The sequence below is a fragment of the Sphaerotilus hippei genome (genome assembly GCF_003201595.1).
GTDB classification, from domain to species: domain Bacteria; phylum Pseudomonadota; class Gammaproteobacteria; order Burkholderiales; family Burkholderiaceae_C; genus Sphaerotilus; species Sphaerotilus hippei.
Window position 1 is genome coordinate 277,544 of record NZ_QJJS01000001.1, and the last position, 55,237, is coordinate 332,780.

Below are 55,237 nucleotides of genomic sequence, written 5' to 3' on the forward strand. Positions count from 1 at the left end.
GCGTGAACAGCCCGGTCGAGGGCGTGTGGTGCAGGTAGATGTGGTCCTGGTTCGGGAAGACGAACTTGATGTCGCCCAGCGCGTTGCGCGGCCCCGGCCGCTGGCGGATGCGCGACTGGCCGGCCAGCACGGCGTCGAGCCCCGCGGCCGACAGCGCCGTGTGCACGCTGCCGTCGGCGGCGACGAACTCGAAGCCCTCGCGGCCCCAGTGGCCCGGCTCGCGCCGCAGCCGCGGCACCAGCTCGGCGCGTGCGATCGACGGCGGCACGTTCCAGTACGGGCTGAACTCGATGAAGCGCATGTCCTCGTCGAACAGCGGCGTGCGGGTGTCCAGCGCCTTGCCGACCACCACCTTCATCTCGTGCCGCACCTCGATGCGCCCGTCGTGCACCTCGTAGGCCCGCAGCACGAACTCGGGGATGTTGACCACGACCATGCGGGCGGCCTGGGTCAGCGGCGTCCAGCGCAGCCGCTCCAGCGACAGCTCGATCTGGCGCACCCGGGCCGCCGGCGTGAACTGCAGCTGCGCCAGCGTGGCCGCCCCGATCACGCCATCGGCCGTCAGGCCGTGGCGCTGCTGGAACGACTGCACCGCCTCGACCAGTGCCGGGTCGAGGCGTCCGGTCGCCCCGGCCCCGGGCAGCGCCGATCCGGGCAGATCCCCCAGCAGGCTCAGCCGCTGCGTCAGCAGCGCCGTGCCGGCATAGGCCATGCCCGGCGTCAGCTTGCCGCCGCGGCCGGCCCGGGCGCCGGGCAGGCCGGGCAGCGCCTGCTGCCAGGCCGGGTCGGGCGCCAGCGTGCGGTAGCGGGCCAGCTCGCTGCGCAGCGCTTCGTACAGCGGCAGCGGCGGGGCCGCCTCCCGCACCGCCTCGGGCAGGCGCCGGGCGGCCAGCGCGGCCTGCAGGCGGGCCGGCGCGTCGAACTCGCCGCGCCGGGGCGGCGTGAAGTCGTGGTGGATCCGCTTCGGATCGACGCGGCCGCCGTGCAGATCGGACAGGTAGCGCACCATCGCCCAGTCCAGCGCCTGCGCCAGTGCCGTGGCGGCGGCCTCGTCGGGCACGGCCTGCGCCACGGCCCGGCGCAGCGTGTCGACCTGGTAGTCCGCCGGCTCCAGGCCCTGGTCGGCCGCCGCGCCGAGCAGCTCGACCGCCTGCAGCGCCTGTGCATTGGGGCGATCGGCGTCGAACCAGCGCGGGTCGGCGGCGGGGGCGGCCTGCCCGGCGAGCAGGCCGGCGCACGCCGCGGCGCCGGCGAGCAGCCCCCGCAGCGTGCGCCGCAGGATCGCGGGGGCTCGTGGCCTCGGGTTCACAGGTCGATCCGGCTGCCCGGCGCCGGCGCCTCGACGCTCCAGCCCAGCTCGTCGGCGATGCGGTCGGCGAAGTCGCAGGCGGTCCGGGCTTCGCCGTGCACGACGAAGGTCCGTGCCGGGGCCGAGGTGAAGCCGCGCAGCCAGGCCATCAGCGCGGCCTGGTCGGCGTGGGCCGACAGGCCGCCCAGCGTGTGGATCTTCGCGCGCACCGTGATCTCGTCGCCGAAGATGCGCACCTGGCGGTGGCCGTCCACCAGCCGCCGCCCCAGCGTGCCCTCGGCCTGGTAGCCGATGATCACGATCGCGCATTCGGCGCGGCCGAGGTGGTGGCGCAGGTGGTGCTTGATGCGTCCCGCCTCGCACATGCCGCTGGCCGAGATGATGATCGCGCCCGCCCGGATCTGGTTGAGCGCCATCGACTCCTCGACGCTGCGGGTGAAATGCAGGTCCAGCCACTCCGGGTGCTGCTGGCGCTGCGACAGCAGCGAGCGGGTCTGCTCGTCGAACAGCTCGGGGTGCTTCCAGGTGATCTCGGTGACCTTGTCGGCCATCGGCGAGTCGACGAAGACCTGCAGGTGCGGCAGCCGGCCCTGGCGGCGCAGGTCGGCCAGCAGGCACAGCAGCTCCTGCGTGCGCCCGAGCGCGAACGCCGGGATGATGATGTTGCCCTGTCGCCGCCGCAGCGTGTCCTCGATGACGAAGACCAGCTCGTCGACCGTCTCGGCCAGCGGCCGGTGCAGCCGGTTGCCGTAGGTCGACTCCACCAGCAGCACGTCGGCCTCGGCGATCGGCGTCGGGTCGCGCACGATCGGCCGTCCCGGCTGGCCCAGGTCGCCCGAGAACACCAGCTTGCGGGTCGTGCCATGCTCGGTGACCCACACCTCGATGATCGCCGAGCCCAGGATGTGGCCGGCGTCACGCAGGCGGCAGCGCACCTGCGCGTGCGGCTGCAGCATCTCGTCGCAGGCGACGCCCCGCAGCTGCGCCAGGCTGGCCTGGGCCTGCGCCACCGTGTAGAGCGGCGGCTCGACCTGGCGCCGCGGCCCGTGGTCCCGCTGGCGCTGCGCGCGGGCCCACTCCGACTCCTGGATGAAGGCGCTGTCGAGCAGCATCACCGACAGCAGGTCGGCCGTCGCGTGGGTGGTGTGGATCGGCCCCTTGAACCCCAGCGCGCACAGCCGCGGCAGCAGCCCGCTGTGGTCGATGTGGGCATGGGTGAGCAGCACGAAGTCGATGCCGCGGGGATCGAAGCGCCAGGCCTCGAGGTTGCGCGTCCGCGCCTCGCGCCCGCCCTGGAACATGCCGCAGTCGACCAGGAAGCGCAGCCCGTCCGTCTCCACCAGGAAACACGATCCGGTGACTTCCTGCGCCGCGCCGATGAAGCTGATTTTCATGAGGCTCTCCGGTGGAGTGGGGCACCCACTGTAGTCCTGCCGGGCCCGGCCGCGGGCATGCCGGGGCCGCCGGCATTGACATGGGACAAGACCCGCGGGGCGGGTGCTGAACTGCACCGGAAAACACGTGGTCATGGCCGTACCAGCGGTCGGCGACGACCCGCACACTGGCCGGTTCGATCCGCCCCGTGCGGGTCGGTTGAATGGAGCCCGTGATGAAACTGAACGACTTGCGCATCGGTACCCGCCTCGGCGGTGGGTTTGCCGTGATCCTGGTGCTGCTGGCGCTGATGATGGCCGTGGGGGTGTGGCGGCTGCACGGCCTGTCGACGGCGATGCAGTTCACGCTGGAGACCTCGCTGAGCAAGGAACGCCTGACCGACGAGTGGTTCCGCAACGTCGTGGTCGGCGTGCTGCGTGGCAAGGCCATCGCCAGGAGTTCCGACCCCGGCCTCGAGGCCCTGTTCGCGCCCGACGTCAAGGCCAACACCCTGCGCGGCAACGAGATCACGAAGGCCCTGAACGCGCTGCCGATGTCGCCGGGCGAGGGGCGGCAGCTGGCCGACGTCGCCGAGAAGCGCAAGGACTACATCGGCGCGCGCGACGCGATGATGGCCGCCAAGCGGGACGGACAGGGCGAAGAGGCCCTGCGCCTGTACGAGACCGCCTTCGTGCCCAAGTCGCAGGTCTACGTCGCCAGCATGCAGGCGCTGAAGAAGCACCAGCAGGACCAGATCGATGCGGCGGCCCGCACCATGAAGGAGGACGCGGCCCAGGCCCGCCTGATCCTGCTGATGCTGGGCGCGGCCGCGCTGCTGTTCGGCACCGTGTTCGCCTGGCGCCTGACCCGCTCCATCACGCTGCCGATCCAGGCGGCCACGCAGCTGGCCGACGAGGTCGCGCAGGGCCACCTCTCGCCGTCCATCCGCTCGGAGGGGCGCGACGAGATGGCCCGCCTGATGCGTTCGCTGGACACGATGTGCTCGAACCTGCGGGACCTGGTCAGCCAGGTCCGGGCCTCGAGCGACAGCATCGGCACGGCCAGCGTCGAGATCGCCTCGGGCAACCAGGACCTGTCGGCCCGCACCGAGCAGACGGCGTCGAGCCTGCAGATGGCGGCCTCCTCGATGGAGCAGCTCACCGCGACGGTCCGGCATTCGGCCGACTCGGCCCTGCAGGCCAACCAGCTGGCCGTGTCGGCCGCCGAGGTGGCCCGCCGCGGCGGCGACGTGGTGTCTCAGGTCGTGCGCACGATGGACGAGATCACGGACAGCTCGCGCAAGATCGCCGACATCATCGGCGTGATCGACGGCATCGCCTTCCAGACCAACATCCTGGCGCTGAACGCGGCGGTCGAGGCCGCGCGCGCGGGCGAGCAGGGCCGCGGCTTCGCGGTCGTGGCCTCCGAGGTGCGCAGCCTGGCGCAGCGCAGCGCCGACGCGGCCCGGGAGATCAAGAGCCTGATCGGCTCGTCGGTGGAGCGGGTCGAGGACGGCTCCCGGCTCGTCGCCAACGCCGGCCAGACGATGGACGACATCGTGCGCTCGGTGCAAAGGGTGACGGACATCATCGGCGAGATCACCTCGGCGGCCACCGAGCAGAGCCAGGGCATCGGCTCGGTCAACAGCTCGGTCACCGAGCTGGACCGCATGACGCAGCAGAACGCCGCGCTGGTCGAGCAGTCGGCCGCGGCGGCGGAGAGCCTGAAGGATCAGGCCTCGATGCTGTCCGGGGTCGTCGGGCGCTTCAGGCTGGGCGCGCAGGCGGGCTCGCGCTGAAGCGCCGCGCCGCTCACTGCACGTCCAGCTCCGGATGGCAGCGGAAGGCGCCCTGCTCGCTGAACGGCAGGCGCCGCTCGCTGCGCAGGTAGGCGGCCACCCGCGGCAGGGTCGCCACCCGGTCGTGCAGCTGCACGATGGCCGGCGTGCGGGCCAGCACGCTGGCCGTGGCCTTCGGGAAGGTGTACTTCAGGCCCTCGATCAGCTGGAACAGCGACAGGTCGGCGTAGCTCAGCTTGCCGGCCACCAGGTGGCGCGAGCCGGCCGGGTTGTGCGTCACGATGTGCTCGAACCACTTCAGGTAACGCGGCAGGCGCTCGCTGCAGAACGCCTGCGCGCGGCGCAGCGCTTCGGGCGGGTGCTCCTCCCGGGACAGGTGGTCGCCGCCCGGGTGGTGGGTGTCGTGCGCCTCGGCCGCCACGTCGGCGATGGTCAGCTGGATCTGCTGGGTCCACACGCGTGACTGCTCGCTGCGCGCCACCAGCTTGAGCTGCGGCGCCAGGTGATGCAGGATGGCCGCGCTCTGCCCGATCACCAGGTCGCCGTCCTTCAGGAAGGGCGGGGCGAAGGGCGGCAGCACCGCCTTGCGGTCCTGCAGCAGGCGCATCATGGCCGGCACGCCCTGTCCGGACAGCTCGCTGCCACGCGCGACATCGATGTACGGAGCCCCGGCGGCTTCCAGCGCCAGTCGCACGAATTCGCCATGACCCTGCAGGGTCGGCCAGTGGTGGAGTTCATATGCCATGGCGCGCACTGTAGCGGGGCGGTCGGCCCGGGCTCAGTCGCCCAGGTCCACCACGCCCGCCCAGGCCACCTCGGCCAGGCCGGCGGGCAGGGTGTGGTCGGCGATCACCCAGGCCGCGTCCCGGCCGTCCGCGGCCTCGGCCAGCAGCTGCGTCAGCACCCGGCAGGAGCGTGCGTCCAGCGCCGCGTAGGGCATGTCGAGCAGCGTCAGTGCCGCGCCGCTGGCGGCCGCGGCCACCAGCCCGACCTTGCGCCGGCTGCCGGTCGACAGCATGTGCATCGGCTTGTCGAGGTGCTCGGCCAGCCCGAAGGCCTCGACCAGCGGCGTGAGCACGCCGGCGCGCCAGCGTGGCGCCCGGGCGCGCAGCGCCTGCAGCCAGTCCCGGGCGACGAGCGGGTCGTGGGCCGGGTCCGACGGGGTCTCGAAGAAGACCGTGCCGGCCGGCCGGTGCAGCGCGCCGGTCGACGGCTGGAGCGTGCCCGCGATCAGCCGCAGCAGCGAGGTCTTGCCCCGTCCGTCGCCGCCGCGCACCAGCGTCAGGCCCGGCAGGATGGCAAAGCTCAGGTCGCTCAGCACGGTCTGCCCGGCCAGGGACAGGCCGAGGCGGTCCGCACGGAAGAGGGCGGGAGCGTCGGATGGAGTGTCGCTCATGCCTCGGCCAGCACCTGCCGCAGCACCTGCTCGAACACCTCCGGGGGCTGGCCGCCGCTGATCAGGTAGCGCCCGTCGACGATCACCGCCGGCACGCTGCTGATGCCGGCCTGCTGCCAGCGGCGCTCGTTGGCCCGCACCGCGTCGGCGAACTCGTCGCTGGCCAGCAGCGCGCGCGCCCGGGCCTCGTCCAGCCCGACGCTGCCGGCCACGCGCACCAGCACGTCCGGATCGCTCACGTTCTCGCCGCGGCCGTGGTAGCTCTGCAGCAGCGCCGTCTTGAGCGCGGGCTGCCGGCCTTCCAGCCCGGCCCAGTGCAGCAGCCGGTGGGCGTCGAAGGTGTTCCAGATGCGCGAGCGGGGCCCGAAGGTGAAGCCCAGCGCCGCGCCGCGGGCCGCGATGTCCTGCCGCCCCTGTTCGATCTGCGCCGGCGAGATGCCGTACTTGCGCGACAGGTGCTCGACGAGGTCCTCGCCCTCGGGCCCCATCTGCGGGTTGAGCTCGAAGGGCTGCACGTGCAGCGCCACCGGCACGCCGTCGCCCAGGCGCCGCAGCGCCTCCTGCAGCGAGGCCAGGCCGATGGCGCACCAGGGGCACACGACGTCGGAGACGAGATCGATCTTCATGGGGCGGGCTCCTGTCCCGGGCGGGTGAGGGTGGGCGGGGGGCCAGTATCTCCGCACGCCCGGCGACGTGCGGGTGGCGGGGTCATGACCCGATGCGGCAGACTCGGTCCCCTCTCCAGGAGCCTCCCTTGAACTTCGCATCCGACAACGTCTACGGCGTCCATCCCCGCATCCTCGAGGCCGTCGTGGCGGCCAACCAGCCCCTGACCGACGTGCCCTACGGCCACGACGACGGGGCGCAGGCCTGCGAGGCGGCGCTGTCGCGGGTCTTCGAGACGCCGGTGCGGGCCTTCCTGGTGCTCAACGGCTCGATGGCCAACAGCCTCGCGCTGTCGGCCATGAGCCCGCCCTTCGGCGGCATCTTCTGCCACGAGGGCGCGCACATCCAGACCGACGAGTGCAACGGACCGGAGCTGTTCACCGGTGGCGCCAAGCTGCTGACGCTGCCCGGCGAGGGCAACCGCATCACCCCGCAGGCCATCGAGCGCCGGCTGCGCCACTTCGTGCATGGCGAGCACGGCGCCCGCCCCAGCGTCGTGTCGATCACGCAGGCCACCGAGCTGGGCACCGTCTACACGGTCGACGAGATCAGCGCCCTCGGCGCCACGGCCCGTGCCCACGGCATGCGGCTGCACATGGACGGCGCGCGCTTCGCCAACGCGCTGGTGTCGCTGGGCTGCACGCCGGCCGAGATGACCTGGAAGGCCGGCGTCGACGCGCTGTCCTTCGGCGGCACCAAGAACGGCGGCATGATCCTGGAGGCCGTCGTCTTCTTCGATCCCGCGCTGGCCGAGGACTTCCTGTTCCGCCGCAAGCGGGCCGGACAGCTGCTGTCCAAGGGGCGCTACCTGTCCGCGCAGCTGCTGGCCTACCTGCACGACGGGCTGTGGCTGGACAACGCCCGGCAGGCCAACGCGCTGGCGCAGGCGCTGTCGCGCGGGCTGGCGCTGGTGCCGGGGGTGCGCATCGCGCAGCCGACCCAGGCCAACGAGGTCTTCGCGCTGATGCCCGTGGCGCTGTGCGGCGTGCTGCAGGCCCTGGGCGCGGTGTTCCACGAGTGGCCGGTGGACGGCATCGATGCGGGCATGACCCATGTGCGTTTCGTGACCTCGTGGGCCACGCCGATGGCCGACGTGAGCCGGCTGATCGCGCTGGCGCAGCAGGCCTCGGCCCGGGGCGTGGACGGCGACGACTGACGCGGCGGCGGCGGCCCGGTGGCGGGAGCGCGATTTGCTTGCTCCGGCCTCATGCACCCCTCCACCCGCCCGCCTGCGCATCCACACCTGGCCCCGCCCGACCCGCACGGCCCCGACAGCGCGGGGTGGATGGACGGATTTCGCGAGCAGCCCGTGGTGCGCGGGCAGGTGGTGTCGCGCCCCGGCGGCCGGCGTGACGAGATCCTGATCGTGCGCAGCGGCCGGCTGCGCGTCCACCTGTGCGACGAGCAGCGCGAGCTGACGCTGCTGTTCCTGGAGCCCGGCGACGTGTTCTCCACCCACACCCCGGCCTGGGTCACGGCGGCCGAGCCCGGGGTGCTGGCCGCCATGCCCACGAAGCAGTTCGCCACCCGCCTGGCGCAGGCCTCGCCGGCCGTCATGTCGATCATGCGGGTGCTGGGCCGCCTGCTGGCCCGCACCATCGAGCTGGTCGAGAACCTGGTGTTCCGCGAGGTGCACGAGCGGCTGGCCCGCCTGCTGGCGCTGTGGGTGCGCGAGCAGGGGCGCCACGTCGAGGCCTCCGGCCACTGGGTGACCTCGCTGCCGTTCACGCTGACCGACCTGGCGCTGATGATCGGCGCCTCGCGCCAGACCGTGTCCGCCGCCTTTGCCGACCTGGAGCGCCGCGGCCTGCTGCGGCGCCAGGGCCGCCGCACGCTGCACGTGCTGGACCTGCCTCAGCTCGAGGCGCAGGGCCAGCTCGCGATGTCGTCCAGCCGACAGACGCGGCCCGCGCCCCCCGCCTAAGCTCGGCCCCAGACCCAACCCTCTGGAGTGCCCCCATGAGCAGCCTGACCTCGAACGCCGCGGTGGACCGCTACGTCAGCTTCAAAGGCATCGACTACGACGGCAACGTGCGCCGCGTGCTCGATCACCTGGAGCGCTACCGCCGCCGCGATCCGCAGCACCGGCTGCTCGACTACCTCGCCCGCCAGCGCAGCCTGACCTCCGGCGCCCGGCGCGACGACCTGCTGCTGCTGCACAGCCTGGTCAACCCGATCCGCGACCTGTTCGAGGCCGGGTCCGACCAGCCGGCCCTGGCCGATCTGGACCGGCTCGAGCAGGAGTGCTTCTGACGGGTCCGCTCCGCCTCACGGCAGGCTGCGGCTCGACCACAGTCGCACGCGGTTGAACTCGACGTTCGTCACGCCGTCCACGTGGCGCGCCGCCTGGACCGCCCGGAAGCGCTGGGCCTCGTCGTCGGCCCAGCCGCCCAACCGCACCTCGCCCTCCCGGACCTGCACGGTGATGTCGGCCGGATGGTGGATGTCCGTCTTCACGATGGCGGCCTGGATCGCCTGCTGAACCTGTGCATCCTGAGCGCTGTCGGCCCACACCGGAGCCGCCACGCCCCCCACGATCGCCAGAGCCAGCAGCGCCGGCAGAAATCGACGGTTGTTCATGTGAATTCCTTTCAGACTTCGAAACACATGAGGGTTAGTGCGGATGGACGGGGCTTGGTTGCGTAAAGGAGTGCAAAGGGGTGGCGGTGCCGCGTGTCCCGCCGGCTGGCCGTCAGAACGCTTGTTGACCCGTGGCCTTCTCGATCAGCTTGTCGATCGACACCGCCAGCACCAGCAGCATGCCGGTCACGATCAGGCGGATCTCGTTTTCCACGCCCATCAGGTTCAGGCCGTTCTGGACCGTGCCGATGACCAGCGCCCCCAGCAGCGCCGCATGCACCGAGCCGCGGCCACCGAACAGGCTGACGCCACCGATCACGGCTGCCGCGATCGACTCCAGCAGCAGCGTGCCGCCGCCGATGCCCCCGCCCGAGAACACGCCCACGCCCAGGGTGCGTGAGGCGGCCAGCACACCGGCGATCGCCGCCACCGCACCGGCAATCCCGAAGGCGGCCATCTTGATCCGGCCGACGTTGACGCCGGTGCGGCGGGCCGCTTCGTCGTTGTTGCCGACCGCGTAAAGGTAGAGGCCGAACTGGGTCTCCTTGAGCACGTAGCCACCCAGGCCCAGCATCGCCGCGAAGATCAGCACCAGCAGCGGCACGCCCTGGTGCGCGTTGAGCACGGCGACGACGCTCACGCTCAGCACGGTTGCGCCCAGCAGAGGCGCCGCCAGTCCCGACAGCATCGACACCGGCAGGCCGACGCGCTGGCGCCGCCAGGCGTTCGAGACGGTGATGCCGACGTAGATCAGCAGCCCGGCGACCAGCAGGGCCCAGGCCCAGGCGCCCTCGATGCGGGTCTGCGCGATCTGCTCGATGCCCGAGCCCATCAGGCCGTAGCGGGCCGTGGGCGGAAGCAGCAGCAGCTGGGCGCCATTGAGCGCCAGGCCCAGGCCCAGCGTGACGACGAAGGACGGCACGCCGACATAGGTCATCCAGCGCGCCGACAGGCAGCCGATCACGGCGCCGGCCGCGACGGCCGAGGCCACCGCCGTCCACGGCGAGAAACCGAACTCGACGATCAGCTTGGCCATCAGCACGGCGGTGACACCGTTGATCGCGGCCACCGACAGGTCGATTTCCTTGACCAGCAGCACGAACATCAGGCCCAGGGCCATGATGCCGACCACCGTGCTCTGCAGCAGCAGGTTGGACAGGTTCTGCGGTGACAGGAAGACGTCGCTCTGGATCGCGAAGAAGATCCACAGCGCGACGAGACCGATGACCACGGGCAATGCGCGCAGGTCGGAGGCCAGGAGTTCGCCGAATGAGCGGCGCTTGGTCGGCGGCGGGAATGTGCCCGAATCGATCGGGGCGGACAGGACTTGTGCCATTGTTTTCTCCTTGGATTGCACGAGCCTCAGCCCGCCAGATTGACGCTCTCGTTGCCACCGACCATGGCGTTCACGACCTGCTCACCCGTGACTTCGCGGGACTTGAAGCTGGCCGTGTTGGCGCCCAGGCGCATGACTTCGATGCGGTCGGTGGACTTGACGACGAAGTGGTGGATGTCGTGGCTGACCACCACGATGCCCAGACCCTCGTCGGCCAGCGTGCGGATCAGCCGGGACACCTGTTCGGCGGCCGAGTGGCTCAGCGCGGCGGTCGGCTCGTCGAGGATCAGCAGCTTGGGCGTCCACAGGATCGAGCGGGCGATGGCGATGTTCTGCCGCTGCCCGCCCGACATCGCACCCACCGGGCGGCTCAGCGAGAGGTTGCCCAGGCGCATGCGGGTCATCACCTCGCGCGCCCGGACTTCGCATTCGGCGCGCTTGATGCGCCGGCCGAACCAGCCGGAGCCGGTCAGCTCACGCCCCAGGAACAGGTTCTGCACCGCATCCAGGTTGTTGCACAGCGACAGGTCCTGGTAGACGGTCTGGATGCCGTAGCCGGTCGCATCCGACGGGCTGTTGATCCTGGCGGGCTTGCCGTCGATCTCGTAGTCGCCCGTATCGAAGCCGTGCACGCCCGCCATGACCTTGACGAAAGTCGACTTGCCCGCGCCGTTGTCGCCGACCAGCGCGACCACCTCGCCCGCGTGAACCTCGACCGATGCGCCACGCAGCGCCCTGACGGAGCCGAACGACTTGGTGATGTTCCGCATTGAAATGAGCGGCGTGCCCTTGCTGCCTTTGGCAGAGCCGGCGCCGGCGGAGTCTGCAATCTTCTCAGTCATGATGGACCTCTCGGAATAAATGGGGGCGGCGAGACTGCCGCCCCTTGGGCTGTACGCCCAGGTCTTACTTGTTGGCCTGGCAGACCGGCGTGTTCTGGATGCCCTGGCAGATCTGCGGCCAGGTCCACACGCCGGCCTTCACCACGTCCGACAGGTTGGCGGCGGTGATGTTGCTGACCGGCAGGAAGACCGCCGGCACGTCCATGAACTTGTTGTTCACCTTGCCGTTGACCAGGTTCTTGGGCACGCCCTTGCCGGCGAGCAGCGAGGCGACCACGTCGGCCGCGTAGGTGGCCTCGACCTTCAGGTCCTTCAGCACCGAGTTGTCCTGCCAGCCCATGGCGATGTAGCGCAGCGCTTCGACGGTGGCGTCCTGGCCGCCCGTCACCAGCTTCTGGCCGGGCTTGTAGCCCTGGCTGATCAGCGCGGCCACCGAGCCACCCGTGGTGCCGTCATTCATGCCGAGGAAGACGTCGACGTCGCCCTTGTTGCGGGTCAGGCAGTCTTCGGCGAAGGACTGTGCCTTCACCGGATCCCAGTTCTCGGTGTACTGCTCGCAGACCACCTTGACCTTGCCCGAAGCGATCAGCGGCTTGAGGAACTCGTTCTGGCCGGCTTCGTACTGGCCCGTGCCGTATTCGCCCTGGTTGCCCTTGATGCGTGCCACCTTGACGACCGGCTTGCTGATCTTGTTGATCAGCTCGGCCGCACGCTTGCCCTGGGCCTGGCCGACCGACAGCGAATCGAAGACGACGTGGGCGTCGGCCTTGCCACCGACGGCATCGTGGTCGTACAGCACGACCGGGACCTTGGCCGTGGCCGCTGCCGCGAGGCTGCCCGCCGACAGGTTGGCGTCGGCCGACGTGTAGACGATGACCTTGGCGCCCTGCGAGATGGCGTCTTCCACCAGACGCTGCTGGCGCGACGGATCGCCCTGGGCGTTCTGCACGATGACCTTGGCCTGCGGGGCCTTCTTCTTCAGCGCGTCGATGAAGAAGGGGGCGTCGCGGCTCTCGAAGCGGATGGTGGTCGAGTTCGGCAGCAGGAAAAAGACCTTGTCTTCGGCCATGGCCGAGGTGGCTGCGCTGGCCAGGATCGATGCGGCGACGGTGCCGAGGATGCGGTGTTTCATGTTTGTCTCCAGAGGTATTGAGTGCGCACTTGGACGGAGCAGGCACGAGTCGACCTGAACCCCGGGCCGGCCCCCGGGGTTTTGTCGGGACAGTGGGCGCGTGGCGGCTTAGACGACCACGGCGCGACCGGTCTTGACCGACTCGATCGCGGCTTCGGCCAGGCGCAGGGCCTGGCGGCCGTCCCACGGGCTGGTGGGCATGGCGGTGCCGGCGTCGAGTGCCTTCAGGAAGGCGTCGAGCTCATTGCGGTAGGCGTCCGTGTAGCGCTGCAGGAAGAAGTTCAGCAGCGGCGGCAGCGCTTCGGTTTCCTGGGCGTTGTAGCGGCGCACCGTGCTGGGCCGCAGGTTGTCGTTCATCAGCATGCCCTTGGCGCCGAGGATCTCGAAGCGCTGGTCATAGCCGTAGCTCGCTTCGCGGCAGCAGTTGATGTGGCACTGCTTGCCCGACGCGGTCTGCATGATGACCATCAGGGTGTCGTAGTCGTCGAACTCTTCCATCAGCGCCGGATCGACGACGCGGCTGGCCTTGGCGTAGACCTCGACCGGCTCCTCGCCCAACAGGAAGCGCGCCATGTCGAAGTCGTGGATGGCCATGTCGCGGAAGATGCCGCCCGAGTGCGCCACGTAGTCGCGCGGCGGCAGGCCGGGGTCGCGGCTGGAGATGATGACCTGGCGCACCTCGCCGATGTCACCGGCGTCGATGGCGCGGCGCAGCTCGATGTTGCTGGGGTCGAAGCGGCGGTTGAAGGCCATCATGACCTTGGCACCCAGCGCCTTGAGTTCGGCCACGGCGGCATCGGCCTTGGCCAGGTCGTTGTCGACCGGCTTCTCGCACAGCACGGCCTTGCCGGCGCGGGCGGCCAGCAGCATCAGGTAGGCGTGCGTGTCCGACGGCGTGCCGATGACGACCGCGTCGACGTCGGCGCGGGCGATGGTGGCTTCGGCATCGGTGGAGGCCTCGCAGCCGAGCTTGTCGGCCAGCTTGCGGGCCGAGGCGTCGATCGGATCGACCACGGCGACCAGCTGGGCCAGCGGGTTGGCGGCGACGTTGGCGGCGTGGATCTGGCCAATGCGGCCGGCGCCCAGAACAGCGACTCGAATCATGGATGTCTCCTGGTGGGGTGTCAGGCCGTGCGGTGCGCGAACTGGCGCATCGCCGTATCAAAGGAACTGCGCGCCATCACGTCCAGCGGCTGCAGTCGGAAGCTCTTCGAGATGATCTCGACGCCGTAGTAGGGCGCATCGAAGCCGGCGGCCAGCACCGCGTCGATGAAGGCCGGCACGTTGAAGCAGCCCTCGCCGCACAGACGGCGGCTGAAGCGGGTGTCCTCGAACAGCGTGCCGACGACCTGCGGGTCGGCGTCGTCGAGCTCCACGCCCTTGAGGAAACGCGCCGGGATCTTGGCGATCTCGTCGTAGGACATGCCGCCGCGCGCCACGTGCCAGATGTCGAGCAGGATGCCGCCGTTGGGCTGGTCGGCGCCGGCGATGATGGCCATCGCGGTGTCGATGGTGTTCACGTTGGTGAACGGCATCATCTCCATGATGATGTTGGTACCGACCTCGCGGCCCTGCTCGCACAGCAGCGCGAACTCGTCGCGCAGGTGCGCGATGTCGGGCGCCTGCTCGGAGAACAGCTCCGGCGAGACCTTGAAGTTGCGCGCACCGAGTTCGGCCGCCGCTTCGAACAGTTCGTGCCGCATCTGGTCGGAGGCCTGGCGGCGCGGGTCGGCCGCATCGCAGAACCAGTCGCCCAGGAACTCGACGTCGATGTGGCGGATGCCGTTGTCGGCCAGCACCTGGCGCACGCCGGCCCAGCCCAGGCGGTCGCGGTTGGCCATCAGATCGGCGTGCACCAGGCCCATGCCGGTGTAGCCGACCTTGGATGCAGCAGCGGCGCGATCTTCCAGGCTGTAGGGGCTGACCTCGGTGGGTGCACCGGGGTATACATCGCCGGCCAACGTCCAGTACGCGGCCAGCAGCTCAACTTGTTTGTTGCTCACAGGAAAACCTCGGAACCTGCTTGTGCAGAAGAAGCGAACAGGGCCTCGATCAGCGTGCTGATGTTGAGCGCCTGCGTCGCGGGGATGACCACCGGCGCGCCTTCGCGCACCGACTTGTTGAAATGGCTCAGCTCACGGTCGAAGAAGACCGGGTTGCCGATCTCGGCGAGCTCGGGTGAATAGACGGTCTTCTTCGAGGCCCAGTTGATCGGGAAGCCGGTCTCGCTCCACTCGGTCCAGCCTTCGCGGTGGCCATCGACCGTGCCGTTGTCGAAGATCTTGTAGCTAGACGGTGACGGGCGTGAACTCATCATCCCGGCCGTGCCGTAGGCGGTGATGTCCCAGGCCTCCAGCCAGGGCAACGAGTCCCACGAGAAGAAGTCGACGACGACGATCTTGTCGTCGTAGTTCAGCACCGCGCCGGCCGCGTCCTCACGCGAAGTCGGACCCATCGCGCCGGGGAACTTGGTGATGCGCGCATTGACCGAACGCGGCATGCCGAAGTGGTGGATCACGCGGTCGAACAGGTGGCAGGAGATGACGAACATCGCCCCGCCGATGTCGCCCGGCTGCTTCATGTGGTTGGTGTCGGCCTCGTCGTGCGAGCAGCCGCCGTGGGCGCGCACCTGCAGCACCTTGCCGAGCCGGCCGCTCTGGAGCACCTCCTGCATCTTGTCGACCGATGGCGAGTAGCGCCAGCAGTAGCCGACCTGCACGATGCCGCCGGTGCGCTCGACCGCCTCGACGATGCGGCGCGCATCGGCCGAGTTGCGACCGGCCGGTTTCTCGCACAGCACGGCCTTGCCAGCCTCGAGCGCCTCGATCGTGAGGTCGGCCATCGCGTAGCTCTTGGAGTGCACGTAGACCACGTGCACGTCCGGGTCGTCGAGGATCTCCTGCTTGCTGCGCGGCGTCAGTCCGAGCGCGTCGCAGAAGGGCTGCAGCAGCGGGCTGTCGTCGGCGGCGCCGAGCATGCGGGCGTTGGGCAGGCGCTGCAGGGCGCGCACCCGGCCCGAGGTGTGCGGGTGCGTGATGCCCAGGCACGCCACGCCCAAGGTGGCGTCGTTGCCAAGTGGCGGGCGTGTGGTGTGGGTGGTCATGGCTTGTCTCCTGTCAGGGCTGTTCAGGGTTCGATTTTTTTCTCAGGGGGCGGTGTGTCGGATCAATCTCCGGGACGCCGACCTTCCCAGGCGTTGCGCAGCAGCTCGCGGATGGCCTGGGCTTCGATCGGCCGGGGATTCCAGTACGGGTTGGCCAGCGCGATCTCCGCCGCCCGGTCGAGTTCGGACTCGGGCATGCCGATGTCGCGCAGCGCCAGCGGCGCCTTCAGTTCCGCGGCCAGGTCGTGGACGCCGGTCGCCGCGTCGTCGCTGCCGAGCGCTCGGGCGATGCGCCGCATCGCCTCGGGTGCCGCCTGCGTGTTGTAGTGCAGCGCGTGCGGCAGCACGATGGTGTGCGTCTCGGCATGCGGCAGGTTGAAGCTGCCGCCCAGCGTGTGGCACAGCTTGTGGTGCAGCGCCATGCCGACATGACCCAGCACCGTGCCGCACAACCAGGCGCCGTAGAGGCAATCGCCGCGAGCGGCCAGGTCCGACGGACTGCGGACGACACCCCGCAGGCCGACAGCCAACGCACGGATGCCCTCCTCGGCCATCAGCGACATCACGGGATTGCCGTCGCGGGCATAGAGGCCTTCGGCCGCATGGGCGATCGCGTTGATGCCGCTGGTGACGGACATCGCGACCGGCAGCCCCACCGACAGGTCCGGGTCGTACAGCACGGTGCGCGGCAGCACGCGGGCATCGCGGCCGGTCTTCTTCAGGCCTGCTTCGGTGATGCCGTAGATCGGCGTCATCTCCGAGCCGGCATAGGTGGTCGGTACCGCGATGATGGGCAGCGACGACTCCAGCGCGATGGCCTTGCCCAGGCCGATCGTCGAGCCGCCGCCGATCGCCACCGCGCAGTCGGCGCCGACCGCGCGGGCATGTTCACGCGCCAGTCGGGCGCCTTCGATCGGCACATGCATCTGCGCGCCGTCGTACACCCCGACGCTCAAGGCGCCCAGCAGATCGGCTGCCGCCTGGGCCTGGTCACGCTGCTGCGGCGTGCACAGCACCAGCGCCCGGCGCGCGCCCAGCGCCTCGACCTCCTGCGGCAGGCGCTGCAGGCTGCCGCGGGCGAACACCACCCGGGCCGGTTGCGCCGTGAAGATGAAATCGTGAGTCGGGTCGGCCTCGCGTGTCGTTGCCATGATCACGCGCCCTCGGGGGTGTAGTCGACCTGGAAGCGGGCGATGCGGACGTCGCCCAGTTCCTGGCGGATGCGCAGATGCTCGGGATGGCTGCCATAGCCCGCCAGGGACGCCACGCTGTCGAATTCGCTGTAGAGCACCATGTCGCAGGCATAGTCGACGCGGCTGGAGTCCAGGCCGATCTCCATCCGCAGCAGGCCGGGGATGCGCCCCACCAGCCCTTCGAAGCGGCTCTTGACGAACAACGCGGCCGCGTTGCGCTCGGCTGCCGTCTCTCCGCGTACGTTCCACATGACGATGTGCTTGATCATTCGATCACCTATGTATGGGCCGCGATTCCGAAGTGACATCGCGCAGTGACAGGTGGCGGACGACCGTGGCCAGGGTCCATCGGTGAGCCCCGTCTCCATTCAGCCATCTGCTTTCCTGCGATGGATGAACTGTAGATTCACGCGGAGCGGCAAAAAATGACGTGAGGGGAAATGTCTTTGCCGAAAAATGGAAAAATAATGGGGGTTTCCACCAGCTGTGTGCTCCACCCCTCGACATCGATCGTGTGGCTCAGCGCAGCGGCGCGGCCCACTTCTTCTCGAGTTCCAGTGCCTCGAAGCGTTCGACCAGGAAGTCGTTGAAGACCCGGATCTTGGCCGGCTGGTGGTGCCGGCTCTGGTAGGCGAGGTTGATGGTCAGCGGTGGCAGCTCCCAGTCGGTCAGCACCGGCACCAGCCGCCCGGCCACGATCTCGTCGTGGATGATGTAGAGCGGCTGGATCACGATGCCCAGGCCCGCGAGCCCGGCCGAGCAGATCACCTGGCCCTCGTTGGAGTCCAGCATGCTGGTGATCGAGGTGTCGCGGCGCTCGTCGCCGCGGCTGAAGTGCAGCACGTTCGGGTCCTTGGCCAGGTTGTAGACCAGCAGGCGATGCTGCTTCAGGTCCTCGGGCGTCCTGGGCGTGCCGTGAGCGGCGAAGTAGCCGGGCGCGCCGGCCAGCACGCGCCGGGTGTGGGCCAGCCGGCGCACGGTGATGCCGGAGTCCCCCTCGATCTCGCGGGTGCGGATCGCCACGTCGATGCCGGCTTCGATGAAGTCGGGGTAGCGGTTGGCCGCGACGATCTGCACGCTCAGCTTCGGATAACGGCGGCTGAACTCGGGCAGCCCGGGCGCGATGTGCATCATCGCGAACGACACCGAACTGGTGACGCGCAGCAAGCCGGTCGGCTGCAGGGTGGTCTCCAGCACGGCGGCCTCGGCCTCGGCCATCTCCGCCAGCATCGCGACGCAGCGCCGATGGAACGACTGGCCGGCTTCGGTGAGCCACAAGCGCCGCGTGGTGCGCTCGACCAGTCGCACGCCCAGTCGCTCCTCCAGCGCGAGCAGCGTGCGGCTGGCCGCGGCGTTCGACATGTCGAGCTTCTCTGCGGCCCGCGACAGGCTGCCAAGTTCGGCGACCTGGACGAAGAACTCGATCTGCGACCAACGATCCATGATTGATTCATCCACTTGGCGGAAAACTGATTTCACCACAGCGCATTTTTTTCCAATCCCTGTCGACTTAAGGTGGCGGCACTGGCCAGTTCAGACCACCAACAAGGAGACAAGACCGTGCGCAACATCAACGAAGACACCATCACCCAGGCGGTACTGGCCGCCATGGACCAATGCCGTGATGCGCGCCTGCGCACGGTCATGACCAGCCTGGTCCAGCACCTGCATTCCTTCGCCCGCGAGGTCAAGCTGACCGAGGCGGAGTGGTTCCAGGCGATCCAGTTCCTGACCGCGGTCGGCCACATCACCGACGACGTGCGCCAGGAGTACATCCTGCTGTCCGACGTGCTGGGCCTGTCGACGCTGGTGACCGCGCAGAACAACGTCAAGCCCACCGGCTGCACCGAGGCCACCGTGTTCGGACCGTTCTTCGTCGAGAACGCGCCCGACTATCCGCTCGGCGCCGACATCTCGAACGGTGCGCGCGGCGAGCCGTGTTTCGTCAGCGGTCGGGTCACCGGCCTCGACGGCCAGCCGCTGGCCGGCGTGCTGATGGACGTCTGGCAATCGGACGAGGACGGCTTCTACGACGTGCAGAAAGCCCCGACCGCGGACCAGCCGCACACGCACCGGGCACGCGGACGCATCCGCACCGATGCGCAGGGCCGCTACCACTTCCGCTCGATCCTGGCGCAGCCCTATCCGATCCCGCACGACGGCCCGGTCGGCCAGATGCTGGAGGCCCTGGGCCGCCATCCCTGGCGGCCGGCGCACCTGCACTTCATGCTGAGCGCGCCCGATCATGAGCGCCTGATCACGCATGTCTTCCGGGACCATGACCGCTACCTCGACTCCGATGCGGTCTTCGGCGTGCGCTCGACGCTGATCTCCGACTGGGTCCGGCACGAGGCCGGGACGGCGCCTGATGACACCACGATCGATCGGCCGTTCTACACCTTGAACTACGACTTCGTGCTCAACCCCGCCAAGCGGGCGGCCTGAGCGTGCGGCCGACGACTGGCGGTCTGCCCCGAGGCCGTCAGTCGCCCCCGGCAAGATCACCCCGGCAACAGGGGTCCCTGCTTCCTTGTCAAAACATTAACGATTTATTATTGCAATCTTTCAAACTGATGCACTGCCGCTCTGGGCGGCACCGGATCCCATGGCACAACAACATGGCCGCCCGCTGGCGGTCCTCACCTCGCTGTTCTTCATGTGGGGACTGATCACCTCGCTGAACGACATCCTGATCCCGCACCTGAAGGCGCTGTTCTCGCTGAGCTATGTCGAGGCGATGCTGGTGCAGTTCTGCTTCTTCATGGCGTACTTCGTGGTCTCGCTGCCGGCGGGCTGGCTGCTGCAGCGCCTCGGCTACCAGCGCGGGCTGGTGGTGGGGCTGGGCACCATCGGCGTGGGCTGTCTGCTGTTCTACCCGGCGGCAGGCGCGCACGCCTACCCGCTGTTCCTGGGCGCGCTGTTCGTGCTGGCCGCGGGCGTGACGCTGCTGCAGGTGGCGGCCAATCCCTACGTGACGCTGCTGGGTGAGCCGGAGACCGCCTCCAGCCGGCTGAACCTGACCCAGGCCTTCAACTCGCTGGGCGCGACGGTGGGGCCGATGGTCGGCGCCGTGGCCATCCTGGGTGCAGCCGACCACGCGGTCGGCGCCCAGGCCGATCCTTCGAGCGTGCAGGGCCCCTACCTGGTGCTGGCCGGCCTGCTGTTCCTGCTGGCCGTGGTCGTCGCCTGGGTGCGTCTGCCCGATCCGCGCCGACTGGTCGAGGCACAGCAGGCCGAGCTGCGCGGCAGCGCGGCGTCGGCCGACGCCGGCGAGCAGGGCAGCCTGTGGGCGCACCGCCATCTGGTGCTGGGCGCCGTGGCCATCTTCGCCTACGTGGGCGCCGAGGTGTCCATCGGCAGCCTGCTGGTCAACCTGATGGGCGAGCCGGCCATCGCCGGCCTGAGCGCGGCCGAGGCCGGCAAGTGGCTGTCGCTGTACTGGGGCGCCGCGATGGTGGGCCGCTTCATCGGCAGCGCGCTGATGCGCAAGGTGTCGGCCGCCCGGGTGCTGGCCGCCGCCGGCCTGGTCAACGCCGCGCTGATCGCGCTGGCCATCGCCGTGAGCGGTCCGGTGGCGATGTGGAGCCTGCTGGCCGTCGGCCTGTTCAACTCCATCATGTTCCCGACCATCTTCGCGCTGGCCCTCGAAGGCCTGGGCGCACTGACCAGCCGCGGTTCCGGCCTGCTGTGCATGGCCATCGTCGGCGGCGCCATCGTGCCGCTGGCCCAGGCCCTGCTGGCCGACCACTGGGGCCTGCTGCCGTCCTTCGCCGTGCCGCTGGTGTGCTACCTGTACATCGCCCACTACGGCGGCTGGGGCCACCAGCCCGCGGGCCCGGCCGTCACCGAGCCGGCCGAGCCGCTGCGCGCTCCCCGCGCCGCCGCGCAGGGGGCCTGAACCCCGCGGGGCGACCCGCGCGCCCCACGATCAGCAGAAGGCCCAGCGGATGCTGGGCCTTTTTGCGTTCTGGGGGACTTCAAGGTGTTCGAGGGGTGTCGGCGGTTGCCAGGGGCGGCGAGCGGACGATGCCTGTGCTGCACGTTCCTACTGCAGACGGGCTCGTAAGCTTCCCTGTCAAGAAGACAGTTGATTCCTAGAGTCCGCGGCGGTTGTGTTGATCAATCTGGGCATGGACTGCTTGGGCGGCACACCGCCCAATGCGTCATGCGGCCGCGTCATTCGTGCCCATGGGGACGGGTTAACCGCACGACCGAACATCTCCAGAAAAACGGATCACCCCAAAAACAAAAGGCCCAGCATCCGCCGGGCCTTTCCACTTCCTGGGTCATCCGGCCAGCATCACGCGTCGATGTTCGCCGCCCTCAGCGCGTTGGTCTCGATGAAGTCGCGGCGGGGTTCGACCTCGTCGCCCATCAGCATGGTGAAGACCTTGTCGGCTTCGATGGCGTCCTCGATCTGCACGCGCAGCAGGCGGCGCACGGTCGGGTCCATGGTGGTTTCCCAGAGCTGCTCGGGGTTCATCTCGCCCAGGCCCTTGTAGCGCTGGCGGCCGACGCTGTTTTCGGCCTGCAGCATCAGCCAGGCCATGGCGATGCGGAAGTCGCCGGCCTTGGCGGTCTTCTGGCGTTCGCCTTCGCCGCGCCGGACGATGGCGTCCTCGGCGAGCAGGCCCTTGAAGGTGAGGCCGGCGCGGCTGAGCGCTTCGTAGTCGGCGCCGTGCACGAAGTCGGCGGTGATGATGCTGCTCTTGATGTTGCCGTGGTGGCGGCGGCTGATGCGCAGGTGGTGCTTGTCGGTGCGGCTGTCGAACTCGGCGGCGACTTCGGCGTCGTGCAGCGCGTCCTTCAGCGCCAGGGCGCTGGCTTCGGCCCGGGCGGCGTCGTCGAGGTCGAGGGTCAGGCCGTCGCTGATGGCCCGCAGCGCCTCGATGTCCATCCAGTTGGACAGGCGGGCGATGACGTTGGTGGCCTGCACGTACTGGCGCGCCAGCTCCTCGAGCTCGGGGCCGCTGATGGCCGGCTTGCCGGCGCCGGGTTCGACCGCGGCGCCGTCGAGCGCGACCTTGAGCAGGTAGACGTCGAGTTCGCTGCCGTCCTTCAGGTACTGCTCGTGCTTGCCGTGCTTGACCTTGTAGAGCGGCGGCTGGGCGATGTAGATGTGGCCGCGCTCGACCAGGTCGGGCATCTGGCGGTAGAAGAAGGTCAGCAGCAGGGTGCGGATGTGGGCGCCGTCCACGTCCGCGTCGGTCATGATGATGATGCGGTGGTAGCGCAGCTTGTCGGGGTTGAAGTCGTCCCCGCCCATGCCCTTGCCGATGCCGGTGCCCAGCGCGGTGATCAGCGTCAGGATCTCGTTGGAGGCGAGCAGCTTCTCGTAGCGCGCCTTCTCGACGTTGAGGATCTTGCCGCGCAGCGGCAGGATGGCCTGGAACTTCCGGTCGCGGCCCTGCTTGGCGGAGCCGCCGGCGGAGTCACCCTCCACCAGGTAGATCTCGCACTGGGCGGGGTCCTTCTCCTGGCAGTCGGCGAGCTTGCCTGGCAGGCCCATGCCGTCGAGCACGCCCTTGCGGCGCGTCATCTCGCGGGCCTTGCGCGCGGCGTCGCGGGCGCGGGCGGCGTCGACGATCTTGCCGCAGATGGTCTTGGCGTCGATCGGGTTCTCGAGCAGCCAGTCGGTGAGCAGGCGCCCGACGATGTCCTCGACCGGCGCGCGCACTTCGCTGGAGACCAGCTTGTCCTTGGTCTGGCTGGAGAACTTGGGCTCGGGCACCTTGACGCTGACCACGCAGGCCAGGCCTTCGCGCATGTCCTCGCCGCTGATCTCGACCTTGGCCTTCTTGGCGATCTCGTGGTCGTCGATGTACTTGTTCATCACCCGGGTCATCGCGGCGCGCAGGCCGGTCAGGTGGGTGCCGCCATCCCGCTGGGGGATGTTGTTGGTGAAGCAGAGCACGTTCTCGTTGTAGCTCTCGTTCCACTGCATCGCGACCTCGACACCGACGTTGGTGTTGTTGTCGCTGATCTTGTCGCCGCGGGCATGGAAGATGTTGCCGTGCAGGACCTTCTTGCCCTTGTTGACGAACTCGACGAAGCCCTTGACGCCGCCGGCGTAGGCGAAGTTGTCTTCCTTGTTGTTGCGCTCGTCGACCAGGCGGATCTTGACGCCGTTGTTCAGGAAGCTCAGCTCGCGCAGGCGCTTGCTGAGGATCTCGTAGTGGAAGTCGATGTTGGTGAAGATCGTCTCGTCGGGCAGGAAGTGCACTTCGGTGCCGCGCTTGTCGGTCTCGCCGCTGATCTTCATCGGGCTGATCTCGAAGCCGTCGCGCTGCTCGATCACGCGGTCCTGCGGGATGCCCTGGCGGAACTCCATGAAGTGCACCTGGCCTTCGCGGCGCACCGTCAGGCGCAGCCACTTGCTCAGGCCGTTGACGCAGCTCACGCCCACGCCGTGCAGGCCGCCCGAGACCTTGTAGCTGTTCTGGTTGAACTTGCCGCCGGCGTGCAGCTCGGTCAGCGCGATCTCGGCAGCCGAGCGCTTGGGCTCGTGCTTGTCGTCCATCTTGACGCCGGTGGGGATGCCGCGGCCGTTGTCGATGACGGAGATCGAGTTGTCGGTGTGGATGGTGACGGTGATGTCGTCGCAGTGGCCGGCCAGGGCCTCGTCGATGGAGTTGTCGACGACCTCGAAGACGAGGTGGTGCAGGCCGGTGCCGTCGGACGTGTCGCCGATGTACATGCCCGGTCGCTTGCGCACGGCCTCCAGGCCTTCCAGGATCTGGATGCTGCCCTCGCCATACCCCGCGGACGCGGCGGCCGAGGCGGCGGCGACTTCGGCAGGAGTGGGTTCAGGGGTGGGCAGGGGGGCAGTGGATTCGGTCATGGGGCTCGCTCACGGGGCCGTCAGAGGGTGATCTGCGGCGCCTTTCAAAAACGCGGAAGCGGGCCGGGGCCCGCTTGTGCACTGTCTCGTGGTTTTCGATGGTCGTCGGTCCTGTGGGGCCGGCGCCTCAGATGCGCATCGGCATCACGACGTACTTGAAGCCGGCCTGGTCGGGGATGGTGACCAGGGCGGAGCTGTTGGCGTCCTGCAGCGACAGGGTGACCATGTCGGCGCCGCTGTTGGACAGCACGTCCATCAGGTAGGTGACGTTGAAGCCGATCTCGATGGCGTCGCCGCCGTAGTCGATCTCGAGCTCTTCCTTGGCCTCTTCCTGCTCGGCGTTGCTCGACGCGATGCGCAGCGTGCCGGGTTCGAAGTTGACCCGCACGCCCTTGAACTTCTCGCTGGTCAGGATGGCGGCGCGCTGCAGGCTGGCCAGCAGCGGGGCGCGGCCCAGCGTGATGTGGTTGCGGTGGTTCTTCGGGATCACGCGGTTGTAGTCGGGGAACTTGCCCTCGACCAGCTTGGTGACGAACTCCATGCCGCCGAAGGTGAACTTGGCCTGGTTGTCGGCGAAGCGCATCTCGATGCGGGCTTCTTCCCCGTCGGCGCTGGCGGCCTTGCTGGCCTTGTCGTCCTTGAGCAGGCGCTGCAGCTCGAGCACGGTCTTGCGCGGCAGGATGACTTCCTGCTTGGGGATGTCGTGCTCGAGTTCGGCCTGGGCCAGCGCGAGGCGGTGGCCGTCGGTGGCCACCAGCGTCAGCGTGCGGCCTTCGGCGACGAACAGGATGCCGTTGAGGTAATAACGGATGTCGTGCACCGCCATGGCGAAGTGCACCTGGTCGATCAGGCCCTTGAGCGTCTTCTGCGGCACGCTGAAGGTGGGGCCGAAATCGGCGGCTTCCTGGACCAGCGGGAAATCCTCGGCCGGCAGGGTCTGCAGCGTGAAGCGGCTCTTGCCACCCTGCAGCGTCAGCTTGTTCTGGGCGGCGCTGAGCGTGACGATCTGGTCGGCCGGCAGCGTGCGCAGGATGTCGATGAGCTTGCGCGCGCCGACGGTGGTGCTGAAGGTGCTGTCGTCACCGCCCAGCTCGGCGCTGGTGCGCACCTGGATCTCGAGGTCGGAGGTGGTGAACTCGGCCACGCCGGCCTGCTTGCGGATCATCACATTGGCCAGGATCGGCAGGGTGTGTCGCCGTTCGACGATGCCCGAAACCGCCTGGAGGGCGCCCAGGACCTTTTCCTGCGGTGCTTTCAACACGATCATGTCTGTCTTCTCTCAGCTCGTACCGGACGAGTCATTTTCGCCTGTTTTGCGGGCTCAGCCCTTGAGGGTCTGTTCCAGCACGTGCAGTTGCTGGTTCAGTTCGCTGTTCTTCTGCCGTTCGCCACCGATCTTGCGCACCGCGTGCAGCACGGTCGTGTGGTCGCGTCCGCCAAACAGCTCGCCGATCTCGGGCAGGCTCTTCTGGGTCATTTCCTTGGCCAGGTACATCGCGATCTGGCGCGGCCGCGCGATGCTGGCCGGGCGCTTCTTGCTGTACATGTCCGCGATCTTGATCTTGTAGAAGTCGGCGACCGTCTTCTGGATGTTCTCGACCGAGATCTGCCGGTTCTGGATCGACAGCAGGTCCTTCAGCGCCTCGCGCGCCAGCGCGATGTTGATGTCCTTGTGGCTGAAGCGGCTGTAGGCCAGCACCTTGCGCAGCGCGCCCTCGAGCTCGCGCACGTTGGCGCGCACGTTCTTGGCGATGAAGAAGGCCACGTCCTCGGGCATGTGGCTGCTCTCGGCGACGGCCTTCTTCATCAGGATGGCCACGCGCATCTCGAGCTCGGGCGGCTCGATGGCCACCGTCAGGCCGGCGTCGAAGCGGCTGGTCAGGCGCTCGTCGATGTCCACCAGCCCCTTGGGGTAGGTGTCGCTGGTCATGATGATGTGGGCGCGCTTGGCCAGCAGGGCCTCGAAGGCGTTGAAGAACTCCTCCTGCGTGCGCTCCTTGCCGGCGAAGAACTGCACGTCGTCGATCAGCAGCAGGTCGAGCGAGTGGTACTTGGCCTTGAGCTCGTCGAAGGTCTTGCGCTGGTAGTTCTTCACCACGTCGGAGATGAACTGCTCGGCGTGCAGGTAGAGCACGCGGGCCTCGGGGTTGTCGCGCAGCAGCGCGTTGCCCACGGCGTGGATCAGGTGGGTCTTGCCCAGGCCGACGCCGCCGTAGATGAACAGCGGGTTGTAGAGCTGGCCCGGCGCGCCGGCGACGTGCAGCGCGGCGGTGCGCGCCATCTGGTTGGCGCGCCCGGGCACGAGCGTGTCGAAGGTCAGCACCGGGTTGAGGCGGCCACGCTGGGCGGCCGGCGCGTTGGCGGGCAGGGCCATGCCGCGCGGCTGGGTGTGCACGGCGGGGGCCTGCTGCTGCACGGCGCCGGCCACGCTGGCATAGGCCGGCTGCATGCCGCTGCCCGCGGGGGCGCGGGTCTGCTGCTGCGGTGCCGACGGGCTGATGGCGTTGTTGGTCGACGGCGGCGCGACACGCACGGCCATCTCGCGCGGCAGCAGCGACAGTTCCAGGCGCACGGAGATGCCGGCGATCTCGCTCAGCGCGGTCTCGATGCGGGCGCTGTACTGCGCACGGATCCAGTCGAGCTTGAAGCGGTTGGGCACCCGCAGGCCCACCAGCACCCCGTCCGCGCTGCTGCTGATCTCAGCCGGCGGCAGGGGTCTGATCCACGTGTTGAATTGTTGTTCGGGCAATTCGGCGGCGAGTCTTTCGCAACCGCGCTCCCAGAGATCTGGATACATGTTCTTGTGTGGACAACTACCGGCGAAGGGGCGCGATTGTAGCCACAACCCGACCGGCGAAGACATGGTTATCCACAACTTTGGCCCGGGGGTCAAGCCCGGTTCGCGAGTCAAGGTCAGGGGGCATCGAGTTGACGTCGTGCTGTGGATTTGCTGTAATCGCGGGTTTCCCGAATTGCCTCGGGTGCCTTCAGGGGTGCGCGAGTGCGGCGGGATCGGCATCAACGGGCCAGTGCTTGTCATGGGTCCGCAGTGCGGCGCCACTCCACCGGCGCCGCTCAAGTGACATCAAGGAATAGCAATGAAGCGCACCTACCAGCCCTCCAAGACCCGTCGTGCCCGCACCCACGGTTTCCTCGTCCGCATGAAGACCCGTGGTGGCCGTCAGGTCATCGCCGCTCGTCGCGCCAAGGGCCGCAAGCGCCTGGCCGTCTGAGCTCTGGCCTGAACGGGCTCACGCCCCTGCTGCGGTGAACCGTGTCGCGCCGCTCTCCTGGACCTGCCTTGCCGGTCCCGCCCGTTTCCAGGCGGTGATGGGCATGCGGCCCTGCGCTCGAAGTGCCCGTTTCATGGTGCATTTCCTGGCGGCGGAAGCCGCGCTGCCGCCGGCGGATCCGGAGTTGTCAACAGGCGATGCCGGGGAGACCCCGGAGCTTGTGGATGACTTGCCCGTCGCGGGCACGGCACACCGCCTGCGGGTCGGTCTGGTGGTGCCCAAGCGCCACGCCAAGCGGTCGGTGACACGCAATCTCGTCAAGCGGCACTGCCGCGTGGCGATCGACCGTCACCTGCCGCAGTTGGCGGTCGGCGACTGGGTGCTGCGCCTGCGCGCACCGATCGACCGCAAGGTCTTCACCAGCGCCTCGTCGAGCGTGCTGGCGGATGGTCTGCGGGCCGAGATCGAACAGGTGATCGGCGACGCGATCCGTCGCACCCGTGCGGCGGCCCGGTCGGCCGGGCCTCGCCCGGTGGCGCCCGCGCCGGCCTGACGCGTGATGACGCCCCCCGAGTTGTTCCCCGCAGCGACCCGTCCCGAGATGGCGGGTCGTCGCACATCCGCGCCTGCCCGGGCGCTGATGCTGCTGGTGCGGGGCTACCGGCTGCTGCTCAGCCCCTGGCTGGGTTCGTCCTGCCGGTTCGAGCCGACCTGCTCGGCCTACGCGCTGCAGGCGCTCTCCCGCCACGGAGCGGCCACCGGATCCCGGTTGACGCTCTGGCGCCTGGCCCGCTGCCACCCCTGGTGCGCCGGCGGCCATGATCCCGTGCCGGACACGGTGCGCGGACTTTTCACTTCCCTGCTCGAACGATCGGATGGCCGTGCCGGCCCCCTGGCGCCGGTCCGTCCCGATGTCGTCGAGCCAACCGACCTGCGAAAGAAGTCTCTATGACCGATGTTCGGCGCGCCCTGCTGTGGGGCGTCTTCTCCGTCTCGCTGGTGATGCTGTGGGATGGCTGGAACAAGCACAACGGCCAGCCTTCGATGTTCTCGCCGGCCACGGCGGTGACGGCGGCGGCCTCGGCACCGGGTTCTTCGGTGCCGGCACCGGTCGCGCTGGGTGCGGCCGCTGCGGCGGGCACGGTGCCCGGCACGGCGGCTGCGGCCGCCCCGGCCTCCGAGCTGGTGCAGGTGAGCACCGACACGCTGACGCTGCGTTTTGACACCCTGGGGGCCACGCTGGTCCACGCCGAGCTGCTCAAGCACCACGAGAGCGCGGACGCGAAGCATCCGATCGTGCTGCTGGACCGTTCGGCCTCGCGGGTCTACCTGGCGCAGACCGGCCTGATCCCGGCCCAGCCCGGCACCGAGCTGCCGACCCACCAGACCCCGATGACGGTGTCGCCGGGCGAGCGCACGCTGGCCGCCGGCCAGGACGAGCTGAAGATCCGCTTCGAGTCCGCGGAAGTCGGTGGTGCCAAGCTGGTGAAGACCTTCACGCTGCGCCGCGGCCAGTACCTGATCGGCGTGGAGCAGGAGGTGGTCAACACCGGTGCGGCGCCGCTGAAGGCGCAGGCCTACCTGCAGCTGGTGCGTGACGGCAATCCGCTGCCGGATGCCTCGAGCTTCTACAGCACCTTCACCGGTCCGGCCATCTACACCGAGGCCGGCAAGTTCCAGAAGGAAGAGTTCAAGGCCATCGAGAAGCGCTCGGCCGGCGCCAAGCCCGATCACGAGACCACGGCCGACAACGGCTGGGCCGCGATGGTCCAGCACTACTTCGCCACCGCCTGGCTGCTGCCGGAAAAGGCCACGCGCGAGTTCTTCACCCGCAAGGTCGACACCAACCTCTATTCGGTGGGCATGATCGTGCCGCTGGAGGAGATCGCTCCGGGGGCCAGCCGCAAGCTGTCGTCGCAGCTGTTCGTCGGCCCGCAGGAAGAGAAGCGCCTCGAGGCGATGGCCCCGGGCCTGGAGCTGGTCAAGGACTACGGCTTCGTGACCATCCTGGCCAAGCCGATGTTCTGGACGCTCGACAAGCTGCACAGCTTCATCGGCAACTGGGGCTGGTCCATCATCGCGCTGGTCGTGCTGCTGAAGATCGCCTTCTACTGGCTGAACGCGAACGCCTACAAGTCGATGGCCAAGATGAAGGCGGTCGGCCCGAAGGTGCAGGAGATGCGCGAGCGCCTGAAGGACGATCCGCAGAAGATGCAGCAGGAGATGATGCGCATCTACCGCGAGGAGAAGGTCAACCCGCTGGGGGGCTGCCTGCCGATCTTCGTGCAGATGCCGTTCTTCATCGCGCTGTACTGGGTGCTGCTGTCGTCGGTGGAGATGCGCGGGGCGCCGTGGCTGGGCTGGATCACCGACCTGAGCGCCAAGGATCCGTTCTTCATCCTGCCGCTGCTGATGACCGCCACCTCGCTGCTGCAGGTCTGGCTGAACCCGACGCCGCCCGATCCGATGCAGGCCAAGATGATGTGGATCATGCCGCTGGCCTTCAGCGTCATGTTCTTCTTCTTCCCGGCCGGTCTGGTGCTGTACTGGTTCGTCAACAACCTGCTGTCGATCGCGCAGCAGTGGATGATCAACCGCCAGCTCGGCGTGGCGTGAGCGGACGGAGTTCCGGTCCCGCCGCGGCGGGACCGGACCGGTCTGGAGGCAGCCTGCGGGCTGCCTTTTTCATTTCCGGCGCCTGATCGTGCAATCGGACCGCGACACCACCCACACTTCGGCGGTTCCGGGTGTTTGGCTGGGTAGAACTGTCATGGAGCTCCCGCCATCATGCGTACCGCGGGGCAGACCCGAGACCGTCGCTGAAGGCTTGTTGCAGGCCACAGAGCTCCACTGGCTCGCAGCGACGTTCTCGGCTCGGGAGGGGTTGAATCACACGCCTCCCCCCGCGCGAATTCCAGGCCCGGGCCGCGCCCAGGCGACAATCGCGATCCTATGCTGTCGCACCTCCAGGACCCCATCGTGGCGATCGCCACCGCCGCCGGCCGAGGCGCGGTCGGCATGGTCCGTGTTTCCGGCCCGGACCTGAAGCCGCTGGCGCAGCGGCTCATCGGCCGGGTGCCGACCGCCCGCCATGCCCACTACGGCCCTTTCCTCGATGCGGCCGGCCAGCCGCTGGACCAGGGCCTGGCGCTGTACTTTCCGGCCCCGCACAGCTACACCGGCGAAGACGTGCTCGAGCTGCAGGCCCATGGCGGGCCGGTGCTGATGCAGCTGCTGCTGGCGCGCTGCCTCGAGGTGGCGGCCGAGCCGCTCGATGCCGACCGGCCCGGCGGGCCGCCGTGCTGCCCGGGCCTGCGCCTGGCGCGGCCGGGCGAGTTCACCGAACGCGCCTTCCTCAACGACAAGCTCGACCTGGCGCAGGCCGAGGCGGTGGCCGACCTGATCGATGCCAGCACCGAGGCCGCGGCGCGCAGCGCGGCCCGCTCGCTGGGCGGGGCGCTGTCCCGGCCGGTGACGGCGCTGCACGACGGCCTGGTCGAGCTGCGCATGCTGGTCGAGGCGACGCTCGACTTCCCGGAGGAGGAGATCGATTTCCTGCAGCAGGCCGATGCCCGCGGTCGCCTCGACCGCCTGGCCGATCGCCTGGCCACGCTGCTCGACGCCGCCCACCAGGGCGCGCTGCTGCGTGAAGGGCTGACGGTGGTCATCGCCGGGCAGCCCAATGCCGGCAAGAGCTCGCTGCTCAATGCGCTGGCCGGCGCCGAGCTGGCCATCGTCACCGCCATCCCCGGCACCACGCGCGACAAGGTCAGCCAGACCATCCAGATCCAGGGCGTGCCGGTGCATGTGGTCGACACCGCCGGCCTGCGGGCCGACCACGAGGCCAGCGACGAGGTCGAGCGCATCGGCATCGGGCGCAGCTGGCAGGCCATCGCCGATGCCGATGCGGTGCTGTTCCTGCACGACCTGACGCGCCTGGGCGAGCCGGACCACGTGGCCGCCGACGCGGCGATCGGGCAGCGCCTGCCTGCCGGTGCGCGGCGCGTGCATGTCTACAACAAGGCCGATGCGGTCGACGCGGCCGTGCTGGCCGCCCGGCCGCAGGAGGCGGAGCCGTCGGTGGTGCTGTCGGCACGCACCCAGGCCGGGCTGGACGAGCTGCGCCGCACGCTGCTGGAGATCGCCGGCTGGCATGCCGTGCCCGACGGCGTCTTCATCGCCCGCGAGCGGCATCTGCAGGCGCTGCGGGTCGCGCAGCAGCATCTGCAGCAGGCCCGGGCGCTGGCCGCGCTCGACGATGGCGCCCTCGACCTGCTGGCCGAGGAGCTGAGGCTGTCGCACGACGCGCTGGGCGCGATCACCGGCCACTACACCCCCGACGACCTGCTCGGCGACATCTTCAGTCGTTTCTGCATCGGCAAATGACATGACCCGGGCTCGCGGCCCGGGTCCCGGTCTTATCATCAGGTGGTCGTCAATTTCAGGCCGACCGGAGCAGTCCTTGGATGCCTCGGACCCGGTCAGCGGAGCAAGCCATGGATCTCGATGAACTGGTTCGATCGGTTCAGTCACTGAAGACGGAAGACGGCTTCTACGCCCGGCTGGGCCTGCCGGAATGGCGCACGCTCGGAACCTACCTCACGCCCTACCAGCTGCGCAGCGGCGACCTGCTGATCAAGCAGGGCGACATCGACCGCACGGCCTATTTCCTGGCCAGCGGCAGCCTGCAGATCTACGTGGCCGGAGCGACCCCCGGCAGCAGCCGCATCGTGCTGCTGCGTCCGGGCGCGCTGGTCGGCGAGACGGGGCTGTTCAGCGATGCGCCGCACACGGCCAATGTCGAGGCGATGACCCCGGCGGTGGTCTGGGCGCTGCAGCTGCCACGCTTCGAGGAGCTGGCGCAGCGTGCGCCGGGCATCGCGCTCGAGTTCATGCGCGCGGCCGGCGCGGTGCTGACCTGCCGTGCGCGCGCGCAGCAGACCCTGCGCACCGCGATGACCTGAGCCGCGGCCAGGGCGCGGCGCTTCAGCCGCGCAGCAGCTTGCCCTCGGCCAGGGCCAGTGCCTCGGGGGCGCCGCTGATGACCAGCACGTCGCCGCCCTGCAGCGCCAGTTCGTCGCTGGCCTCCAGCACCTGGCCGCTGAGCCGGCGCACGTTCACCACCGAGACGCCGACCGCGTGCAGCGCCAGTTCGCCCAGCGCCACGCCGACGGTCGGCGAGGCCAGCGGCAGGCTGACGGTGTGCAGCCGTGCCTGCTGCTGGTCCCCGCCGCCGCCGAGGTCGTCGTCGGCGCCGTGGAAATACCCCCTCAGCAGCCCGTAGCGGGCATCACGCGCGTCCTGGATCAGCCGGATCACCCGGCGCACCGGCACGCCCACCAGCGCCAGCGCATGGCTGGCCAGCATCAGCGAGCCTTCGATCGCCTCGGGCACGACCTCGGTGGCGCCGGCGGCGCGCAGCTTCTCGAGGTCGACGTCGTCGATGGTGCGCACCACCACCGGCACCTGGGGCGCATGGTCGCGCACATGGTGCAGCACCTTCAGCGCCGACTGGGTGTCGTGGTAGCTGACCACCACCGCGCTGGCACGGGCCAGGCCGGCCGCCATCAGGCTCTGCAGCCGGGCCGCATCGCCGAACACCACGCTCTGGCCGGCGGCGGCGGCCTGCCGCACCCGGTCCGGGTCGAGGTCGAGCGCCATGTAGGGAATGTGTTCATGCTCGAGCAGGCGCGCCAGGTTCTGGCCCGAACGGCCATAGCCGCAGATGATGACGTGGGCCTCGGTGCGGATCGAGCGCCGGGCGATGCTGGTCAGCTGCACCGACTGCATCAGCCAGTCGGTCGCCGACAGCCGCATCACGACGCGGTCGCTGTGCAGGATGATGAAGGGCGTGGCCAGCATCGACAGCACCATGGCGGCCAGCACCGGGCTCATCCACTGGTTGGCGATCAGGTGCTGCTCGGCCCCCAGCGTCAGCAGCACGAAGCCGAACTCGCCGGCCTGCGCGAGGTAGAGGCCGGTGCGGATGGCCACGCCCGGCGTGGCGCCGAACCAGCGCGCCAGCGCCGCCACCGTCACCGCCTTGGTCAGCACCGGCAGCACGCTCAGCGCCAGCACCAGGGCCCACTGGTCGAGCACCGGGCGCCAGTCGAGCTTCATGCCGATGGTGATGAAGAACAGGCCCAGCAGCACGTCGTGGAAGGGCCGGATGTCGGTTTCCACCTGGTGCTTGTATTCGGTCTCGGCGATCAGCATGCCGGCGACGAAGGCGCCGAGCGCCAGCGACAGTCCGGCGTGTTCGGTCAGCCAGGCCAGGCCCAGCGTGACCAGCAGCAGGTTGAGCACGAAGAGCTCCTCGCTCTTGCGCTTGGCCACCAGCGTGAGCCACCAGCGCATCAGCTTCTGGCCGCCCCACAGCAGCAGCGTCAGCAGCACGGCGGCCTTGGCCAGCGCCGAGCCCAGCGTGCGCCAGAGGTCGTCACCGCCCTGGGCCAGCGACGGGATCAGCACCAGCAGCGGCACGACGGCCAGATCCTGGAACAGCAGCACGCCCATGACCCGCCGGCCGTGCTCGCTCTCGATCTCGAGCCGCTCGGCCATCATCTTGGCGACGATCGCGGTGCTGGACATCGCCATGGCCGAGCCGAGTGCCACCGAGCCCTGCCAGGACAGCTCCCAGGCGCGGCCCAGCAGGCTGAAGAGCCAGGCGAGCATCACGTTGCCGACCACCGCGCCGAGCACGGTCAGCACCACCTGCCCCATGCCCAGGCCGAACACCAGCTTGTGCATGCTGCGCAGCTTGGGCAGGTTGAACTCCAGCCCGATGACGAACATCAGGAAGACCACGCCGAACTCGGCCAGGTAACGCACCCCGGCCGAGTCGCGCGCCAGGGCCAGCGCGTTCGGTCCGATCACCACGCCCACCAGCAGGTAACCCAGCATCGCGGGCAGTTTCAGCAGGCGGCAGCCGACGACACCCAGGACGGCGGCAAACAGATAAAGCAGAGCGAGTTCGAGGTTGGTGGCCATGCATTCCCTAGAATCGCCCTATCCTAAATCAGCCCAGTGCCCGCCTGCCTGTGACCTCCTTGCCCTTCGATGCCGACCGTGCCCTGCAGATGGCGCGCCAGACCTTGCAGATCGAGGCCGATGCGCTCCACGAGCTGCAGGCCCTCCAGGGCGAGAGCTTCGTGCGCGCGGTCGAGGCCATGCTGCGTGGCACCGGGCGGGTGGTCGTCATGGGCATGGGCAAGAGCGGCCACGTCGGCCGCAAGCTGGCCGCCACGCTCGCCTCCACCGGCACGCCGGCGCTCTTCGTGCATCCCGGCGAAGCCAGCCACGGCGACCTGGGCATGGTGCTGGCCGACGACATCGTGCTGGCGCTGTCGAACTCCGGCGAGAGCGACGAGCTGGCCGCCATCCTGCCCGCGCTCAAGCGCCTGGGCGTGACGCTGGTGGCGATGACCGGCCGGGCCGAGTCGACGCTCGCGCGCCACGCCGACCTGGTGCTGTCCACCCAGGTGCGCCGCGAGGCCTGCCCGCTCAACCTGGCGCCGACCGCCAGCACCACCGCCCAGCTGGCGCTGGGTGATGCGCTGGCGGTGGCCCTGCTCGACGCCCGCGGCTTCCGCGAGGAGGACTTCGCCCGCTCGCATCCGGGCGGTGCGCTCGGCCGCAAGCTGCTGACCCATGTGCGCGACATCATGCGCAGCGGGGACGCGGTCCCGCGCGTGACGCCCGCCACGCCCTTCCTGGAGATGATGCGCGAGATGAGCCGCGCCGGACTCGGGGCCACGGCGATCGTCGACGGGCAGGGGGCGGCGGTCGGCATCTTCACCGACGGCGACCTGCGGCGCTCGATCGAGCGGGGCATCGACCTGCTCACGCTGACGGCCGGGCAGGTGATGCATGCCCAGCCACGCACCGTGCGCGACGATGCGCTGGCGGTCGAGGCGGCCGTGCTGATGGAAGAGGCCCGTGTCACCACGCTGCTGGTGCGCGACGCCGCCGGTGGCCTGGTCGGCGCCCTGAACACCAACGATCTGATGCGCGCCAAGGTCATCTGAGCCGGGCGCCCCGTTTGCCATGACTCCACCACTTCCGCGCCCGATCCGTCCCGTGCTGCAGTTCGACCCGGCCCTGCTGCTGCAGGCCCAGGGCGTGCGTGTGGCGATCTTCGACGTCGATGGCTGCCTGACCGACGGGCGCATCTACATCGGCGAGCAGGGCGAGGGCGTCAAGGCCTTCAACACGCTCGATGGCCAGGGGCTGAAGCTGCTGGCCCAGGCCGGCATCGAGCCGGTCGTGATCACCGGGCGTGATTCGCCCGCCGTGCGGCGCCGCTGCACCGATCTGGGCGTGCGCCACGCGCTGTTCGGCGTGCACGACAAGCTGGCGGCCGCCGACGGCCTGCTCGATCGCCTGCAGCAGCCGTGGGAGGCGCTGGCCGTGATCGGCGACGACTGGCCCGATCTGCCGCTGCTGACCCGCGCCGCGCTGGCCTGCGCGCCGGCCAATGCCCACGAGGAGGTGCTCGCCGCGGCCCACCACGTGACCCGCCGCAGCGGCGGCCATGGGGCCGCGCGTGAGTTCTGCGACCTGCTGCTGGTCGCCTCGGGCCGTTATGCCGAACTGCTGCGCGGCCATCTGCTGACGCTCGACGGCGGCACCGCCTGACGCGCCGGCGATGGACGTCGACACCCAGCCCCTGCCCCTGCCGCCGCTGCTGGCGCGTCACCAGGATCATGGACTGCGCCCCCGGCGCTCGCCCCTGGCCTGGCTGCGCGAGCAGGTGGTGAACTACTTTCCCCTGCTGATGCTGGCGGTGCTGGCGGCGGCCTCGTGGTGGCTGGTCCAGCACACGCCCGAGGCCGGCGCCGACCGCACGCAGGCACCGCTGCGGCATGAGCCCGACTACCAGATGCGCGGCTTCTCGGTCCAGCAGTACACGGCGGCCGGCCCGGCCCGGGGCGTGATCGAGGGGGATGTCGTGCGCCATTACCCGGACACCGACGAACTCGAGATCGATGGCGTGCGCCTGCGCTGGGCCGACGACGAGGGGCACCTGATGCATGCGACGGCCGCCCGCGCGATCGCCAGTGCCGATGGCCGGCGGGTGCGGCTGGAAGGCGGGGCCCGGGTGCGACGCGACGCCGTGCCCGGCCTGCGCGCCGAGCTGGAGTTCACCAGCGAGGTGATGCTGTTCGACAGCGACCGCTCGACGGTGCGCAGCGACCGCCCGGTGACCCTGCGTGACGGGGTCCATCGCCTGCAGGCGGGTTCGCTGGTCTACGACCACCGGGCGGCCGACCTGCTGCTCGGCGGCCCGGTCCACGGGGTGCTGCAGCCCGGCGTCGCCGTGCGCTGAGGCGTGGGATGGACGACTTGGCTCGTCAGCGCCTGCCCCTGGTGTTCATCACCGGGGCCTCGAGCGGCATCGGCCAGGCGCTGGCGCTGCAGTACGCCCGTCGCGGCTGGCGGCTGGCGCTGGTGGCCCGGCGGGTCGAGCGCCTCGAGGCCTGGGCCCGCGAGCAGGGGCTGGGTCCCGAGGTCTGCGTGGCCTACGAGGCCGATGTCCAGGATGTCGACCGCATCGTGGCGGTGGGGCAGCGCTGCCTGATCGAGCAAGGCCTGCCCGAGGTCGTCATCGCCAATGCCGGCATCAGCGTGGGCATCGACACCGCCGAGCGCGACGATCTCGAGGTGCTGCGCGAGATCCATGCGACCAACACCGTGGGCCTGGCCGCCACCTTCCATCCCTTCATCCGGCCGATGCGCCTGGCGCGGCGTGGCCGGCTGGTCGGCGTGGCGAGCGTCGCCGCGATCCGCGGTCTGCCGGGTCATGGGGGCTACTGCGCCAGCAAGGCCGCCGTCGTGAGCTACTGCGAGAGCCTGCGCCTGGAGCTGCGCGGCGACGACATCCGCGTCGTCACGCTGGTGCCCGGTTTCGTGGACACGCCGCTGACCCGCGGCAATCCCTACGCCATGCCGTTCCTGATCTCGGCCGACACCTTCGCGGCGCAGGCGGTCAAGGCGATCGATGCCGGCGTGCGCTGGCGAGTCATCCCGTGGCCGATGGCCTGGGTCGTGTGCTTGCTGCGCCTGCTGCCGTCGCCGATCTATGACCGTGTCCTGCAGGGGAGGGGACGCAAGCCCCGCCGGTCCGGGTCCTGACGCAAAAAAGCGGACCCGAGGTCCGCTTTTGATCGTGCGTGTTCAGCGCAGGATCGACGCCTGGAGGGCGGCGATCCTGACGTGATCAGTAGCCGCCGCCGCCGCCGTAACCGCCGCCGCCGCCGAAGCCGCCACGACCGCCACCGCCGCCACCACCTTCACGACGGCCACCGCCGCCGTAGGGGCTGCGGAAACCGCCGCCACCGCCGCCGCCTTCACGGCCGCCGCCACCACCAGCGCCGCCGCCGAAGCCGCCGCCGCCTTCACGACGGCCGCCGCCGCCAGCACCGCCGCCACCGTAGGGGCTGCGGAAGCCGCCCGGACGCTCTTCGCGAGGACGGGCTTCGTTCACGACCACAGCGCGACCGCTGATGGCTTGACCATTCAGGCCGTTGATGGCGGACTGGGCTTCGGGATCCGAACCCATCTCGACAAAACCGAAGCCCTTGGAGCGGCCGGTTTCGCGATCCATCATGACCTTGGCGGAGGTCACGGTGCCGAACTGGGAGAACGCGTCGTTCAGATCTTCGTCACGAACGCTGTAGGCAAGGTTGCCCACGTAGAGTTTGTTGCCCATGGAAGAGCGCCTTTCAACAGAAACAAAGTACCAGAGTACTGATCAACCAAGTGGCGGAGCTAAGCCAGTACTCATTCCAGGGAACAGAGAAGGCGCCGCATCCAGACACGAGGAACCATTATGGGGGACAGTCAAGCCCTGTCCAGTCGATCAGGGCGATAAGTGTTGTAACGGCGTCGAGATTTTGAGCACGGGCAATCGGTACTTGTGTGTTCCTTTCGGGTTTTCCCGGATCGGGACACACCCTCCCGGGCGTGTTTTTCCGTTCCGGGTCGGCGGTGGCCCGCTCACAATCGTGGGCATGGATCTCTTCAAGCCGCTGGTGGCCCTGCTGGCCATCGTCAACCCGATCGGGGTCGTCCCCTTCTTCATCCATTTCACGAACACGCTCAGTGCCGAGCAGCGACGGCGCACCATCCGCGTCTCGTCGTTCACCGCCTTTCTGGTCATCTCGATCAGCGCGCTGGCGGGTCTGCAGGTGATCCAGTTCTTCGGCATCTCGCTGGCATCCTTCCAGGTCGGCGGGGGCACGCTGCTGCTGATCAGCGCCCTGCAGATGCTCAATGCCCAGCCGGCAGAGGCCCGGCGCGACGAGGTCGACGAGGGCGCCCAGCGTGCCGACACCGGTGCCAGCATCGCCGTGGTGCCGCTGACCATCCCGCTGCTGACCGGGCCGGCGACGATCTCGACCATGGTCATCTATGCCGACCACACCCGCCACTGGTGGGAGCTGGGCGTGCTGGTCGGCTACGGGGTCGTGGTCGGTCTGGCCACCTTCGTGGCGTTTTCGGCCGCCGGGCGCATCGCGCGCCTGCTCGGACAGACCGGCATCAACGTGATGACCCGGCTGATGGGGCTGATCCTGGCCGCCCTGGCGGTGGAGATCATGGCCGAGGGCCTGATCAAGCTCTTCCCGGTGCTGGCCTCCCACCTGGCCTCCTGACCCCGCCCCCTCGCCCTGGAGCCCCATGTCCCGCTTCGACTACATCGTCATCGGTGCCGGCACGGCCGGCTGCCTGCTGGCCAACCGGCTCAGCGCGAACCCCGCGCACCGGGTGCTGCTGCTCGAGGCCGGTGGCATGGACGACTACCACTGGATCCACATCCCGGTGGGTTACCTGCACTGCATCGGCAATCCGCGCACCGACTGGCTCTACCAGACCGAACCCGATCCGGGCCTGAACGGGCGACGCCTGCGTTATCCACGTGGCAAGGTGCTCGGGGGGTGCTCGAGCATCAACGGGATGATCTACATGCGTGGCCAGGCGCGTGACTACGACCAGTGGGCCCGCCTGACCGGCGACGACGGCTGGCGCTGGGAAGCCTGCCTGCCGGCCTTCCGCCAGCACGAGGACCACTGGCGGCTCGACCCGGCCCGGGTGGCCGGCACCGACGCCTCCTTCCAGGCGGCGCATGGCCACGGCGGGGAATGGCGGGTGGAGCGCCAGCGCCTGTGCTGGGCGGTGCTTGATGCCTTCGCCGAGGCCGCCACGCAGGCCGGCCTGCCGCGCACCGACGACTTCAACCAGGGCAGCAACGAAGGCGTGGGCTATTTCGAGGTCAACCAGCGCCGGGGCTGGCGCTGGAACGCGGCCAAGGCCTTCCTGCGTCCGACCTGCCTGGGGCGGCCGAACTTCGCGCTCTGGACCGGTGTGCAGGTCCGGCGCCTGCTGCTCGAGCCGGGGGCCGACGGCCGGCCGCGCTGCGTGGGCGTCGAGGTGCAGACGCCCCACGGGGTCGAGACGGTGCATGCCGACCGCGAGGTGATCCTGAGTGCGGGGTCGATCGGCAGCGTGCAGGTGCTCGAGCTGTCGGGCATCGGCGACCCCGCGGTGCTGCAGCCGCTGGGCCTGCCGGTCGTGCGGGCGCTGCCGGGGGTCGGGCGCAACCTGCAGGACCACCTGCAGATCCGCTCGGTCTACCGGGTCGAGGGTGTGCCCACGCTCAACACCCGGGTCCGCAGCCTGTGGGGCCGGGCGTGCATCGGCCTGGAGTACGCGCTGCTGCGTCGCGGGCCGATGAGCATGGCGCCGTCGCAGCTGGGGGCCTTCACCCGGTCGTCGCCGGAGCAGCCCTGGCCCGATCTCGAGTACCACGTCCAGCCCCTGTCGCTGGATGCCTTCGGCGAGCCGCTGCACGACTTCAATGCCTTCACGGCCAGCGTCTGCAACCTCAACCCCACGTCCCGTGGCCGGGTGCATGTGCGTTCGCCCCGCTGCGAGGACGCTCCGCTGATCGAGCCCGGCTACCTCGCGACCGCCGAGGACCGGGAGGTCGCGGTCCGCTCGCTGCGCCTGACCCGCCACATCGTGGCCCAGCCGGCCTTGCAGGCGCTGCAGGCCCGCGAGGTCCGGCCGGGCCTGCAGTTCCAGAGCGACGAGGATCTGGCCCGGCTGGCAGGCGACATCGGTACCACGATCTTCCATCCCGTGGGCACCTGCCGCATGGGGGCCGAGCGGGAGCCCGGTGCGGTGGTTGACACCCGCCTGCGGGTGCAGGGCGTGAGCGCATTGCGTGTCGTCGATGCCAGCGTGATGCCCACCATTACCAGTGGCAACACCAACGCCCCCACGCTGATGCTGGCCGAGCGGGCCGCGGCCTGGATCCTCGCCGATGCCGCCTGATGCCCCGTCGCGGTGCGGGAAAGCCCCGATGCAGGGCCTGCAGGCCTGCCCCTACAGTTCGGGCACTCGCAGCGAACCCCGATCAGGAGGTCGCGCCAGAGCGAGGGGCTGAGGAGACGACAAGAGGGCTGGTCAAGGTTTTGCGCGGAACACTCCAACAACAGCGCAGACACCAGTTCAAGAAGAAGCTGCGGCACCCCGTGGCATGCAAAAATGAGAAGGCGCCGGTTCACCCCGGCGCCTTTTTATTTTCCGTGGTGGTGCGTGCGTGATGTGGGATGTGGTCTGGGTGACGATGGCGGCCGGTCTGGCCGGGTTCGTGGATGCCATCGTCGGTGGTGGTGGCCTGATCCTGGTGCCGGTGATGTTCTCGGTCTTCCCCGCGGCGGCACCGGCTTCGCTGTTCGGCACCAACAAGGCGGCCGCGGTCTGGGGCACCGCCTGGGCCACCGGGCAGTACGCGCAACGGGTCCGGATGAACTGGGCCACGCTGCTGCCGGCGGCGCTGGTCGCCGCGCTGGCCAGCCTGCTGGGCGCCTGGGCGGTCACGGTCGTGCCCTCCGGCGGCCTGCGCAAGGCCCTGCCCGTGATCCTGCTGCTGCTGCTGCTCTACACCCTGCTGCGCAAGGATCTGGGGCGGGTGCACCAGCCGATGCATGAGGCGGCGGGTGAGCGCTGGCGAGCGGTGCTGGTCGCGGCCGCCATCGGCGCCTACGACGGCTTCTTCGGCCCCGGGACCGGCAGCTTCTTCGTCTTCCTGTTCGTGCGCTGGCTGGGCTACGACTTCCTGCATGCCTCGGCGGCGGCCAAGCTGCTCAACACGGCCACCAACCTGGCCGCTCTGGCGCTGTTCGCCGCCAAGGGACATGTCTGGTGGTGGATGGCGTTGCCGATGGCGTTGGCCAACGTGCTGGGCAGCCTGCTGGGCGCGCGGCTGGCGCTGCGGCGGGGCGCCGGTTTCGTGCGCGGGGTCTTCCTGGTGGTGGTCGGCCTGCTGATCCTGCGCACCGGCTTCGATGCCTGGCGGCTGCCCTGAGGGGGCTCAGAACTCGAAGGTGTCGCCGCGCTGCAGGGCCGTGATCGGCATGCCCAGGCCGGCGGCGGCTATCTGACCGGTCACGGCGGCCATCTCGCCCGGCTTGACGTGGGTGAAGGCCACGATGGTGTCGCCATCCAGGTGCGACAGCTCCTGGATCAGCAGGCTGGGACACAGGTGCCGGCTCACCTCGGCCAGCGCCCGATCGTCGTCGCTGAAGGCGGCCTCGATCACCAGCTGAGCCAGCGGCCGGCCCCTGAGGGCCTCCCAGAGGGCTGGATTGGGTCCGGTGTCACCGGTGTAGACCCACCAGCCGGCCGCGGTCGCGACGGCGAAGCCACAGGCGGGCACGGTGTGGGACGCCGGCAGCACCTCGATCTTCAGGTCGGCGATCTGCAGCAGCTGCCCGATCTCGAACGGCACCAGCTCGATGATGGGGCGCTCCCGCGTCGGCAGCACGGTGAAGTCGGGCCAGATCACGTTGTTGAAGATGTGCCGGCGCAGTGCCTCCAGCGTGGCCGGCAGGCCGTGCACCCGGATCGGCCCGGAGCGCTCGCGCGACAGCCGGCGCTGCAGCACGCTGTCGGCCAGCAGGGCGATGCCCAGCACATGGTCCAGGTGGGAGTGCGACAGCAGGATGTCGTCGATCTCCAGCAGTTCGTCCAGATCGAGGTCTCCCACCCCGGTGCCCGCATCGACGAGGACACGCTGGTTCAGCAGGAAGGAGGTCGTCCGTTTGTCCCGGGCGATCGATCCCGAACATCCGAGCACACGCAAATACATCAAGGGTCTCTCAGGCTGGGGGTGGTCGCGCTATGGTGCCGACCGCCCCGGGTGCTCGCAAGCCGGCGGGCGAGCACTTCCTCACTGCTTGATGCCCGGCATGTTCCCTTGACCGGAGATCGGGGGCCCCGGCGTGACAATCGCACGCCGGGTCGAGGTGCCGGGCAGAGGCCTCGGCACGGGCTCGTCAGGGCTGCACGAACTGCATCTGCGTGCCCGCCAGCTCGATGACGTCGCCGTCCTTCAGGTGCACCGGATCCCCCATCACCACCGAGCCGTTCACCAGCGGCCGGTTGGCACCTTCGACGTGGGCGAAGACATAACCGCCCGGGCGCTTGGTGATCGAGGCGACCTGCACGCCGGGCTTGCCGACCGTGGTCACCACCTTGGTCAGCGCCACCTCCCGCCCGGCTGCCGCACCCGACAGCACCCGGATCGAGGCCTGGGCCACCGTCGGGGCGGCGGCCAGGTGGCCGAAGTTCGAGGCGGGCAGCTGGCCGGGCAGCGTGGCCGAGGACATGGGGCGCGTGGCGGCCATCGAGCTCGGAATCTGCCCGGGCTTGAGAATCATCGTCTTCTCGTAGTCCGAGTTGTCCTCGACCAGGTACTTGATCTTGTACTTGCCGATCTCGACGGTGTCGTTGTGCTGCAGCAGCTGGCGCTTGACCGCACGGCCGTTGATGTAGGTGCCGTTGGTGCTGTTCTGGTCCTCGATGTAGACGTCCTGGCCGACCATCTGGAGCACCGCATGCTCACCGCTGACCGCCAGGTTGTCGATGACGATGTCGTTGTACGGACGGCGTCCCAGGGTGGTCTTGTCCTTGGTCAACTGGACTTCCTTGATGACCACGCCGTCCAGCGAAACAACGAGTTTGGGCATGAACGTCCTCTGTATCTTGGTCTCTGTGCAGTCCGAACCCGGTCGGCGGCGTTTTCAGCGTTTGAATGGCCACCACGACCGTGCGCCGTCGGCGCTGCTCTGCGTGGCGATCAGAATCACGGCGATATTATCCCGTCCGCCTGCCTGATTGGCTGCTTCTACAAGCGCATCGGCCGCGCTCGCCGCTTCGCCGTGCGCGACGAGCACCTCGCCGATCTGTTCGTCGGTCAGCATGTCCGACAGCCCGTCCGAGCACAGCAGGAACCAGTCCTGCGGCAGGACCGGGTGGATGTGGGTCTCCAGCAGCACCACGTCCTCGACGCCGACCGCGCGTGTCACGAGGTTGCGGTGGCTGCTGTAGAGCGCCTGCTCGGGCGTGATGAGACCGGCGTCGAGCTGCTCCTGGAGCAGCGAGTGGTCGCGGGTGAGCTGGACCAGCCGGCCATCGCGCCAGCGGTAGGCCCGCGAATCGCCGATGTGGCCCAGCAGCAGGCGGCTGCCGCGCAGCACCCCCACCACCAGCGTCGTGCCCATGCCGGCGTACTGGGCGTTGGCGTTGGCGGCGTTGAAGATGGCGCGGTTGGCGTTGTCCACGCAGATGTCCATCGCGCGGCGCACGTCCAGGTCGCTGGCTTCCGTGCCGGTCTCCTTGAGCCAGTAGCCCAGTTCCGAGCGGATGTATTCGGTCGCCATGTGGCTGGCGACCTCACCGGCGTTGTAGCCGCCCATGCCGTCGGCCAGCACGACCAGGCCCGCGTTCTCTTCGATCGCGACCGAGTCTTCATTGTTCAGGCGTGCACGACCCGTGTCGGTGACGGCGTAGAACTCGATGTTCATGATCGGATGGGCGAGGGCAATGTCTTCAGGATCTGCATTCTGGGGTCTGCGGCAGAAACTCAGCAGCTTGCGTGCCTGCCATCGTGCGGATTGGCGAGACTTCCTGCACCGAAGCGATCATGCCCGACCTGGCGCCGGTGCGGTGCCGGGCTCGATCATCGTGCGCACGAGTTCCAGATCGGCGGCCACGTCGGCACCGTGACGGTAGCGCAACTCCGGTCGTTTCTCCAGCAGGATGCTGACCACGTTGCACACCGCCTCGGGGATGGAGGGGCGGCGCGAGCGCACGGTCGGCGCGGGCGTGTGGGTCACCGCGTGGATCAGGTCGGCCATCGAGTGGCCCTGCAGCGGCAGGTGGCCGGTGAGCAGCTGGAACAGCGTGACCCCGAGCGCGTACAGGTCCGCACGTCCGTCGACCGCGCGGCCGGCCAGCTGTTCGGGCGCCATGTACAGCGGCGAGCCCAGCACCAGGCCGGTCCGGGTCCGGCTGGCGTCCGCGATGCGCGCGATGCCGAAGTCCATGACCTTCACCTGATCGTTCAATGCATCGACCATCACGTTGGTCGGCTTGATGTCCCGGTGGATGATGCCCTGCTCGTGGGCGAAGTGCAGGGCACGCGCCACGCGGGCCCCCACGCGCAGGACCTGCGGCAGGCTCAGGCGCTGCTGGCGCTGGACATGCTGGCCGAGGTCCTCGCCCCGCAGTCGCTCCATCGCGATGTAGGACCACGCGCCTTCTTCGCCGGACTCCAGCACCTGCACGATGTCGGGGTGCTGCAGGCGGCCGGCCGCCTCGGCCTCGCGCTGGAAGCGGCTGCGGGCCTCCTGCAGCGCGAACCCGTCGAACTCGCTGCCCAGAGCCAGCGTCTTGATGGCGATCTCGTGGCCGTCCCGGGGGTCCCGGGCCAGGTAGACCCGGCCCATCGTGCCACGGCCGATCTCGTGCATCAGCTGGAAGCGGCCCAGACGGTGAGGCCGCTGCTCGCGCTCGGCCAGCGGTGGCTCGTGCAACTCGGGCGGGACGGTGTCGTCGTCGCCGAGCGTCGGGTTCAGGAAGGTGAGCGTGCTGCTCATGGGCTGTGCCGGTGCATCGACATGGAAGTTAGCACAGCCCGTGCGTCGGGGCGCCCCCGTGCGTCAGGCCTTGGCGGCGTGGCGGCTGGCGATCACGCGGCCCGCGACGAACACCAGCACGGCACCGGCGATGCCCGCGGCATAACGCACCGTGGCGCTGGCCTCGCCCGGCGTGCCGTCGGCGGCGGCCTGGGCCAGGTAGGGCACGACTGCCGGGTCGGACACGGCCATCGTGCCGGCGATCCAGCCCAGCAGCATCGCGCCCAGCGTGATGATCATCGGGAAGCGGTCCATCAGCTTGATCACCAGTTGGCTGCCCCAGACGATGATCGGGATGCTGACCAGCAGGCCGAAGATCACCAGCGGCATCTGGTGCTCACCCCCGAGGGACTCGGTCGCCCCGGCGATGGCGATGACGTTGTCCAGGCTCATCACGAAGTCGGCCACGATGACGGTCTTCACGGCGGCCCAGAGCTTGTCGCTGGCGTGGATGGCGTGGTCGCCCTCGTCTTCCGGGACCAGCAGCTTGATGCCGATCCACAGCAGCAGCAGCGCACCGGCGACCTTCAGGAAAGGCACTTTCAGCAGGGTCAGCGCGAAGAAGATCAGCACGACCCGCAGCAGGATGGCCCCGGCGGTGCCCCACAGGATGCCGGCGCGTCGCTGGGCTTCCGGCAGCTTGCGGCAGGCCAGCGCGATCACGACGGCATTGTCGCCACCGAGCAGGATGTCGATGAGGATGATCTGGCCGACGGCCAGCAGGAAGTCAGGGGTCAGGAATTGTTCCATGGCGTGTCCACAGGAGGGGCGGTGATGGGGTGACCCTGACAGCGACGGCCGGGGCCGGATCGTCTCTGGCGATCCTACGGCGCGCAGTGTAGGGCCCGGCCGGGCCCGGTCTCGTGCGTAGAGGTGCGTAGATCCGCACGCTGTTGGCCTCCGTCGAGGCCTGCCGACGCGGACCGGGAGCGCATGCGCTGGTTTTCACGGGCGTTTAATCGGGGTGGGGGCTGGAAATCGCCTTTTCAACGCCATGGGCAGGCATTACCATTCGCGCGCCAAGTGATCGCGAGAATGCCTGCTCATGCAGCGGGTGCCCGGCACTGACCTGTTCACTGTCCCCTGATGGAGTAGATTCGATATGGCAACTGCTAAGAAAGCCGCCGCAAAGACCCCCGCAGCAAAATCCGCCCCGGCCCAGAGCGCAGCGGTGTCCGAAGCGGCTCCGGCCAAGCGTGCGCCCAACGCGGCTTTCATGAAGGCGATGACCCCGTCGGCTGCGCTGGCGGCAGTGATCGGCAAGGAGCCGGCACCGCGCACCGAAGTGACCAAGAAGGTCTGGGAATACATCAAGAAGCACAACCTCCAGGACGCGGCCAACAAGCGCATGATCAACGCCGATGCCAAGCTGAAGGCGATCTTCATGAAGGATCAGGTCTCGATGTTCGAGATGACCAAGCTGATCAGCAACCAGCTGTCCTGAGCGCCGGGCGGCAACCGGCCGCTCCCGCCCAGCAAGAAGCCCGGCTCCGCCGGGCTTCTTCGTTTCAGAGCCCCAGGTCCTCGGCCACGCCCAGGTGCACGTTCATCGACTGCACCGCCGCACCGCTCGCACCCTTGCCCAGGTTGTCCAGGCGGGCCATCAGCAGCACCTGCTCGCCGCGGGCGAACACGAACAGGTCGACCCGGTTGGTGTCGTTGCAGCCCTGCACGTCGAAGAAGCCGTCCTGCAGCGTCGCCCCGTCGTTCAGCGGCATGACCCGCACGAAACGCTCGCCCGCATAGTGGGCCTCGAGTGCCGCATGCAGCCGGGGCGCGTCGGCCTGGGCCGCCAGCTGGGCGCGGTGCAGCGGGATGCTGACCGCCAGGCCCTTGTAGAACGGGCCGACCACCGGCATGAACACCGGCGCGACCTCCAGCCCGGTGTGGGCCATCATCTCGGGCAGGTGCTTGTGCGCCAGGCCCAGCGCGTAGGGGCGCGGGGCCATCAGGCGGGCGTCGCCACCGGCTTCGTACTGCTCGATCATCTTCTTGCCGCCGCCGGAATAACCGGTGATCGACGTCGCGCTCACGCCCAGGCTGCGCGGCACCAGTCCGGCATCCACCAGCGGGCGCATCGCCAGGATGAAGGCGCTGGCGTGGCAGCCGGGGTTGGCGATGCGCTTGCTGGCGCGCAGGCGCTCGCGCTGGCCGGCCGCGAGCTCGGGCAGGCCGAAGGACCAGGCCGCATCGATGCGGTGCGCGGTGCTGGCGTCGATCAGGCAGGTCTTCGGGTTGGTGACCAGTGCGGCGGCCTCGATGGCGGCCGCATCGGGCAGGCACAGGAAGGCGATGTCGGCGGCGTTCAGCAGGCGGGCCCGCTCGGCGGCATCCTTGCGCAGCTCGGGCGCGATGCGCAGCACCTCGACATCGTCCCGGCCGGCGAGATATTCATGGATGCGAAGGCCGGTGGTGCCTTCCTGGCCGTCGACGAACACAGCATGCTTCATGGGGTCCTCTTCACAGTGCGCTGCAGCAAAAACAGGAGAATACGGCATGAACAAGTCGGTTGAGACATGGCATGTGCTGGTGCTGCCCGGGTGGCAGGATTCCGGTGCGCAGCACTGGCAGTCCCGCTGGGTGCTGCGCCACGGCTACGAGCGGGTGGAGCAGGACGACTGGCTCTGGCCACGCCGTGGCGACTGGATGGCCCGGCTCGACGAGGCGGTGCTGGCCCGCCCGGTCGGGCAGCCGCTGGCGCTGGTGGCGCACAGCCTGGGGTGCCAGCTGGTGGCGGCCTGGGCCGAGCACAGCCGGCACGCGCAGCGTGTGCACGCCGCGCTGCTGGTGGCGCCGCCCGACACCGAACGCGAGGACATGCCGCCCCAGCTCCACAACTGGCGGCCGATGCGCCGTTCGCCGCTGCCCTTCGAGGCCCTGGCGCTGCTGTCGTCCGACGATCCGTACGCCACGCCCGAGCGGGCCGTCGACCTGTGCCGCAGCTGGGGAGCCGGCCACGAGGTGGTCGGTGCCCTGGGCCACCTGAACGACCACTCCGGCCTGGGTGACTGGGACGAGGGTCACCAGCGACTGCTCCGGCTGCTCGGCAGATCACGGACAATCGCCTGATGGTGACGAAGAAGCCCAAAGGACTTGGACGTGGATTGGAGGCCCTGCTGGGCCCGCAGGTGGCCGATGCGCCGCGGGCGGGTGCTCCGGCGGGTCAGCCTCATGCCGTCAAGCTGAGCCAGCTCTGTGCTGGCAAGTACCAGCCGCGCACGCGGATGGATGAAGGCTCGCTGTTCGAGCTGGCGGAAAGCATCAAGAGCCAGGGCGTGATGCAACCCATTCTGGTGCGTCCGATCGCTGCCAGCGATGGCTTGCCGATGTACGAGATCATCGCCGGCGAGCGGCGCAGCCGTGCGGCCCGCCTGGCGGGGCTCGAGGAGGTGCCGGTGCTGGTGCGCGACGTGCCCGACCAGGCCGCCGCCGCGATGGCGCTGATCGAGAACATCCAGCGCGAGGACCTCAATCCCCTCGAGGAGGCCCAGGGCGTGCAGCGCCTGGTCAGCGAGTTCGGCCTGACGCACGAGGAGGCCGCCCAGGCCATCGGGCGCTCGCGCAGCGCGACCAGCAATCTGCTGCGCCTGCTGAACCTGGCCGCGCCGGTGCAGCAGATGCTGATGGCCGGTGACCTCGACATGGGGCACGCCCGTGCGCTGCTGCCGCTGGACAAGGTGCACCAGATCACCTGCGCCAACGAGATCGTCGGCCGCCAGCTGTCGGTGCGCGAGACGGAAAAGCTCGTGTCGCGCCAGGACGAGGCCCGCCAGGAGCCGGCACGCCGCGACCGTGGCGAGAAGTCGCGTGACCTGCAGCGCCTCGAGGAGCAGCTCGCCGACGTGCTGACCGCACCGGTCGAGATCCGTGTGCGCAAGCGCACCCGCCGGGGCGAGCAGGGCGAGATCGCGATCGGCTTCTCGTCGCTGGAAGAACTCAACGGCCTGCTGGACCGGCTGGGCCTGACCGAGCGCTGAACGCGGGCGGCCCCGACCGCCGCCCGATCGTGCATGCAATCCGGCACGGGGTTTGCTCATGTCAACCTCGAAAGCATGCGTATCGTTCCGGAGTGGAAGAACGCACACTTTTGTGCACAGCGAAGATAAAGCCGACGAAGGCGTCCGTTCTTTGATGGACGGCGCCCCGCAAGTTGAACCAAGCTGTCACCATCAGGTCATAACGTTGATGCTGCAGAGCGACGGAAAGCTCTGATGTAGCCTCGCCCCGCCAACCAGACCCCTGCGGGCAAGGGACTCCATCAGATCTTCCCTGGTGCAGTGGCAATGATCCTGCCGCCGCACCCCCTGAACCCACCAGGAGGCCTGCATGGACGTGATCAGCAACTTCGCCGCACGGTATGAACGCACGCGTGAGGAGGAGATGTCCCTCGAGGACTATCTCGCAGAGTGCAAGCGTGATCCCCTGACGTATGCCACCGCCGCCGAGCGCATGCTCAAGGCGATCGGTGAGCCGCAGATGGTCGACACCCGCAACGATCCACGCCTGTCGCGCATCTTCGCGAACAAGGTCATCAAGATCTACCCGGCCTTCGCCGAGTTCTACGGCATGGAAGACTCCATCGAGCAGGTGGTGTCCTACTTCCGCCACGCCGCCCAGGGGCTTGAGGAGAAGAAGCAGATCCTCTATCTGCTGGGCCCGGTCGGTGGCGGCAAGAGCTCCATCGCCGAGCGCCTCAAGCAGCTGATGCAGGAGGTGCCGTTCTATGCGATCAAGGGCTCGCCGGTCAACGAGTCCCCGCTGGGACTGTTCGACCCGGCCGAGGACGGTGCGGTGCTCGAGAAGGAGTTCGGCATCCCGCAGCGTTTCCTCAACCGCATCATGAGCCCCTGGGCCGTCAAGCGGCTGGAGGAGTTCGGCGGCGACATCCGCCGCTTCAAGGTCGTCAAGCGTTACCCCAGCATCCTCAAGCAGGTCGGCATCGCCAAGACCGAGCCGGGTGACGAGAACAACCAGGACATCTCGTCGCTGGTGGGCAAGGTCGACATCCGCAAGCTCGAGACCTACGCCCAGGACGATCCGGACGCCTACAGCTACTCCGGCGGCCTGTGCCTGGCCAACCAGGGCCTGCTCGAGTTCGTCGAGATGTTCAAGGCGCCCATCAAGGTGCTGCACCCGCTGCTGACGGCCACCCAGGAGTCCAACTACAAGGGCACCGAAGGTTTTGGCGCGATCCCCTTCGACGGCATCGTGCTTGCGCACAGCAACGAGAGCGAGTGGAAGGCCTTCCGCAACAACAAGAACAACGAGGCCTTCCTCGACCGCATCTACATCGTCAAGGTGCCGTACTGCCTGCGCGTGAGCGAGGAGGTGAAGATCTACGAGAAGCTGCTCAAGGGCAGTTCGCTGGCCGGCGCCACCTGCGCACCGGGCACGCTGAAGATGATGAGCCAGTTCGCCATCCTGACTCGCCTGAAGGAGCCCGAGAACTCGAGCCTGTTCAGCAAGATGCAGGTCTACGACGGCGAGAACCTGAAGGACACCGACCCGCGCGCCAAGAGCTACCAGGAGTACCGCGACTACGCCGGCGTCGACGAGGGCATGAGTGGCATCAGCACGCGCTTTGCCTACAAGATCATCTCCAAGGTCTTCAACTTCGACAGCCAGGAGCTGGCGGCCAACCCGGTGCACCTGATGTATGTGCTCGAGCAGCAGATCGAGCGTGAGCAGTTCCCGCCCGAGGTCGAGCAGAAGTACACCGGCTACATCAAGGAGCTGCTGGCACCCCGCTACGCCGAGTTCATCGGTAAGGAGATCCAGACCGCCTACCTGGAGAGCTATTCCGAGTACGGCCAGAACATCTTCGATCGTTACGTGATCTATGCCGACTACTGGATCCAGGACCAGGAGTTCCGTGACACCGACACCGGCGAGGTGTTCGACCGCGTGGCGCTGAACGCCGAGCTCGAGAAGATCGAGAAGCCGGCCGGCATCGCCAACCCGAAGGACTTCCGCAACGAGATCGTCAACTTCGTGCTGCGTGCCCGGGCCAACAACCAGGGCAAGAACCCGCTGTGGACCAGCTACGAGAAGCTGCGCACGGTGATCGAGAAGAAGATGTTCTCCAACACCGAGGAGCTGCTGCCGGTCATCAGCTTCAACGCCAAGGCCAGCGCGGACGAGGCGAAGAAGCATGAGGACTTCGTCAATCGCATGGTCAACAAGGGGTACACGCCCAAGCAGGTGCGCCTGCTGTGCGAGTGGTATCTGCGCGTGCGCAAGTCGAGCTGACGGGACCCGGAGGGGTCAGGTCTTCCCCGCCGCCCTGCCGGGTGGCGGGGCGGTCGAAACCAACAAGGTGAACCATGCTGCACCAGATCATCGATCGCAGACTGGCAGGCAAGAACAAGTCCATCGGCAACCGCGAGCGTTTCCTGCGCCGCTACAAGGAACAGATCAAGGGGGCGGTGCGGCGCGCCATCGATGGCCGCGGGATCCGTGACCTCGAGCGTGGCGAGGACATCAAGATCCCGAAGAAGGACATCAACGAACCCGTCTTCCACCATGGTCAGGGCGGGCAGCGCGAGATGGTCCACCCCGGCAATCGCGAGTACGTCACCGGCGACCGCATCAAGCGGCCGCAGGGTGGTGGCGGCGGGGGAGGCGGCTCCGGCAGCGGTCAGGCCAGCGATTCCGGCGAAGGGGAGGACGACTTCGTCTTCTCGCTGAGCAAGGAGGAGTTCATGCAGGTCTTCTTCGAGGACCTCGCGCTGCCGCATCTGGTGCGCACCCAGCTGGCCGAGACCCCCGAGTGGAAGAGCCACCGGGCGGGTTACTCCAGCGACGGCACGCCCAACAACCTGCACGTCGTGCGTTCCATGCGAGGTGCCCTGGGGCGGCGCATCGCGCTGGGTGCCTCCAGCCGGGCCGAGCTGCAGGAACTCGAGGCCAGGCTGCTGGCGCTGCCCGTGGTCGGCGAGGCCGACGAGGTGGTCGAGCGTGAGCGCGAGACCCTGCTGGCCCAGGTCGAGGCCTTGCGGGCGAGGGTGGCACGCATCCCTTTCCTTGATCCGATCGACCTGCGCTTCCGCAGTCGCGTGCGGGTGCCGGTGCCCACCAGCAAGGCGGTGATGTTCTGCCTGATGGACGTGTCGGGCTCGATGGACGAGTCGCGCAAGGAGCTGTCCAAGCGCTTCTTCATCCTGCTCTACCTGTTCCTGACGCGGCACTACGAAAAGATCGACATCGTCTTCATCCGCCACCACACCCAGGCCCAGGAGGTGGACGAGCAGGGCTTCTTCCACTCGACCGAGACCGGGGGCACGGTGGTCTCCAGCGCGCTGGTGCTGATGGAGGAGGTGATCCGCGCCCGCTATCCGAGCGACCAGTGGAACATCTATGGTGCCCAGGCCAGCGACGGCGACAACTGGCACCACGACAGCGGTCGCTGCCGCGAGCTGCTCGAGCAGAAGATCCTGCCGCTGTGCCGTTATTACGCCTATGTGCAGGTGGCCGAGGCCGAGCAGAACCTCTGGGACGAATACCGTCGCCTGGCCGAGACGTCCGGGCCGCACTTCGCGATGCGCAAGGTGACCGAAGCCTCGCAGATCTATCCGGTCTTCCGTGACCTGTTCAAGAAGGAAGGCGCCCAGGCCGTGGCCTGACGCACCCCATCCGGCCTTCAAGGGGACACCAGCATGAATGCAGCCGACGACATCACCTCCGCCCTCGAGAGGCCGACCGCCGCCGCACCGGTCGTGGCCGGCGCCCGGTCCCTGCGCGAGCCCCTGCCGCTGCTCCAGCGGCCCGAGGCACCGCTGCCGGCGCCCAGCGACTGGAGCTTCGAGCTGATCGAGCGCTACCACGACGTGATCCGCGAGACCGCGCGGCGCTTCGGCCTCGACACCTACCCGAACCAGCTCGAGATCATCACCGCCGAGCAGATGATGGACGCCTACGCGTCGGTCGGCATGCCGGTCAACTACCGCCACTGGAGCTACGGCAAGGAGTTCATCTCGACCGAGAAGAACTACAAGCGCGGCGCCATGGGCCTGGCCTACGAGATCGTCATCAACAGCAACCCCTGCATCAGCTACCTGATGGAGGAGAACACGCTGCCGATGCAGGCGCTGGTGATCGCGCACGCGGCCTACGGCCACAACAGCTTCTTCAAGGGCAACTACCTGTTCCGCATGTGGACGGATGCGTCGTCCATCATCGACTACCTGGTCTACGCGAAGAACTACGTGGCCGAATGCGAGGAGCGCCACGGACTGGAGGCGGTCGAGGCCTTCCTCGACAGCTGCCACGCGCTGATGAACCACGGGGTGGACCGTTACCGCCGGCCCAGCAAGAAGACGCTGTCCCAGGAACTGGCCGAACGCAAGGAGCGCGAGGCCTATGCGCAGCAGCAGGTCAACGACCTGTGGCGCACGCTGCCGCGGCGCGCTGACAAGCCCGACGATGCGCCCGAGGCGCGGCGCTTTCCGGCCGAGCCGCAGGAGAACCTGCTCTATTTCATCGAGAAGAACGCCCCGCTGCTCGAGCCCTGGCAGCGCGAGATCGTGCGCATCGTGCGCAAGGTGGCGCAGTACTTCTACCCGCAGCGCCAGACCCAGGTGATGAACGAGGGCTGGGCCACGTTCTGGCACCACAAGCTGCTCAACACCATGTACGACGACGGCCATCTGACCGACGGCGTGATGATCGAGTGGCTCAAGTCGCACACCAACGTGGTCTACCAGCCCCGGGTCACCGACCGGGGCTACAGCGGCATCAATCCGTATGCGCTCGGGTTCGCGATGTACACCGACATCAAGCGCATCTGCGAACACCCGACCGATGAGGACCGCGAGTGGTTCCCCGAGATCGCCGGCACGCCCTGGCTGCCCGCGCTCGATCAGGCGATGCGCAACTTCAAGGACGAGAGCTTCATCGGTCAGTACCTGAGCCCCAAGCTGATGCGTGACCTGCGCCTGTTCGCGATCCTCGACGATGAAAAACGCCCCGAGCTGGAGATCAGCGCGATCCACGACGATTCCGGTTACCGCAGGGTGCGCCAGGCGCTGTCGCACCAGTACGACCTGGGGCAGCGTGAGCCCAACATCCAGGTCTGGAACGTGCAGCTGCGCGGCGACCGTTCGCTGACCCTGCGGCACTTCCAGCACAACGACCGGCCGCTGGACGACAGCGCGCAGGAGGTGCTGCGCCACGTGACCCGGCTGTGGGGCTTCGACGTGCACCTGGAGAGCGTCAACAGCGCCGGCGACATCCGCAAGCGCTGGACCGCCAAGGCGGCACCCTGAGCGCGCCGGCGGCTGCCGTGGCGGCGCTCTAGACGGGGTGGCATGAGCGCTGCTGCCCCCTCCCTGCTGGATCGCCTGGTCTGCCTGTACCCGGTGTTGGGCGATTCGGCGCCGCCCGGCTGGGTGGCCGATGTGGCCCGCATGGGGCCGGTGATGCAGGTGCCCGTCCACACCGTGCTGTTCGACGAGGGTTCGCCTTGCCTGGGATTCCCGATGGTGCTGTCCGGTGCGGTGCAGGTCGCCCGGGGCGCGCCGCAGGGCCGGGCGCTGGAGCTCTATCGGGTGCAGCCCGGCGAGGTCTGCGTCGTCTCGGCCGCGTGCCTGTTCGGCGGCAGCGTGCTGTCCGCCCACGGCGTGGCGGTGCAGGCCACCGAGCTGCTGGTGCTGTCGCCCGGGACCTTCATGCGCTGGAGCGAGCACGAGCCGTTCCGGCGTTTTGTCTTCGGCCAGTTCGCCACCCGCCTGTCGGACCTGATGGCGCTGACCGAGGCCGTCGCCTTCCAGCGGCTGGACCAGCGTCTGGCCGGCACCTTGCTCGGTCGTGGCCAGGTGTTGCACCTGACGCACCAGCAGCTGGCCGACGAGCTGGGCACGGTGCGCGAGATGGTGACCCGGCTGCTCAAGCGCTTCGAGCAGGCCGGCTGGGTGCGGCTGGGCCGCGAGCGCATCGAGCTGCTGGAGGCCTCGGCGCTGCGGCAGCTGTCGGCGGGCCCGGTCTGACCTCGCGCCGGTCGACCCGATCTGTGACTCCAGTCACAGATCCTGGCAGGAGGCCGCTCCACACTGCAGGTCTTCCTGGACGGATGGAGTGCCTCTCATGAAAACCAATGTCGGCGGAATCGACCGCCTGCTTCGCATCGTCGTCGGCCTCGTGCTGCTGTTGCTGGCCGCCACGGGCCAGGTCGGCGCCTGGGGCTGGATCGGCATCGTGCCCCTGGCCACCGGCCTGATGAAGAGCTGCCCGCTCTATTCGATCATCGGGCTCGACACCTGTCCGATGAAAAAGACCTGAGGCCTCAGCCGCGCGGGTCCGCGGCCGCCGGTTCCCGGTAACCGGCGAACAGGTCACGGCGTGGGGCCGGTGCGCTGGCGGGCTGCACCAGCGAACGCTCCAGCTCCTGCAGGTGGCGTCGCATCTCGGTGGCGGCGCTGCCGGGGCTGCCCCGCAGGGCCTGGATCAGCTCGAC

The 55,237-nt window shown here is 68.9% G+C and carries 54 protein-coding genes (2 of these 54 cut by a window edge); 27 read left to right on the forward strand and 27 right to left on the reverse strand.

The genetic code is table 11. The features are described 5' to 3' along the window. Positions 1–1,309, reverse strand: the 5' portion of a protein-coding gene (locus C7444_RS01350) for a L,D-transpeptidase family protein (RefSeq protein ID WP_245909350.1). The gene continues 284 nt to the left of window position 1, outside the view; the window shows 1,309 of its 1,593 coding nt (coding positions 1–1,309); the start codon lies at positions 1,307–1,309; its stop codon lies beyond the left edge, outside the window. Further along, positions 1,306–2,703, reverse strand: a complete 1,398-nt coding sequence (locus C7444_RS01355; protein ID WP_110399013.1) for an MBL fold metallo-hydrolase RNA specificity domain-containing protein — start codon at positions 2,701–2,703, stop codon at positions 1,306–1,308. The genes C7444_RS01350 and C7444_RS01355 overlap by 4 nt, the downstream gene beginning before the upstream one ends. A gap of 215 nt (positions 2,704–2,918) precedes the next feature. On the opposite strand from C7444_RS01355, the gene C7444_RS01360 reads away from it, so the two are divergent. Next, on the forward strand, positions 2,919–4,481 hold the full coding sequence (locus C7444_RS01360) for a methyl-accepting chemotaxis protein (protein WP_110399014.1): 1,563 nt from the start codon (positions 2,919–2,921) through the stop codon (positions 4,479–4,481). 13 nt (positions 4,482–4,494) lie between these two features. On the opposite strand, the gene C7444_RS01365 is transcribed toward C7444_RS01360, so the two are convergent. From C7444_RS01365 to C7444_RS01375, 3 genes are read right to left on the reverse strand one after another with little or no spacing between them, the layout of a single operon-like run. Next, the gene (locus tag C7444_RS01365; RefSeq protein ID WP_110399015.1) at positions 4,495–5,226 is read right to left on the reverse strand and encodes a glutathione S-transferase; all 732 of its coding nucleotides are present in this window, start codon (positions 5,224–5,226) and stop codon (positions 4,495–4,497) included. 33 nt (positions 5,227–5,259) lie between these two features. Beyond that, positions 5,260–5,877 (reverse strand): ABC transporter ATP-binding protein, encoded by a 618-nt coding sequence (locus tag C7444_RS01370; protein ID WP_110399016.1) that lies wholly within the window; start codon positions 5,875–5,877, stop codon positions 5,260–5,262. Further along, on the reverse strand, positions 5,874–6,503 hold the full coding sequence (locus tag C7444_RS01375; RefSeq protein ID WP_110399017.1) for a DsbA family oxidoreductase: 630 nt from the start codon (positions 6,501–6,503) through the stop codon (positions 5,874–5,876). Before C7444_RS01375 ends, C7444_RS01370 begins: the two co-directional genes overlap by 4 nt. A 128-nt stretch (positions 6,504–6,631) precedes the next feature. On the opposite strand from C7444_RS01375, the gene C7444_RS01380 reads away from it, so the two are divergent. The 3 genes from C7444_RS01380 (at position 6,632) to cowN (ending at position 8,796) form a co-directional block, all read left to right on the forward strand. Then, the gene (locus C7444_RS01380; RefSeq protein WP_310732616.1) at positions 6,632–7,699 is read left to right on the forward strand and encodes a threonine aldolase family protein; all 1,068 of its coding nucleotides are present in this window, start codon (positions 6,632–6,634) and stop codon (positions 7,697–7,699) included. A gap of 129 nt (positions 7,700–7,828) precedes the next feature. After that, entirely contained in the window at positions 7,829–8,467 is a 639-nt protein-coding gene (locus C7444_RS01385) for a Crp/Fnr family transcriptional regulator (RefSeq protein WP_170130587.1), read from the forward strand. A gap of 35 nt (positions 8,468–8,502) precedes the next feature. Beyond that, positions 8,503–8,796 (forward strand): N(2)-fixation sustaining protein CowN, encoded by a 294-nt coding sequence (cowN, locus tag C7444_RS01390; RefSeq protein WP_110399020.1) that lies wholly within the window; start codon positions 8,503–8,505, stop codon positions 8,794–8,796. A 15-nt stretch (positions 8,797–8,811) separates the two neighbouring features. On the opposite strand, the gene C7444_RS01395 is transcribed toward cowN, so the two are convergent. The 10 genes from C7444_RS01395 to C7444_RS01440 all read right to left on the reverse strand — a co-directional run bounded on the left by C7444_RS01395 (position 8,812) and on the right by C7444_RS01440 (position 18,172). Next, on the reverse strand, positions 8,812–9,123 hold the full coding sequence (locus C7444_RS01395) for a BON domain-containing protein (protein WP_110399021.1): 312 nt from the start codon (positions 9,121–9,123) through the stop codon (positions 8,812–8,814). A 112-nt stretch (positions 9,124–9,235) separates the two neighbouring features. After that, positions 9,236–10,459, reverse strand: coding sequence for a sugar ABC transporter permease (locus C7444_RS01400; protein WP_110399022.1), 1,224 nt, complete (start codon positions 10,457–10,459; stop codon positions 9,236–9,238). A gap of 26 nt (positions 10,460–10,485) precedes the next feature. Beyond that, positions 10,486–11,229, reverse strand: a complete 744-nt coding sequence (locus C7444_RS01405; protein WP_245909351.1) for an ATP-binding cassette domain-containing protein — start codon at positions 11,227–11,229, stop codon at positions 10,486–10,488. A gap of 136 nt (positions 11,230–11,365) precedes the next feature. After that, positions 11,366–12,433 carry an ABC transporter substrate-binding protein gene (locus tag C7444_RS01410; RefSeq protein WP_110399024.1) on the reverse strand — a complete coding sequence of 356 codons (1,068 nt, stop codon included), beginning with the start codon at positions 12,431–12,433 and terminating at the stop codon, positions 11,366–11,368. 108 nt (positions 12,434–12,541) lie between these two features. Further along, the gene (iolG, locus tag C7444_RS01415; protein ID WP_110399025.1) at positions 12,542–13,537 is read right to left on the reverse strand and encodes an inositol 2-dehydrogenase; all 996 of its coding nucleotides are present in this window, start codon (positions 13,535–13,537) and stop codon (positions 12,542–12,544) included. A 20-nt stretch (positions 13,538–13,557) separates the two neighbouring features. Continuing rightward, on the reverse strand, positions 13,558–14,436 hold the full coding sequence (locus C7444_RS01420; protein WP_110399026.1) for a sugar phosphate isomerase/epimerase family protein: 879 nt from the start codon (positions 14,434–14,436) through the stop codon (positions 13,558–13,560). Beyond that, positions 14,433–15,536: a Gfo/Idh/MocA family protein gene (locus C7444_RS01425; RefSeq protein WP_110399027.1), complete on the reverse strand. Its 1,104-nt coding sequence runs from the start codon at positions 15,534–15,536 to the stop codon at positions 14,433–14,435. The genes C7444_RS01420 and C7444_RS01425 overlap by 4 nt, the downstream gene beginning before the upstream one ends. A gap of 62 nt (positions 15,537–15,598) precedes the next feature. Continuing rightward, positions 15,599–16,687: a maleylacetate reductase gene (locus C7444_RS01430; RefSeq protein ID WP_110399159.1), complete on the reverse strand. Its 1,089-nt coding sequence runs from the start codon at positions 16,685–16,687 to the stop codon at positions 15,599–15,601. Between the two features lie 2 nt (positions 16,688–16,689). Further along, positions 16,690–16,998, reverse strand: coding sequence for a Dabb family protein (locus C7444_RS01435; RefSeq protein ID WP_110399028.1), 309 nt, complete (start codon positions 16,996–16,998; stop codon positions 16,690–16,692). Positions 16,999–17,248: 250 nt separating this feature from the next. Then, positions 17,249–18,172 (reverse strand): LysR family transcriptional regulator, encoded by a 924-nt coding sequence (locus tag C7444_RS01440; protein ID WP_110399029.1) that lies wholly within the window; start codon positions 18,170–18,172, stop codon positions 17,249–17,251. A gap of 117 nt (positions 18,173–18,289) precedes the next feature. On the opposite strand from C7444_RS01440, the gene C7444_RS01445 reads away from it, so the two are divergent. Beyond that, a complete protein-coding gene (locus C7444_RS01445) occupies positions 18,290–19,174 on the forward strand; it encodes an intradiol ring-cleavage dioxygenase (protein ID WP_110399030.1) in 885 nt (294 codons plus the stop codon). Positions 19,175–19,334: 160 nt separating this feature from the next. Next, on the forward strand, positions 19,335–20,627 hold the full coding sequence (locus C7444_RS01450) for a sugar MFS transporter (RefSeq protein ID WP_110399031.1): 1,293 nt from the start codon (positions 19,335–19,337) through the stop codon (positions 20,625–20,627). A 402-nt stretch (positions 20,628–21,029) separates the two neighbouring features. Here C7444_RS01450 and gyrB read toward each other — a convergent pair whose 3' ends face one another. From gyrB to dnaA, 3 genes are all read right to left on the reverse strand, one after another. After that, a complete protein-coding gene (gyrB, locus tag C7444_RS01455) occupies positions 21,030–23,570 on the reverse strand; it encodes a DNA topoisomerase (ATP-hydrolyzing) subunit B (protein WP_245909352.1) in 2,541 nt (846 codons plus the stop codon). 127 nt (positions 23,571–23,697) lie between these two features. Continuing rightward, positions 23,698–24,837 carry a DNA polymerase III subunit beta gene (gene dnaN / locus C7444_RS01460; RefSeq protein WP_110399032.1) on the reverse strand — a complete coding sequence of 380 codons (1,140 nt, stop codon included), beginning with the start codon at positions 24,835–24,837 and terminating at the stop codon, positions 23,698–23,700. 54 nt (positions 24,838–24,891) lie between these two features. Further along, entirely contained in the window at positions 24,892–26,367 is a 1,476-nt protein-coding gene (gene dnaA / locus C7444_RS01465) for a chromosomal replication initiator protein DnaA (protein ID WP_110399033.1), read from the reverse strand. A gap of 301 nt (positions 26,368–26,668) precedes the next feature. Between dnaA and rpmH the strand changes: the two genes are divergently transcribed. The 6 genes from rpmH (at position 26,669) to C7444_RS01495 (ending at position 31,767) form a co-directional block, all read left to right on the forward strand. Next, positions 26,669–26,803, forward strand: coding sequence for a 50S ribosomal protein L34 (gene rpmH, locus C7444_RS01470; RefSeq protein ID WP_110399034.1), 135 nt, complete (start codon positions 26,669–26,671; stop codon positions 26,801–26,803). Positions 26,804–26,837: 34 nt separating this feature from the next. Next, the gene (locus tag C7444_RS01475; protein WP_110399035.1) at positions 26,838–27,356 is read left to right on the forward strand and encodes a ribonuclease P protein component; all 519 of its coding nucleotides are present in this window, start codon (positions 26,838–26,840) and stop codon (positions 27,354–27,356) included. A gap of 48 nt (positions 27,357–27,404) precedes the next feature. Further along, complete coding sequence (yidD, locus tag C7444_RS01480; RefSeq protein ID WP_110399161.1) at positions 27,405–27,755, forward strand: membrane protein insertion efficiency factor YidD; 351 nt, start codon at positions 27,405–27,407, stop codon at positions 27,753–27,755. After that, complete coding sequence (yidC, locus tag C7444_RS01485; protein WP_110399036.1) at positions 27,752–29,419, forward strand: membrane protein insertase YidC; 1,668 nt, start codon at positions 27,752–27,754, stop codon at positions 29,417–29,419. The genes yidD and yidC overlap by 4 nt, the downstream gene beginning before the upstream one ends. A gap of 336 nt (positions 29,420–29,755) precedes the next feature. Then, a complete protein-coding gene (gene mnmE / locus C7444_RS01490) occupies positions 29,756–31,189 on the forward strand; it encodes a tRNA uridine-5-carboxymethylaminomethyl(34) synthesis GTPase MnmE (RefSeq protein WP_110399037.1) in 1,434 nt (477 codons plus the stop codon). 110 nt (positions 31,190–31,299) lie between these two features. Continuing rightward, positions 31,300–31,767: a cyclic nucleotide-binding domain-containing protein gene (locus C7444_RS01495; protein WP_110399038.1), complete on the forward strand. Its 468-nt coding sequence runs from the start codon at positions 31,300–31,302 to the stop codon at positions 31,765–31,767. 22 nt (positions 31,768–31,789) lie between these two features. Here C7444_RS01495 and C7444_RS01500 read toward each other — a convergent pair whose 3' ends face one another. After that, positions 31,790–33,793: a monovalent cation:proton antiporter family protein gene (locus C7444_RS01500; RefSeq protein WP_110399039.1), complete on the reverse strand. Its 2,004-nt coding sequence runs from the start codon at positions 33,791–33,793 to the stop codon at positions 31,790–31,792. A gap of 89 nt (positions 33,794–33,882) precedes the next feature. Between C7444_RS01500 and C7444_RS01505 the strand changes: the two genes are divergently transcribed. Genes C7444_RS01505 through C7444_RS01520 form a run of 4 tightly spaced genes read left to right on the forward strand, consistent with a single transcriptional unit; the run spans position 33,883 to position 36,937 of the window. Continuing rightward, the gene (locus tag C7444_RS01505; protein WP_211317464.1) at positions 33,883–34,830 is read left to right on the forward strand and encodes a KpsF/GutQ family sugar-phosphate isomerase; all 948 of its coding nucleotides are present in this window, start codon (positions 33,883–33,885) and stop codon (positions 34,828–34,830) included. Positions 34,831–34,849: 19 nt separating this feature from the next. Then, on the forward strand, positions 34,850–35,440 hold the full coding sequence (locus C7444_RS01510) for a KdsC family phosphatase (protein WP_110399041.1): 591 nt from the start codon (positions 34,850–34,852) through the stop codon (positions 35,438–35,440). A gap of 10 nt (positions 35,441–35,450) precedes the next feature. After that, a complete protein-coding gene (gene lptC, locus C7444_RS01515; protein ID WP_110399042.1) occupies positions 35,451–36,131 on the forward strand; it encodes an LPS export ABC transporter periplasmic protein LptC in 681 nt (226 codons plus the stop codon). Between the two features lie 8 nt (positions 36,132–36,139). Beyond that, complete coding sequence (locus C7444_RS01520) at positions 36,140–36,937, forward strand: SDR family oxidoreductase (RefSeq protein WP_110399043.1); 798 nt, start codon at positions 36,140–36,142, stop codon at positions 36,935–36,937. 85 nt (positions 36,938–37,022) lie between these two features. Here the strand turns inward: C7444_RS01520 and C7444_RS01525 are convergent, their stop codons facing one another. Continuing rightward, a complete protein-coding gene (locus C7444_RS01525) occupies positions 37,023–37,514 on the reverse strand; it encodes an RNA recognition motif domain-containing protein (protein WP_110399044.1) in 492 nt (163 codons plus the stop codon). Positions 37,515–37,815: 301 nt separating this feature from the next. Here C7444_RS01525 and C7444_RS01530 point away from each other — a divergent pair, with 301 nt between their 5' ends. From C7444_RS01530 to C7444_RS01540, 3 genes are all read left to right on the forward strand, one after another. After that, entirely contained in the window at positions 37,816–38,457 is a 642-nt protein-coding gene (locus tag C7444_RS01530) for a MarC family protein (protein WP_110399045.1), read from the forward strand. Positions 38,458–38,482: 25 nt separating this feature from the next. Beyond that, positions 38,483–40,138, forward strand: coding sequence for a GMC family oxidoreductase (locus C7444_RS01535; protein WP_110399046.1), 1,656 nt, complete (start codon positions 38,483–38,485; stop codon positions 40,136–40,138). Between the two features lie 271 nt (positions 40,139–40,409). Continuing rightward, positions 40,410–41,174 carry a sulfite exporter TauE/SafE family protein gene (locus tag C7444_RS01540; protein ID WP_110399047.1) on the forward strand — a complete coding sequence of 255 codons (765 nt, stop codon included), beginning with the start codon at positions 40,410–40,412 and terminating at the stop codon, positions 41,172–41,174. A 6-nt stretch (positions 41,175–41,180) separates the two neighbouring features. On the opposite strand, the gene C7444_RS01545 is transcribed toward C7444_RS01540, so the two are convergent. The 5 genes from C7444_RS01545 to C7444_RS01565 all read right to left on the reverse strand — a co-directional run bounded on the left by C7444_RS01545 (position 41,181) and on the right by C7444_RS01565 (position 45,537). Then, positions 41,181–41,957, reverse strand: coding sequence for an MBL fold metallo-hydrolase (locus C7444_RS01545; RefSeq protein WP_110399048.1), 777 nt, complete (start codon positions 41,955–41,957; stop codon positions 41,181–41,183). Between the two features lie 187 nt (positions 41,958–42,144). Further along, entirely contained in the window at positions 42,145–42,837 is a 693-nt protein-coding gene (locus C7444_RS01550; RefSeq protein ID WP_110399049.1) for an FHA domain-containing protein, read from the reverse strand. Between the two features lie 54 nt (positions 42,838–42,891). Next, entirely contained in the window at positions 42,892–43,674 is a 783-nt protein-coding gene (locus C7444_RS01555) for a Stp1/IreP family PP2C-type Ser/Thr phosphatase (RefSeq protein WP_110399050.1), read from the reverse strand. A gap of 117 nt (positions 43,675–43,791) precedes the next feature. Continuing rightward, positions 43,792–44,748, reverse strand: coding sequence for a serine/threonine-protein kinase (locus C7444_RS01560; RefSeq protein ID WP_110399051.1), 957 nt, complete (start codon positions 44,746–44,748; stop codon positions 43,792–43,794). Between the two features lie 63 nt (positions 44,749–44,811). After that, on the reverse strand, positions 44,812–45,537 hold the full coding sequence (locus C7444_RS01565) for a TerC family protein (protein WP_110399052.1): 726 nt from the start codon (positions 45,535–45,537) through the stop codon (positions 44,812–44,814). A gap of 466 nt (positions 45,538–46,003) precedes the next feature. Between C7444_RS01565 and C7444_RS01570 the strand changes: the two genes are divergently transcribed. Then, positions 46,004–46,231, forward strand: a complete 228-nt coding sequence (locus C7444_RS01570) for an SWIB/MDM2 domain-containing protein (protein WP_375136895.1) — start codon at positions 46,004–46,006, stop codon at positions 46,229–46,231. Between the two features lie 64 nt (positions 46,232–46,295). Here the strand turns inward: C7444_RS01570 and argC are convergent, their stop codons facing one another. Beyond that, positions 46,296–47,237: an N-acetyl-gamma-glutamyl-phosphate reductase gene (argC, locus tag C7444_RS01575; RefSeq protein WP_110399054.1), complete on the reverse strand. Its 942-nt coding sequence runs from the start codon at positions 47,235–47,237 to the stop codon at positions 46,296–46,298. 46 nt (positions 47,238–47,283) lie between these two features. On the opposite strand from argC, the gene C7444_RS01580 reads away from it, so the two are divergent. The 7 genes from C7444_RS01580 to C7444_RS01610 all read left to right on the forward strand — a co-directional run bounded on the left by C7444_RS01580 (position 47,284) and on the right by C7444_RS01610 (position 55,062). Continuing rightward, entirely contained in the window at positions 47,284–47,856 is a 573-nt protein-coding gene (locus C7444_RS01580) for an RBBP9/YdeN family alpha/beta hydrolase (protein WP_110399055.1), read from the forward strand. Then, the gene (locus C7444_RS01585; protein ID WP_110399056.1) at positions 47,856–48,764 is read left to right on the forward strand and encodes a ParB/RepB/Spo0J family partition protein; all 909 of its coding nucleotides are present in this window, start codon (positions 47,856–47,858) and stop codon (positions 48,762–48,764) included. Before C7444_RS01580 ends, C7444_RS01585 begins: the two co-directional genes overlap by 1 nt. Positions 48,765–49,113: 349 nt before the next feature. Continuing rightward, positions 49,114–51,036, forward strand: a complete 1,923-nt coding sequence (locus C7444_RS01590; protein WP_110399057.1) for a PrkA family serine protein kinase — start codon at positions 49,114–49,116, stop codon at positions 51,034–51,036. A 74-nt stretch (positions 51,037–51,110) separates the two neighbouring features. Continuing rightward, entirely contained in the window at positions 51,111–52,409 is a 1,299-nt protein-coding gene (locus C7444_RS01595) for a YeaH/YhbH family protein (protein ID WP_211317458.1), read from the forward strand. A gap of 33 nt (positions 52,410–52,442) precedes the next feature. Beyond that, positions 52,443–54,050, forward strand: coding sequence for a SpoVR family protein (locus C7444_RS01600; RefSeq protein ID WP_110399058.1), 1,608 nt, complete (start codon positions 52,443–52,445; stop codon positions 54,048–54,050). A 42-nt stretch (positions 54,051–54,092) separates the two neighbouring features. Further along, positions 54,093–54,770: a Crp/Fnr family transcriptional regulator gene (locus tag C7444_RS01605; protein ID WP_110399059.1), complete on the forward strand. Its 678-nt coding sequence runs from the start codon at positions 54,093–54,095 to the stop codon at positions 54,768–54,770. Between the two features lie 97 nt (positions 54,771–54,867). Then, positions 54,868–55,062, forward strand: coding sequence for a YgaP family membrane protein (locus C7444_RS01610; protein WP_110399060.1), 195 nt, complete (start codon positions 54,868–54,870; stop codon positions 55,060–55,062). Positions 55,063–55,066: 4 nt separating this feature from the next. On the opposite strand, the gene C7444_RS01615 is transcribed toward C7444_RS01610, so the two are convergent. Further along, positions 55,067–55,237: the final stretch of a GntR family transcriptional regulator gene (locus tag C7444_RS01615; protein WP_110399061.1), read on the reverse strand. The gene runs 567 nt beyond the window's last position; only the last 171 of its 738 coding nucleotides appear in the window; its start codon lies beyond the right edge, outside the window; it ends in the stop codon at positions 55,067–55,069.

Bases quoted from the DNA above. Each gene is read 5' to 3' on its own strand.
- C7444_RS01355 (WP_110399013.1), bottom strand. From the start codon at position 2,703: ATGAAAATCAGCTTCATCGGCGCGGCGCAGGAAGTCACCGGATCGTGT.
- C7444_RS01360 (WP_110399014.1), top strand. From the start codon at position 2,919: ATGAAACTGAACGACTTGCGCATCGGTACCCGCCTCGGCGGTGGGTTT.
- C7444_RS01365 (WP_110399015.1), bottom strand. From the start codon at position 5,226: ATGGCATATGAACTCCACCACTGGCCGACCCTGCAGGGTCATGGCGAA.
- C7444_RS01370 (WP_110399016.1), bottom strand. From the start codon at position 5,877: ATGAGCGACACTCCATCCGACGCTCCCGCCCTCTTCCGTGCGGACCGC.
- C7444_RS01375 (WP_110399017.1), bottom strand. From the start codon at position 6,503: ATGAAGATCGATCTCGTCTCCGACGTCGTGTGCCCCTGGTGCGCCATC.
- C7444_RS01385 (WP_170130587.1), top strand. From the start codon at position 7,829: ATGGACGGATTTCGCGAGCAGCCCGTGGTGCGCGGGCAGGTGGTGTCG.
- cowN (WP_110399020.1), top strand. From the start codon at position 8,503: ATGAGCAGCCTGACCTCGAACGCCGCGGTGGACCGCTACGTCAGCTTC.
- C7444_RS01395 (WP_110399021.1), bottom strand. From the start codon at position 9,123: ATGAACAACCGTCGATTTCTGCCGGCGCTGCTGGCTCTGGCGATCGTG.
- C7444_RS01400 (WP_110399022.1), bottom strand. From the start codon at position 10,459: ATGGCACAAGTCCTGTCCGCCCCGATCGATTCGGGCACATTCCCGCCG.
- C7444_RS01405 (WP_245909351.1), bottom strand. From the start codon at position 11,229: ATGCGGAACATCACCAAGTCGTTCGGCTCCGTCAGGGCGCTGCGTGGC.
- C7444_RS01410 (WP_110399024.1), bottom strand. From the start codon at position 12,433: ATGAAACACCGCATCCTCGGCACCGTCGCCGCATCGATCCTGGCCAGC.
- iolG (WP_110399025.1), bottom strand. From the start codon at position 13,537: ATGATTCGAGTCGCTGTTCTGGGCGCCGGCCGCATTGGCCAGATCCAC.
- C7444_RS01425 (WP_110399027.1), bottom strand. From the start codon at position 15,536: ATGACCACCCACACCACACGCCCGCCACTTGGCAACGACGCCACCTTG.
- C7444_RS01430 (WP_110399159.1), bottom strand. From the start codon at position 16,687: ATGGCAACGACACGCGAGGCCGACCCGACTCACGATTTCATCTTCACG.
- C7444_RS01435 (WP_110399028.1), bottom strand. From the start codon at position 16,998: ATGATCAAGCACATCGTCATGTGGAACGTACGCGGAGAGACGGCAGCC.
- C7444_RS01440 (WP_110399029.1), bottom strand. From the start codon at position 18,172: ATGGATCGTTGGTCGCAGATCGAGTTCTTCGTCCAGGTCGCCGAACTT.
- C7444_RS01450 (WP_110399031.1), top strand. From the start codon at position 19,335: ATGGCACAACAACATGGCCGCCCGCTGGCGGTCCTCACCTCGCTGTTC.
- gyrB (WP_245909352.1), bottom strand. From the start codon at position 23,570: ATGACCGAATCCACTGCCCCCCTGCCCACCCCTGAACCCACTCCTGCC.
- dnaN (WP_110399032.1), bottom strand. From the start codon at position 24,837: ATGATCGTGTTGAAAGCACCGCAGGAAAAGGTCCTGGGCGCCCTCCAG.
- dnaA (WP_110399033.1), bottom strand. From the start codon at position 26,367: ATGTATCCAGATCTCTGGGAGCGCGGTTGCGAAAGACTCGCCGCCGAA.
- rpmH (WP_110399034.1), top strand. From the start codon at position 26,669: ATGAAGCGCACCTACCAGCCCTCCAAGACCCGTCGTGCCCGCACCCAC.
- yidD (WP_110399161.1), top strand. From the start codon at position 27,405: ATGGCGGGTCGTCGCACATCCGCGCCTGCCCGGGCGCTGATGCTGCTG.
- yidC (WP_110399036.1), top strand. From the start codon at position 27,752: ATGACCGATGTTCGGCGCGCCCTGCTGTGGGGCGTCTTCTCCGTCTCG.
- mnmE (WP_110399037.1), top strand. From the start codon at position 29,756: ATGCTGTCGCACCTCCAGGACCCCATCGTGGCGATCGCCACCGCCGCC.
- C7444_RS01495 (WP_110399038.1), top strand. From the start codon at position 31,300: ATGGATCTCGATGAACTGGTTCGATCGGTTCAGTCACTGAAGACGGAA.
- C7444_RS01500 (WP_110399039.1), bottom strand. From the start codon at position 33,793: ATGGCCACCAACCTCGAACTCGCTCTGCTTTATCTGTTTGCCGCCGTC.
- C7444_RS01505 (WP_211317464.1), top strand. From the start codon at position 33,883: ATGGCGCGCCAGACCTTGCAGATCGAGGCCGATGCGCTCCACGAGCTG.
- C7444_RS01510 (WP_110399041.1), top strand. From the start codon at position 34,850: ATGACTCCACCACTTCCGCGCCCGATCCGTCCCGTGCTGCAGTTCGAC.
- lptC (WP_110399042.1), top strand. From the start codon at position 35,451: ATGGACGTCGACACCCAGCCCCTGCCCCTGCCGCCGCTGCTGGCGCGT.
- C7444_RS01520 (WP_110399043.1), top strand. From the start codon at position 36,140: ATGGACGACTTGGCTCGTCAGCGCCTGCCCCTGGTGTTCATCACCGGG.
- C7444_RS01525 (WP_110399044.1), bottom strand. From the start codon at position 37,514: ATGGGCAACAAACTCTACGTGGGCAACCTTGCCTACAGCGTTCGTGAC.
- C7444_RS01530 (WP_110399045.1), top strand. From the start codon at position 37,816: ATGGATCTCTTCAAGCCGCTGGTGGCCCTGCTGGCCATCGTCAACCCG.
- C7444_RS01535 (WP_110399046.1), top strand. From the start codon at position 38,483: ATGTCCCGCTTCGACTACATCGTCATCGGTGCCGGCACGGCCGGCTGC.
- C7444_RS01540 (WP_110399047.1), top strand. From the start codon at position 40,410: ATGTGGGATGTGGTCTGGGTGACGATGGCGGCCGGTCTGGCCGGGTTC.
- C7444_RS01545 (WP_110399048.1), bottom strand. From the start codon at position 41,957: ATGTATTTGCGTGTGCTCGGATGTTCGGGATCGATCGCCCGGGACAAA.
- C7444_RS01550 (WP_110399049.1), bottom strand. From the start codon at position 42,837: ATGCCCAAACTCGTTGTTTCGCTGGACGGCGTGGTCATCAAGGAAGTC.
- C7444_RS01555 (WP_110399050.1), bottom strand. From the start codon at position 43,674: ATGAACATCGAGTTCTACGCCGTCACCGACACGGGTCGTGCACGCCTG.
- C7444_RS01560 (WP_110399051.1), bottom strand. From the start codon at position 44,748: ATGAGCAGCACGCTCACCTTCCTGAACCCGACGCTCGGCGACGACGAC.
- C7444_RS01565 (WP_110399052.1), bottom strand. From the start codon at position 45,537: ATGGAACAATTCCTGACCCCTGACTTCCTGCTGGCCGTCGGCCAGATC.
- C7444_RS01570 (WP_375136895.1), top strand. From the start codon at position 46,004: ATGAAGGCGATGACCCCGTCGGCTGCGCTGGCGGCAGTGATCGGCAAG.
- argC (WP_110399054.1), bottom strand. From the start codon at position 47,237: ATGAAGCATGCTGTGTTCGTCGACGGCCAGGAAGGCACCACCGGCCTT.
- C7444_RS01580 (WP_110399055.1), top strand. From the start codon at position 47,284: ATGAACAAGTCGGTTGAGACATGGCATGTGCTGGTGCTGCCCGGGTGG.
- C7444_RS01585 (WP_110399056.1), top strand. From the start codon at position 47,856: ATGGTGACGAAGAAGCCCAAAGGACTTGGACGTGGATTGGAGGCCCTG.
- C7444_RS01590 (WP_110399057.1), top strand. From the start codon at position 49,114: ATGGACGTGATCAGCAACTTCGCCGCACGGTATGAACGCACGCGTGAG.
- C7444_RS01595 (WP_211317458.1), top strand. From the start codon at position 51,111: ATGCTGCACCAGATCATCGATCGCAGACTGGCAGGCAAGAACAAGTCC.
- C7444_RS01600 (WP_110399058.1), top strand. From the start codon at position 52,443: ATGAATGCAGCCGACGACATCACCTCCGCCCTCGAGAGGCCGACCGCC.
- C7444_RS01605 (WP_110399059.1), top strand. From the start codon at position 54,093: ATGAGCGCTGCTGCCCCCTCCCTGCTGGATCGCCTGGTCTGCCTGTAC.
- C7444_RS01610 (WP_110399060.1), top strand. From the start codon at position 54,868: ATGAAAACCAATGTCGGCGGAATCGACCGCCTGCTTCGCATCGTCGTC.